General features: G+C 58.4%; 52 protein-coding genes and 4 pseudogenes (2 of these 56 only partly in view). 33 read left to right on the forward strand and 23 right to left on the reverse strand.

Going from position 1 to position 57,158, the window contains the following annotated elements; genetic code table 11:
• Positions 1–302, forward strand: the 3' portion of a protein-coding gene (locus G6L97_RS24305; protein WP_158006621.1) for a riboflavin kinase. 85 nt of this gene lie to the left of the window's left edge; only the last 302 of its 387 coding nucleotides appear in the window; its start codon lies off the left edge, out of view; it ends in the stop codon at positions 300–302.
• A gap of 160 nt (positions 303–462) precedes the next feature.
• Here the strand turns inward: G6L97_RS24305 and G6L97_RS24310 are convergent, their stop codons facing one another.
• The 8 genes from G6L97_RS24310 to G6L97_RS24345 all read right to left on the reverse strand — a co-directional run bounded on the left by G6L97_RS24310 (position 463) and on the right by G6L97_RS24345 (position 10,097).
• Complete coding sequence (locus G6L97_RS24310) at positions 463–1,893, reverse strand: NAD-dependent succinate-semialdehyde dehydrogenase (protein ID WP_065706096.1); 1,431 nt, start codon at positions 1,891–1,893, stop codon at positions 463–465.
• Between the two features lie 21 nt (positions 1,894–1,914).
• Positions 1,915–2,859: an ABC transporter permease gene (locus G6L97_RS24315; RefSeq protein WP_065706097.1), complete on the reverse strand. Its 945-nt coding sequence runs from the start codon at positions 2,857–2,859 to the stop codon at positions 1,915–1,917.
• Positions 2,860–2,871: 12 nt separating this feature from the next.
• On the reverse strand, positions 2,872–4,389 hold the full coding sequence (locus tag G6L97_RS24320) for a sugar ABC transporter ATP-binding protein (protein WP_065706098.1): 1,518 nt from the start codon (positions 4,387–4,389) through the stop codon (positions 2,872–2,874).
• Positions 4,386–5,327 (reverse strand): ABC transporter permease, encoded by a 942-nt coding sequence (locus G6L97_RS24325; protein WP_174004013.1) that lies wholly within the window; start codon positions 5,325–5,327, stop codon positions 4,386–4,388. The genes G6L97_RS24320 and G6L97_RS24325 overlap by 4 nt, the downstream gene beginning before the upstream one ends.
• Positions 5,328–5,452: 125 nt before the next feature.
• Positions 5,453–6,604 (reverse strand): sugar ABC transporter substrate-binding protein, encoded by a 1,152-nt coding sequence (locus G6L97_RS24330; RefSeq protein WP_236771464.1) that lies wholly within the window; start codon positions 6,602–6,604, stop codon positions 5,453–5,455.
• Positions 6,605–6,910: 306 nt separating this feature from the next.
• Complete coding sequence (locus G6L97_RS24335) at positions 6,911–8,110, reverse strand: CaiB/BaiF CoA transferase family protein (RefSeq protein WP_065706100.1); 1,200 nt, start codon at positions 8,108–8,110, stop codon at positions 6,911–6,913.
• Complete coding sequence (locus tag G6L97_RS24340; RefSeq protein WP_065706101.1) at positions 8,100–8,942, reverse strand: FAS1-like dehydratase domain-containing protein; 843 nt, start codon at positions 8,940–8,942, stop codon at positions 8,100–8,102. The genes G6L97_RS24335 and G6L97_RS24340 overlap by 11 nt, the downstream gene beginning before the upstream one ends.
• 72 nt (positions 8,943–9,014) lie before the next feature.
• Positions 9,015–10,097: an LLM class flavin-dependent oxidoreductase gene (locus tag G6L97_RS24345; protein ID WP_065706102.1), complete on the reverse strand. Its 1,083-nt coding sequence runs from the start codon at positions 10,095–10,097 to the stop codon at positions 9,015–9,017.
• 1,021 nt (positions 10,098–11,118) lie between these two features.
• Here G6L97_RS24345 and G6L97_RS24350 point away from each other — a divergent pair.
• From G6L97_RS24350 to G6L97_RS24360, 3 genes are all read left to right on the forward strand, one after another.
• Positions 11,119–12,357, forward strand: coding sequence for a Fic family protein (locus tag G6L97_RS24350; RefSeq protein WP_174004015.1), 1,239 nt, complete (start codon positions 11,119–11,121; stop codon positions 12,355–12,357).
• 195 nt (positions 12,358–12,552) lie between these two features.
• A complete protein-coding gene (locus G6L97_RS24355) occupies positions 12,553–12,807 on the forward strand; it encodes a type II toxin-antitoxin system ParD family antitoxin (RefSeq protein ID WP_013637268.1) in 255 nt (84 codons plus the stop codon).
• Positions 12,807–13,100, forward strand: coding sequence for a type II toxin-antitoxin system RelE/ParE family toxin (locus tag G6L97_RS24360; protein WP_141194105.1), 294 nt, complete (start codon positions 12,807–12,809; stop codon positions 13,098–13,100). Before G6L97_RS24355 ends, G6L97_RS24360 begins: the two co-directional genes overlap by 1 nt.
• Positions 13,101–13,448: 348 nt before the next feature.
• Here G6L97_RS24360 and G6L97_RS24365 read toward each other — a convergent pair whose 3' ends face one another.
• The gene (locus G6L97_RS24365; RefSeq protein WP_065706103.1) at positions 13,449–13,880 is read right to left on the reverse strand and encodes a winged helix-turn-helix transcriptional regulator; all 432 of its coding nucleotides are present in this window, start codon (positions 13,878–13,880) and stop codon (positions 13,449–13,451) included.
• 127 nt (positions 13,881–14,007) lie between these two features.
• On the opposite strand from G6L97_RS24365, the gene G6L97_RS24370 reads away from it, so the two are divergent.
• From G6L97_RS24370 to G6L97_RS24380, 3 genes are all read left to right on the forward strand, one after another.
• Complete coding sequence (locus G6L97_RS24370) at positions 14,008–14,304, forward strand: YciI family protein (RefSeq protein ID WP_003519127.1); 297 nt, start codon at positions 14,008–14,010, stop codon at positions 14,302–14,304.
• A 69-nt stretch (positions 14,305–14,373) separates the two neighbouring features.
• The gene (locus G6L97_RS24375) at positions 14,374–15,153 is read left to right on the forward strand and encodes an SDR family NAD(P)-dependent oxidoreductase (RefSeq protein ID WP_174004017.1); all 780 of its coding nucleotides are present in this window, start codon (positions 14,374–14,376) and stop codon (positions 15,151–15,153) included.
• A gap of 79 nt (positions 15,154–15,232) precedes the next feature.
• Positions 15,233–16,048 carry an oxidoreductase gene (locus G6L97_RS24380; RefSeq protein WP_174004019.1) on the forward strand — a complete coding sequence of 272 codons (816 nt, stop codon included), beginning with the start codon at positions 15,233–15,235 and terminating at the stop codon, positions 16,046–16,048.
• An 808-nt stretch (positions 16,049–16,856) separates the two neighbouring features.
• On the opposite strand, the gene G6L97_RS24385 is transcribed toward G6L97_RS24380, so the two are convergent.
• Complete coding sequence (locus tag G6L97_RS24385) at positions 16,857–17,081, reverse strand: NAD(P)-binding domain-containing protein (protein ID WP_198927209.1); 225 nt, start codon at positions 17,079–17,081, stop codon at positions 16,857–16,859.
• A 256-nt stretch (positions 17,082–17,337) separates the two neighbouring features.
• On the opposite strand from G6L97_RS24385, the gene G6L97_RS24390 reads away from it, so the two are divergent.
• From G6L97_RS24390 to G6L97_RS24405, 4 genes are all read left to right on the forward strand, one after another.
• Positions 17,338–17,649 carry a helix-turn-helix domain-containing protein gene (locus G6L97_RS24390; RefSeq protein WP_038496292.1) on the forward strand — a complete coding sequence of 104 codons (312 nt, stop codon included), beginning with the start codon at positions 17,338–17,340 and terminating at the stop codon, positions 17,647–17,649.
• A complete protein-coding gene (locus G6L97_RS24395; protein WP_174004051.1) occupies positions 17,642–18,895 on the forward strand; it encodes a type II toxin-antitoxin system HipA family toxin in 1,254 nt (417 codons plus the stop codon). Before G6L97_RS24390 ends, G6L97_RS24395 begins: the two co-directional genes overlap by 8 nt.
• Before the next feature lie 286 nt (positions 18,896–19,181).
• Positions 19,182–19,589 (forward strand): winged helix-turn-helix transcriptional regulator, encoded by a 408-nt coding sequence (locus G6L97_RS24400; protein ID WP_065706106.1) that lies wholly within the window; start codon positions 19,182–19,184, stop codon positions 19,587–19,589.
• A gap of 115 nt (positions 19,590–19,704) precedes the next feature.
• Positions 19,705–20,772, forward strand: coding sequence for an alkene reductase (locus G6L97_RS24405; RefSeq protein WP_174004021.1), 1,068 nt, complete (start codon positions 19,705–19,707; stop codon positions 20,770–20,772).
• Between the two features lie 581 nt (positions 20,773–21,353).
• Here G6L97_RS24405 and G6L97_RS24410 read toward each other — a convergent pair.
• Positions 21,354–22,349 (reverse strand): LacI family DNA-binding transcriptional regulator, encoded by a 996-nt coding sequence (locus G6L97_RS24410; protein ID WP_019565639.1) that lies wholly within the window; start codon positions 22,347–22,349, stop codon positions 21,354–21,356.
• A 173-nt stretch (positions 22,350–22,522) separates the two neighbouring features.
• Here G6L97_RS24410 and G6L97_RS24415 point away from each other — a divergent pair, with 173 nt between their 5' ends.
• The 5 genes and pseudogenes from G6L97_RS24415 to G6L97_RS24435 all read left to right on the forward strand — a co-directional run bounded on the left by G6L97_RS24415 (position 22,523) and on the right by G6L97_RS24435 (position 27,433).
• On the forward strand, positions 22,523–23,476 hold the full coding sequence (locus G6L97_RS24415; protein ID WP_065706107.1) for a substrate-binding domain-containing protein: 954 nt from the start codon (positions 22,523–22,525) through the stop codon (positions 23,474–23,476).
• A gap of 126 nt (positions 23,477–23,602) precedes the next feature.
• Positions 23,603–24,724: an ABC transporter permease gene (locus G6L97_RS24420; RefSeq protein WP_065706108.1), complete on the forward strand. Its 1,122-nt coding sequence runs from the start codon at positions 23,603–23,605 to the stop codon at positions 24,722–24,724.
• Positions 24,724–25,511 (forward strand): annotated as a pseudogene (locus G6L97_RS24425) (ATP-binding cassette domain-containing protein). Before G6L97_RS24420 ends, G6L97_RS24425 begins: the two are co-directional and overlap by 1 nt.
• 84 nt (positions 25,512–25,595) lie before the next feature.
• A complete protein-coding gene (locus tag G6L97_RS24430) occupies positions 25,596–26,390 on the forward strand; it encodes a TIM barrel protein (protein WP_060642069.1) in 795 nt (264 codons plus the stop codon).
• A 23-nt stretch (positions 26,391–26,413) separates the two neighbouring features.
• Entirely contained in the window at positions 26,414–27,433 is a 1,020-nt protein-coding gene (locus G6L97_RS24435; RefSeq protein ID WP_174004023.1) for a Gfo/Idh/MocA family oxidoreductase, read from the forward strand.
• A 638-nt stretch (positions 27,434–28,071) separates the two neighbouring features.
• Here the strand turns inward: G6L97_RS24435 and G6L97_RS24440 are convergent.
• A complete protein-coding gene (locus tag G6L97_RS24440; protein ID WP_174004025.1) occupies positions 28,072–28,968 on the reverse strand; it encodes a transglutaminase family protein in 897 nt (298 codons plus the stop codon).
• A gap of 471 nt (positions 28,969–29,439) precedes the next feature.
• Positions 29,440–30,108 carry a GntR family transcriptional regulator gene (locus G6L97_RS24445; RefSeq protein WP_174004027.1) on the reverse strand — a complete coding sequence of 223 codons (669 nt, stop codon included), beginning with the start codon at positions 30,106–30,108 and terminating at the stop codon, positions 29,440–29,442.
• A gap of 83 nt (positions 30,109–30,191) precedes the next feature.
• Here G6L97_RS24445 and G6L97_RS24450 point away from each other — a divergent pair, with 83 nt between their 5' ends.
• The 4 genes and pseudogenes from G6L97_RS24450 to G6L97_RS24465 all read left to right on the forward strand — a co-directional run bounded on the left by G6L97_RS24450 (position 30,192) and on the right by G6L97_RS24465 (position 33,087).
• A complete protein-coding gene (locus G6L97_RS24450; protein WP_174004029.1) occupies positions 30,192–30,812 on the forward strand; it encodes a C39 family peptidase in 621 nt (206 codons plus the stop codon).
• Positions 30,813–30,857: 45 nt separating this feature from the next.
• Positions 30,858–31,924, forward strand: a pseudogene (locus G6L97_RS24455) (D-alanine--D-alanine ligase family protein).
• Between the two features lie 189 nt (positions 31,925–32,113).
• On the forward strand, positions 32,114–32,377 hold the full coding sequence (locus G6L97_RS24460) for a hypothetical protein (RefSeq protein WP_013637284.1): 264 nt from the start codon (positions 32,114–32,116) through the stop codon (positions 32,375–32,377).
• Between the two features lie 11 nt (positions 32,378–32,388).
• A complete protein-coding gene (locus G6L97_RS24465) occupies positions 32,389–33,087 on the forward strand; it encodes a nucleotidyl transferase AbiEii/AbiGii toxin family protein (protein ID WP_112650653.1) in 699 nt (232 codons plus the stop codon).
• A gap of 415 nt (positions 33,088–33,502) precedes the next feature.
• On the opposite strand, the pseudogene G6L97_RS24470 reads toward G6L97_RS24465, so the two are convergent.
• Both G6L97_RS24470 and G6L97_RS24475 read right to left on the reverse strand, forming a co-directional pair.
• Positions 33,503–33,748 (reverse strand): annotated as a pseudogene (locus G6L97_RS24470) (IS6 family transposase); the annotation flags it as partial.
• Positions 33,749–33,816: 68 nt separating this feature from the next.
• Positions 33,817–34,428, reverse strand: a complete 612-nt coding sequence (locus tag G6L97_RS24475; RefSeq protein WP_065658907.1) for a TetR/AcrR family transcriptional regulator — start codon at positions 34,426–34,428, stop codon at positions 33,817–33,819.
• A 148-nt stretch (positions 34,429–34,576) separates the two neighbouring features.
• Here G6L97_RS24475 and G6L97_RS24480 point away from each other — a divergent pair, with 148 nt between their 5' ends.
• Positions 34,577–34,843, forward strand: a complete 267-nt coding sequence (locus G6L97_RS24480; RefSeq protein ID WP_080802594.1) for a hypothetical protein — start codon at positions 34,577–34,579, stop codon at positions 34,841–34,843.
• A 178-nt stretch (positions 34,844–35,021) separates the two neighbouring features.
• On the opposite strand, the gene G6L97_RS24485 is transcribed toward G6L97_RS24480, so the two are convergent.
• The gene (locus G6L97_RS24485) at positions 35,022–35,285 is read right to left on the reverse strand and encodes a hypothetical protein (RefSeq protein WP_272438519.1); all 264 of its coding nucleotides are present in this window, start codon (positions 35,283–35,285) and stop codon (positions 35,022–35,024) included.
• Between G6L97_RS24485 and G6L97_RS24490 the strand changes: the two genes are divergently transcribed.
• From G6L97_RS24490 to G6L97_RS24495, 3 genes and pseudogenes are all read left to right on the forward strand, one after another.
• The gene (locus tag G6L97_RS24490) at positions 35,279–37,228 is read left to right on the forward strand and encodes a methyl-accepting chemotaxis protein (RefSeq protein WP_174068950.1); all 1,950 of its coding nucleotides are present in this window, start codon (positions 35,279–35,281) and stop codon (positions 37,226–37,228) included. The two genes, G6L97_RS24485 and G6L97_RS24490, sit on opposite strands and share 7 nt — an antisense overlap.
• 317 nt (positions 37,229–37,545) lie before the next feature.
• Positions 37,546–37,665: pseudogene (locus G6L97_RS28260) on the forward strand (hypothetical protein); the annotation flags it as partial.
• A 340-nt stretch (positions 37,666–38,005) separates the two neighbouring features.
• Positions 38,006–38,593, forward strand: a complete 588-nt coding sequence (locus G6L97_RS24495; RefSeq protein ID WP_065687550.1) for a DUF1349 domain-containing protein — start codon at positions 38,006–38,008, stop codon at positions 38,591–38,593.
• 127 nt (positions 38,594–38,720) lie between these two features.
• Here G6L97_RS24495 and G6L97_RS24500 read toward each other — a convergent pair whose 3' ends face one another.
• Both G6L97_RS24500 and ligD read right to left on the reverse strand, forming a co-directional pair.
• Entirely contained in the window at positions 38,721–39,485 is a 765-nt protein-coding gene (locus G6L97_RS24500; RefSeq protein WP_145167140.1) for an SOS response-associated peptidase family protein, read from the reverse strand.
• Between the two features lie 58 nt (positions 39,486–39,543).
• The gene (ligD, locus tag G6L97_RS24505; RefSeq protein WP_174004155.1) at positions 39,544–40,596 is read right to left on the reverse strand and encodes a non-homologous end-joining DNA ligase; all 1,053 of its coding nucleotides are present in this window, start codon (positions 40,594–40,596) and stop codon (positions 39,544–39,546) included.
• Between the two features lie 282 nt (positions 40,597–40,878).
• Between ligD and G6L97_RS24510 the strand changes: the two genes are divergently transcribed.
• The 8 genes from G6L97_RS24510 to G6L97_RS24545 all read left to right on the forward strand — a co-directional run bounded on the left by G6L97_RS24510 (position 40,879) and on the right by G6L97_RS24545 (position 50,660).
• The gene (locus G6L97_RS24510) at positions 40,879–41,631 is read left to right on the forward strand and encodes an ImuA family protein (RefSeq protein ID WP_035200997.1); all 753 of its coding nucleotides are present in this window, start codon (positions 40,879–40,881) and stop codon (positions 41,629–41,631) included.
• Positions 41,552–43,063 (forward strand): Y-family DNA polymerase, encoded by a 1,512-nt coding sequence (locus G6L97_RS24515; RefSeq protein WP_174004153.1) that lies wholly within the window; start codon positions 41,552–41,554, stop codon positions 43,061–43,063. The genes G6L97_RS24510 and G6L97_RS24515 overlap by 80 nt, the downstream gene beginning before the upstream one ends.
• On the forward strand, positions 43,060–46,317 hold the full coding sequence (locus tag G6L97_RS24520) for an error-prone DNA polymerase (protein ID WP_174004151.1): 3,258 nt from the start codon (positions 43,060–43,062) through the stop codon (positions 46,315–46,317). The genes G6L97_RS24515 and G6L97_RS24520 overlap by 4 nt, the downstream gene beginning before the upstream one ends.
• Before the next feature lie 90 nt (positions 46,318–46,407).
• Positions 46,408–46,806: a DUF1419 domain-containing protein gene (locus tag G6L97_RS24525; protein WP_035200994.1), complete on the forward strand. Its 399-nt coding sequence runs from the start codon at positions 46,408–46,410 to the stop codon at positions 46,804–46,806.
• A gap of 505 nt (positions 46,807–47,311) precedes the next feature.
• The gene (locus G6L97_RS24530; RefSeq protein WP_035200993.1) at positions 47,312–47,911 is read left to right on the forward strand and encodes a hypothetical protein; all 600 of its coding nucleotides are present in this window, start codon (positions 47,312–47,314) and stop codon (positions 47,909–47,911) included.
• 431 nt (positions 47,912–48,342) lie between these two features.
• A complete protein-coding gene (locus G6L97_RS24535) occupies positions 48,343–49,275 on the forward strand; it encodes an ArdC family protein (protein ID WP_035200992.1) in 933 nt (310 codons plus the stop codon).
• Positions 49,276–49,867: 592 nt separating this feature from the next.
• Positions 49,868–50,179: a DUF736 domain-containing protein gene (locus G6L97_RS24540; protein WP_020811903.1), complete on the forward strand. Its 312-nt coding sequence runs from the start codon at positions 49,868–49,870 to the stop codon at positions 50,177–50,179.
• A gap of 319 nt (positions 50,180–50,498) precedes the next feature.
• Complete coding sequence (locus G6L97_RS24545) at positions 50,499–50,660, forward strand: hypothetical protein (protein WP_019565695.1); 162 nt, start codon at positions 50,499–50,501, stop codon at positions 50,658–50,660.
• Between the two features lie 149 nt (positions 50,661–50,809).
• Here G6L97_RS24545 and G6L97_RS24550 read toward each other — a convergent pair whose 3' ends face one another.
• From G6L97_RS24550 to G6L97_RS24570, 5 genes are all read right to left on the reverse strand, one after another.
• Entirely contained in the window at positions 50,810–51,088 is a 279-nt protein-coding gene (locus G6L97_RS24550; RefSeq protein ID WP_174004149.1) for an HU family DNA-binding protein, read from the reverse strand.
• Between the two features lie 33 nt (positions 51,089–51,121).
• Complete coding sequence (locus G6L97_RS24555) at positions 51,122–51,433, reverse strand: WGR domain-containing protein (RefSeq protein ID WP_031234211.1); 312 nt, start codon at positions 51,431–51,433, stop codon at positions 51,122–51,124.
• A 518-nt stretch (positions 51,434–51,951) separates the two neighbouring features.
• Positions 51,952–53,871, reverse strand: coding sequence for a Ti-type conjugative transfer system protein TraG (gene traG, locus G6L97_RS24560; protein WP_174004147.1), 1,920 nt, complete (start codon positions 53,869–53,871; stop codon positions 51,952–51,954).
• A complete protein-coding gene (locus G6L97_RS24565) occupies positions 53,868–54,101 on the reverse strand; it encodes a conjugal transfer protein TraD (protein ID WP_174004140.1) in 234 nt (77 codons plus the stop codon). Before G6L97_RS24565 ends, traG begins: the two co-directional genes overlap by 4 nt.
• Entirely contained in the window at positions 54,091–54,378 is a 288-nt protein-coding gene (locus tag G6L97_RS24570) for a TraC family protein (protein ID WP_174004139.1), read from the reverse strand. The genes G6L97_RS24565 and G6L97_RS24570 overlap by 11 nt, the downstream gene beginning before the upstream one ends.
• Positions 54,379–54,600: 222 nt before the next feature.
• Between G6L97_RS24570 and traA the strand changes: the two genes are divergently transcribed.
• Positions 54,601–57,158 carry the 5' portion of a Ti-type conjugative transfer relaxase TraA gene (traA, locus tag G6L97_RS24575; RefSeq protein ID WP_174004137.1) on the forward strand. 2,062 nt of this gene lie beyond the right edge of the window, so the window shows 2,558 of its 4,620 coding nt (coding positions 1–2,558); it begins with the start codon at positions 54,601–54,603; the stop codon falls past the right edge of the window.

Genomic DNA, 57,158 nt, shown 5'->3' on the forward strand with positions numbered 1-57,158 from the left:
ATATCAATGCTGGTATCCCGAATATGGAATTTGGCGTCTATGCGTCGGAAACCCGCATCGTGGGCGAGGGCAAGATTTGGCGCTCGGTGACCTCTTACGGAACCCGCCCAACTTTCCAAGGCGCGGACCAGCGGATCGAAACGCATATTCTCGAATTCCAGTGGGATATTTATGGCCGCGAGATCGAAGTCCGGCTTCTGGCCTTCATACGCCCAGAAATGCGGTTCACCTCTGTCGATGAGCTGATTGCAACGATGCAGCAGGATCTCGGTCTGGTTGGGGCGCTCAATCCCGCCTACTGACATGGTCAATTAACATTCGCCGATCCGCCCCAAGACCGGGGTCAATGCGTGTCCGGTCTTGGGGCGTCTTATGTTTTCGGGAAATCCAGGGCGATAAAAAGCCCGACCGAGGTCCCGGGCGGGCTGTTGCGTCTGTTGCGCCGTCACGCTGGAGCGCGGGTCAAATCATCGCCGAGACCAACAACGGCGAGGTGTAGGCCTCCAAACCCTCGACCCCGCCTTCCGAGCCGAAGCCGCTATCGAGTATGCCGCCGAATGGGGTTTCCGGCAGGCCGAGCGAGAAATGGTTGATGCCAAGCATCCCGGCGCGCACTGTGCGGGAGATCTTTGCTGCCGTATGTACATTCGAGGTGAAGGCAAAGGAGGCGAGACCGACCGGCATGCGGTTTGCTTCGGCAAGCGCTTCATCGATCGAGCCCATTCGTGCGACCAGTGCCAGCGGACCGAAGGGTTCGTCATTCATCGCCAGAAGGCTGGAATTCGCCTCTGCCACCACCGTCGGGCTGTGGAAGTTACCGGTGTTGCCTATCGCATCGCCGCCGGTCACGATCCTCGCACCCTTGGCCCGCGCATCGGCCACCATGGAGGAAATCACGTTACGCTGGCCGCGGGTGCAGAGCGGCCCCATTAGTGTCCCGTCCTCGAGCCCATGGCCTACGGTGACCTTAGCGGCGGCAGCTCCGAGACCTTCGACGAATTCGTCATAGATGGCATTCTCAACAAGGAACCGCGTCGGCGAAACGCAAACCTGACCGGCATTGCGGAACTTCCACTGGGCGGCCAGCGGTATCAGCTTTGACATGTCGGCATCGTCGGCGACGATCACTGGCGCATGACCGCCAAGTTCCATTGTGACTTTCTTCAGGTGTTCGCCGGCGAGCGCTGCAACGATGCGCCCGACGCGGGTTGAGCCGGTGAGGCTAACCTTGCGGATTTCCGGCGACTTGATCAGCGCTTCGGAAATCAGAGAGGAACTGCCCCACAGCACGCTGATGGCCCGCGGCGGCAGGCCGGCTTCCAGCAGGCACATGGCGATGTGCCAGGTGGTGACGGGGGTGACTTCCGAGGGCTTGGCAACGACCGAGCAGCCGGCAGCAAGCGCCGGAGCGATCTTCTGCATCATGCCCCAGGCGGGGAAATTCCAAGGCGCGAGAGCGGCGACGGGGCCGGCGGGCTTGCGCATGACACGCAGATCCGCTTCCGCCACGCGGCCGGTGACGATGCGCCCGTAAGACCGGCGGCCCTCTTCTGCAAACCAGTCGAGCAGGTCGGCGGAGCCGGCCCATTCGAGCCGCGACTGGGCAATCGGCTTGCCCTGTTCCAGCGTCAGGCAACGGGCGGCTTCGTCGGTCCGCCCTCGCATCAGGTCTGCTGCGCGGCGCAGGATCTTCGAACGCTCATAGGGCGAGACGGCAGACCATTCGGCAAAGCCATCCAGCGCGGCCTGCGTCGCCTGCGTCACTTCCGCAAGGCCGGCCTTCGGCAGGACGGCCAGCACTTCGTCGGTGGCAGGATCGGTGAGTTCCAGGACGCCTTCGCTGCCCTTGGTGCGAGTTTCCCCGCCGATGATCAATGTAGCTTCTGAAATCATGATGGGTTTCTTTCTTCTGAATTACTTGACGATGCCGATCTTGGTGCGATCGATGGTTAGTGCCACGGCGATGAGAATGACGATGCCGAAGGCCACGTCCTGGCTTTCCGGCGGCAGGCCGGAAATGGTCACGCCGACGCGGATGAGGATGGCGATCAGCCCACCAACGAGGCTGGAGAGCACTCCTCCGACACCGCCGGAAATGGCCGTTCCACCGACAACAACGCCGACAAGCGCCGGCAGCAGCAGACTGTTGGCGACGGTGGCGCTGGCAAACATCGTTTGCGAAATCATAATCACGCCGGCCAGTGCCGCACAGGCCGCCGATGCGGCGAAGGCCAGACTGCGCACGACATCGCGCCGGACTCCGGAAATATAGACGGCCATCTCATTGGCGCCGAAGGCATAGATGTTGCGGCCAAGATTGGTGAATTGTAGCACCGAGGTGAGGATTCCGGCGACCATGACCGTCAGGATGAATGAGTTGGAGATGCCGAAGCTGCGCCCCCCGAGCAGATCATAGATCGCCATGCCGGGGGAGATGCCCACCATGTTGGCACCCGTCATGAACATGGCGATTCCCTTGAAGATGCCGAGCGCGCCGAGCGAGATGACGAAGGAGGGAACCTGAAGCCGGCCGATGAGATAGCCCTGCAGGCCACCGATCACTGCGCCGCCGGCGACCACCACGAAGGCGCTGGCCGAGCCGAGGCTTGGCGACAACAGGGCTGCGGTGACCGCCGCCAGCGAGGCCATGCCGGCAATCGACAGGTCGAGGCAGCCGAGCAGGATCGGGAGAGTGGTGCCGATGATGAGGATCAGCAGTGGTGCATTGTCCATCAGTAGGGAGTTGATCGCCCGCCAGCGCAGGATGCCCGGCGCCGCCGTTGATACCGCAATCATTATCAGAACGAGCACCACCAGCGATCCATGCCGACGCAAGAGTTTGAACCCTGTATCTTTCATGTCTTCCTCCCCTTACACCATCGCCTTTACAAGCTCTTCTTCAGACGGTGGCGCAGCCTGCACGCCATCAATCCGGGCACTCACACGCCCGTCTTTCATCACGATAATGGCATCCGACAGCGTCAGCACCTCGTCGAGCGTATCGCCCACCAGTAGGATCGCCAGTCCTTCCTCGGCCAGCTCTTGGATCACGGAGAACAGGTCTGAGCGTGCGCCGGGATCGAGACCGCGGGTTGGATGATCGAGCATGAGAACCTTCAGCGTCTTGCCAAATAACCACTTGGACAGAACGACTTTCTGCTGGTTGCCGCCCGACAGATTATCGATCCGGTGACCGATCGAGGGGGTCTTGATGGCGAGCTTCGACACCCAGCCTTCGATCAAGCCCCGCTCTTTGGCGCGGGAAATCAGGCCTGCGCCATGGCCATGTTGCCAGCCATAGGTGATTGCCACATTCTCGGAGACCGAGGTGTTGCGGATCATTCCTTCAGTCTTGCGCTCGGCTGGCAGATAGCCGATGCCCTTGTCGACTGCCTCGGCCGGGCTGTCGATCTTCAGCGGCGCCCCGAAATAGCGGATCTCACCGGTGAATTTGTCGGCCATGCCGAAGATGGTGCGCAGGACTGTCTCCGCGCCGGAACCTTGCACCCCGATCAGACCGAGGATTTCGCCGGGTGCGAGCTTAAGGCTGACATCCGCGATCGCACCCGGCACCGAGACATTCGTCAACGTGAGAGCAGGCTCGGCCCCGATATGCGACCGCCTTGCCTTACGATCGGTGCGGTTTACCCGTTGCTTGCCAACCATCAGTTCGTAGAGCTCATCGACATCGACACCGGCCTTTTCGCGGTCGGCTACATTACGGCCGTCGCTCATGACATAGACGCGGTCCGAAATATCGAGGATTTCATCCATACGGTGCGAAACGAATACCACCGAGGAGCGGTGCTTGATGCGGCGAATCTGGCGGAACAGCGCCTGGATTTCCGGCGGATTCAGGACGGCGGTCGGCTCGTCGAACAGGATGACGAGATGGCCGCGCACCAGTTCTTCGAGCGACAGGACCTTGGCAAGCTCCACCATCTGGCGCTGGCCGAAGCTGAGTTCGGAAACCGGTGTAAAGGGATCGAGATCCAGCTCGACCTTATCGAGCTGATATTTCGCACGGTCGCGCAAGTTGTTCCAGCGATAGACGCCGAGACGGGTCGAGCCCGCCGGCTTGTCGAGAAACAGATTTTCGGCGACCGTCAGAGAGGTTATCAACGACTGTTCCTGATGGACGAGGCCAATGCCGACGCTTGCCGCATCGAGCGGAGAACGTAGCTGGACGGTGCGTCCAGCAACCTGGACTATGCCGGTGTCGGGGCGGTGGAGGCCGGCCATCACCTTCATGATGGTTGACTTGCCAGAGCCGTTCTGCCCGATAAGGCCGAGAACCTCACCTTCGTTAAGACAGAGGCTGACATCGTCGAGCGCTGTGACTTCGCCAAAGCGTTTGCTGATGTGTTCCAAAGAAAATGCAGCTGTCATTTGATGACCCTGATCTTGCGTCGCAGGTGCCAGGTCGACACTGCCACGGCCACAATGATAACGGCGCCTTCCAGCGCGCTTTGGAGAAGGGGATCGACACCGACCTGAATCAGCCCATTGCGGAGAGTGACGAGGATCAACACCCCGATCATCGACTGCGGGATACCGCCATGCCCGCCTGACAGCAGTGTTCCGCCGAGAACGCAGGCTGCAATCGAGGGAAACAACAGGCCGATGCCCGATTGCGGATTGCCGACGCCCATGCGGGCCCCTAGCAGGATGCCGGCCAGCGCATAGCAACTCCCGGCCAATGCAAAAGCTGCAATCTTGTGACGGTTGACCTTGATGCCGGACATGATCAGCACCGGTTCGTTCTCGCCGATGGCCCGACTCATCCGGCCGAAGCGGGTATGGCGTTCCACAAGCGTGGTGAGAATGATCAGTGCAAATGTCAGATAGACGATCCAGCTTAAGCCGCCGAGTTTGCTGATTGCTATCGTGGTGATGCGCGCATCGAGGATCTGCGGCAGGCGATCCGGGAAAAAGAGGGCAGCGAGGCCAACCGTTGTCAGCCACATGCCCAACGTTACGATGAGCGAGGGCATGCGCAGGTAAATGGAGATTGCACCGCTGGTGGCGCCGATTAGGAAACCGACGGTCAGCACGAGCGGAATGGCGAAAAGACCGATATCCGTGCTCGTCACCGAGTTGGCGACGGTGATGGACAGAACGATATTGGCAAGCGCGGCTATTCCCTCGACCGAGAGATCGATCGACGCCTGCATCAGCACGAAGGTCAGGCCAATGGCGACGATCGCCGGAATGGCGGCGGCTTCCAAAACGGCAGCCAGATTGAGCCAGGATGCAAAGCTGTCCGTAACGATGGAGAAAAGGATCACCAGCCCGATCAGTGCCAGCAAGGGGCCTTGTGATTTCATCAAGTTCGACATCTGCGACTTACGCCTTATCGAATGCGGTGTGGGGAGTTCGAAAGGCTCTCCTGGTGTAGAGGAGAGCCTTTCACCGAGTGCGTCTGACGGTGCCCGTCACACAACGACGTCGCTTAGTTGACGCCTGCCGGGATCTGGCCGGCAGATTTGGCCCAGAAATCAGCTTTGATCTTTTCATAGGTATAGTCGGCCGGGTCCGGCTTGCGGGCCAGGAAATCGCTCGCATTCTCCTTGGTGATCAGGATTTCCTGCACGAAGAAGTCCCGCTGGGCTTCCGAGAGATCGGCGAGCTTGATGTCACCGACGCGGGCGCCGTAGGCGAGAGCCGCAGCGACAGCGCCCTGATATTCGTTCAGGCCGCTCATCGTGGAGAGGATTTCGCCGGATTCGATCAGTTTAACGACATCGCTCGAGCCATCGGTGCCGGTCACCGGGATCTTGCCGACAAGGCCAGCTTCGCGAAGCGCCGCCACTGCGCCGAGCGCCATGGCATCATTCTGGCCGAAGACGCCCTTGATCTTGTCGCCATACTTGGTCAGCCAGGTGCGCATGATGTCCTGAGCGGCAGCCTGCTGCCAGTTGGCAACCTGTTCGTCGAGCACCGTCATGCCCGGGCATTCGGCGATGGCCTTGGCAAGACCCATCGAGCGCTGCTTGGCCGGCGCGTTGTCTGGAACGCCCTTGAGCACGACGATGGCGCCTTCACCGTCGATCGCTTTGCACATGGCCATCCCGTTCTGGTAGCCAGCGTCGACACCATCGAAAGAGATGTTGGCAACCCAGGCTTCGGCTGCTGTATCCCAAGGGTGAATTTCTTCCGCACGGTTCCACAGCGTTGTGATGAAGCCGCCTGCGTCGCCGATACGCTCGACGAAGGTCTTGGTGAAGGCGGGGGAATCCGGGAACCAGGTGAAGATGCAGCCTTCGCAGCCTGGTGCGACGATAGCGCCAATGTTCTGCAGTGACTTCTGCGGATCGAAGTCGTTGCTGATCACTTTGACATCGCCGCCCACCGACTTCATGACCTGGGTCGCTCCCCATATCATCTGGGTCCAGTATTCTGCGCTGGTGTTGCCGACCCCGAGATAGAGCTTCTTGGACGTGTCTTCCTGAGCAATAGCGGCGGTGCTGATCGTAGCGAGCAGTATCGCCGTGAGGCCCAGGCCCGCAAGTTTCTTGAGTATCATGTCGTTTCCTCCCCCAAAATGATAATCGTGCGATGCCTCTTGCGGCGTCACCGCCTTGGCAAGAAGCGCGGAAGTCATTGCTGCCTTGTCCGATCGATGCTTGACACAACTGCCCTCCGCTCCGCCGATGCTCGGCTTGCCTCCGGCGGTTGTTGCCTCTCTCCCCTGGAGCTTTCAGCTCTCCCGCCCCTGATGCTGCGTGAACAGACCCCTTTTGCCCACTGCCCCATCGGCGGCACGTGGGCCCGAAGCGCTTGTCTCAGACGTGACACTTAGTTGTCTTCGGCTATGGTGGCGCGACCTGAACGACGTAGAAGTATGGAAAGCATCGGCTCTCCGCGTTCCTCCGCCCTTGTAAGACCGTCTGTCGTTCGGTGGATCGGTTCAACGACTGATCGCTGCCCCTTCGTGCACCAGTGCACCCGCCTCGTCCGGAGTGAAACCGAGGTCGCTGAGTACGTCTGCGGTATGCCAGCCACGCGGTGCCGCAGGTTCTCGAGGGGGCAGGGGGGCGTCATTGATGCGGATCGAGCCGCGAATGACGGCAACCCGTCCTTCCGTCGGGTGTTCCTCCTGCGTGATCAGCGACACCGCGGTCAGATGCGGATCTTTGCTCAAGCTCTCGATTGAATGGATTGGCATGACAGCGATGTCGGCGGCGCGGAAGATCGTCAGCCAAGCCTCCGAAGTCTTATCCGTGAGCGGCGCGCCACGAATCTCGAACCATTCCGCAACATTGACGGCGCGGGCGGCGACGCTCGAAAATCGCGGATCGTCGGCGATGCTCTCCCGGCCGGTCGCGGTGAGGAAGGCGCGGACCTGCCGATCGGTGTTGATTGTGATGGAGAGGTAGCCATCCTGCGTCTTGACCGGCTGGTTATGCGGGCTTAGCAGCCGCTGGTCGCCATATGGACCGGCCGGCGGATCGAAGCTCTGCGCCGCTAGGTGCTCCTGCAGTACCATGGTCGACATGGTCTCGAACATCGGCACCTCGAGGGTAACGCCCTCGCCGGTGCGCAGGCGGTTCAAGACGGCGGCCATGATAGCTCCGGCGGCGATTTCGCCCACCACGTGATCACAGATCAGCAGCGGCACATAGCCCGGCACGCCATCGCGAGCGAGCGCCAGGCCCGGCAGCCCGACGGCGCCCTGAACCACGCTGTCATAGGTCGGGAAACCGGCATAGGGGCCATTGGAACCATAGCCGGTCAGCAGGCAATAGATCTTCTGCGGATGCTCGGCGCGCAGGGTCTCCGGATCGAGCCCCAGCCGCTTCAGTGCGGAGGGCCGCATATTGGCGACGATGACATCGGCCCAGCCTATCAGCCGCTGCATGACCTTGGCGGCGCCGGGCGATTTCAGGTTGAGGCAGATGTTTCGCTTGCCCCGATTAAGATGGAGATAGGCGCCGGCATGCTCGCCGGTTGGCGACAGGCCGCCGAGCCCGCGCATCAGATCGCCTTCAGGGCTTTCGACTTTGATGATCTCGGCACCGTACTGGCCGAGACGCCAGGTGGCTGCCGGCCCGACCACGACCGATGTCAGATCAAGGATACGTGTGCCGTTCAGGGGTTCATAGCGCATGGAATGTCATCACCAATTCTGCTGCAAGGGTTCCGTCGCTATCAAAAAGCGACATGGTCGCTCCGGTCTCGGTGAGGGTCGGTAAGGCGATCGTCATCGGCCGATTGACGTAGAGCGGGGCGAGATGGCGGGCCGACAGTGTCTTCAGCACCTTCCCGTGCCCGGTCCGCACATGTTCGGTGGCGAGCAGGGTCGCCAGACCGCCATTTACCACCAGGTCCGGATGGCCTTCGACGCGCGTTGCATAGTCCCTATCGAAATGGATCCTGTGGGTGTTGAAGCCGAGGGCAGAATATTGAAACAGCATGACGTCATCCGGAGTGACGACCTTGCCGAGACCGATCGCCGGCGCCCCAGCCGGGGCCGGTTTCGGCGGCTCGGATTTGCGGGTGGGAAGGGCAGCCAGATAGTAGGTCTGCGTCTCGCCAATCGCGTTTGAGACGGCGTCTCGGTCGGAGAAATTGTGCTCGATTTTAACGATTGAAAGCGGACCGTCGCGTCCGGTCTTGTCGGTGATGCTCTCAATCCGGCTCGTGCGCCGAAGCGCCGCGCCAAGCAGGATTGGGCCGTAGAAGGCGGTGGTGCGCTGGCCAAGCAGCAGGCGCGCGCGGTCCATCTGCGGCATCGGAATGCCGAGCCCCGGGAACCCGTCTTTGCGCAGTGCATGGCGGGGGGTTTCTCCGGCCAGCATGGCAAAATGCCAGCCGTGCGGAAGCGGATCGCCGGCGTTCAGGCTCTGCGGATTGATATCTAGCATCGCGGCGACGCGTCTGGCCTGTGCGAGCGTCAGGATATCCACTGTTTCCACGACGGGAAGCGTATCAGGGGACATGCGTTGTCCTTTCCCTAATGAAGGGCTCGCAGGAAACGCGCCGGCAGCCCGAAAGCTGCCGGCGCGTTTTGCTTACTTGATCAGGTGGCGGATTTCGGCGAGGCGGCGCATGGAGATCTGTTCCCGCTCCAGGTTGGCGCCCGAACCATCGGTCATCGCCATCAGTAGCGTGCCAAACGGACCGGACTGGGCGCGCAGATCATTGATCTTCTCGGTCACGGTTTCCTTGGAACCCCAGATCACCGACGAGCGAATGATTTCCTCTACCGTGATATCTTCGTCCTTCATGTCCTGGTTCGGTTTGGCAACGGTGGTGTAATCTGCAGCCAGAAGAACCTTCCACATGTAGTCGTAGTAATACTGGCTGGAGCCCTTCGGATCCATCATCCAGTCTTCAGCTTGCGCGTCACTTTCACCGATGATGATGTTGCGTGCAACTGTCCAGTCTTCACCTGTTGGCTCGCGGCCGACGGCGTTGCAGCCGGCGACATACTGCTTCCAATGGCCGTAGACAGTTTCATGCGGGGTGAAATTCGCAGTGATCGGAACCCAACCCTTTCGGGCAGCCAGCGCGACCGTCGGGCTGTCCGGCGACATCGAGGAGATGTGGATCGGCGGGTGCGGCAACTGGTAGGGCTTGCTCATGGAGCCGATGCCCAGTTCTGGATAGATAGAGTTCTTGATCTGGACGTTCCAGTACTTGCCCTTGATGTCATAAGGAGGGTCGGTCCTCCAGATTTCCAGCACGATCCGCAGGTGTTCAGCGACCATTTCGTTGCGCACGGCATGGTCTTCATGCTCAAACACCTCTAGGTCGGATGCCAAGCCGCCCGGTCCAATGCCGAAGACGAAACGGCCCTGCGACATGTGGTCAAGCATCGCGACTTCGTTGGCGACGATGACAGGATGATGCTGCGGTAGGCCCATGACGCCGGTGGCAAACTTGATGTTTTTGGTTTGGTTAATCAGGCTGGCGAAGAAGATCAGCGGAGATGCGATCTGTTCGGTCGTGCACGAATAGTGTTCGCCCATATAGGCGATATCGAAGCCAAGCTGGTCAGCAAGAATGATCTTGTCCTGATTTTCCTTGATGACTTCGCCGACCGTGCGGTGTGGCGGATGCAGCGGCATCGCGAATGTTCCAAGTTTGACCATTTGAGTGTCTCCTCCATTGTATCACCCGCGGCATGGCGCCCAAGGTTTAATCTTCTGTTGCATCGGAAATCGCCAATCGTGTCCGGGTATGGCGCGCTGATGACCGCTGGCTCACAAGGAGAGCCAAGGTGCGAAATCTCCTTCCGTAAAGGTGCAGCAACCCTTTCAAATTCTTGTGCAGTTCCCAATGGGCGTGCAGCGCTCCGGTTCTCCCCTGGCTGCTCGTCCAAATTAAAACTCTCCGAATTGGCGGGCTTTGACTACCGCTTCAAGCGTGTCGCGGGTTAGCGATCCGTCTGTCTCACAAGCAACAACGGAAATGGGAAATGGGAGAAATTGCCTAAAAATTGAGCGAATATCCGTCAGGGTATCCTTCACTGCTTGTCAACAGGCGCAGGAGGGGGGAATGTGTCGCAACTTTTAAGCCATCAAGTCTCTGCGCAGATCTGCTGGAGATCAAAACTCCAAAAAAACATTCCTGAACAATGGCATGGGCCCTGCGACAATGCGTCGGCACACAGGTGTCACAGATGTGTCGCTTGTCGCGGGCTATGACCGGTGCTCAGTCTGACTGTTAGCAGACCGGGAGAATTCGACACAAAGGTTATGTCAAACTGCGGCGTCCCGGCGGGCGCCGCACAGAACACTGTACAACAAGACACAATCTCGAATAGTTCCATAATAACGCCTTACGCCACTGGCCGCTTTCACCGCTCTAAAGCGAGCGCGTTATCAAGTGCTTAGGAAATCCGAGGCGTTGGTCGAAGGTTCGAGTCCCTTCAAGGCGGGTAGACTAATATGAACATCGCAGTGGAAAGGCCAGAAGTTCGCAAAGATTTGCCAGGGAAGACTAACCGAGTGTCATTGCCCGAGTTCTTTTTGGTGATTGGGTGGGTCATGTCTTGATGACGGGGCTATAGTACTCACGACAACATCGGCCAAAAGATCGGCCAAATGTGATGGTAAATCGACAAAAATCCCATATATATAAATGATATAAGGAAACTGGATATCGGCCAAAATGACTGTCGAAGAAGCATCTACCCGCATCGAACCGGCGCGTATCAAGCATCCCAGTGGCGAACTGCTGGACCTTTCGCTTGAGATTGTCGCTAGGGCCGAACGACTTGGCCGGGCTCTCCATCCTGAAACCGCAGCCCAACTGGCCCGCACCGTCAGGATCATGAACACCTACTATAGTAATCTGATCGAAGGCCACAACACCCGGCCACGTGAGATCGAGCAGGCCCTGCAGGGAATTAAGCCCGAGGACGATCGGCGCGACCTCAAGATCGAAGCCGTCGCCCACTATCGTGTTCAGCAGGAGATCGACGAGCGAGAGGCGGCAGGGATGTTGCCTGATCCTGCATCGATAGAATTCATCCGCTATCTTCACCGCGCCTTTTATGATGGCGCAACAGTAAAGATGCTGACGATTGTCGGTAACCACCACAGCTTTGTTATGACGCCCGGCGAATGGCGGCGAGGGGAGGAGCAGGACGTCGAGGTCGGCAGACATTTGCCTCCCGCGAGCGATCGCGTGCCCGATTTCATGGCCTACTTCCATCAGCGGTTCGCCTTCCAGCCGGCTCCAGGAGAAGCGATGATGGCAGTTGGGAGCAGCCGTAGCGCCCGCCTTTTTGCGATGGCGACCGCGCATCACCGTTTCAACTACATCCATCCGTTTCCAGACGGCAACGGCCGAGTTAGCCGTTTGATGAGTCATGCGATGGCACAAGCGGCCGGAGTGGGAGCTCATGGTCTCTGGTCAGTTTCCCGCGGCTTGGCTCGAGGCCTGGCGGGGGGGCCTGAAGGACGCGCCGAATATAAGCAGCATATGGCTTGGGCAGACGAGCCACGTCAGGGCGACCGCGATGGACGGGGCAACCTGTCGCTCAAGGGACTGGAACTGTTCACCAGTTGGTTTCTGCGCGTGTGTCTCGATCAGCTCGAATACATGGACAGCCTGTTTGACCTCAAAACACTAGGGGGACGCCTCAAGCGTTATGTCTATCGTCAGGAAACTTTGCCTGACGAGTGCGCGCCCTTACTTCAGGAAGCCCTTGTGCGCGGAGAATTTGAGCGGGGAGAGGCTTCGCGTATCACTGGCCTGCCAGATCGATCGGCGCGGCGCGTTCTAAAGGCGCTGACGGATGAGGGCCTGCTTGCGTCGGTTACCGAAAAGGGGCCTGTGTCGCTGCGCTTTCCAGTCCAAGCGCTCGATACCCTTTTCCCTCGTCTCTATCCCGAGGACGTATGACTATTTCGTGTACTGGCGGACCCCTCACTGCTGCCTGAGAAGCGTCCAGAGGAGGATTAATGATACGCCAAATAGCAGCTTAGCCGAATTAAGGGTGCAGCGTTCGGTTCCCATCAAGAGCTGTAATTGCGACCTCATCATTAGTTTGACAAACTTTGCCATCAGCGAGTATGTTGAGACATTAAGGAGACTCGAATGGCGACGATGAATGTATCCCTGCCAGACCCCATGAAAGATTGGGTTGAAGCACAGGCCAAGACTGGTCGATACTCGAATGCGAGCGATTATGTCCGGGACCTGATCCGCAGAGACCAAGCGCGTACGGATAAGATTGCCGAGATGCAGCGATTTGTCGACGACGGGATCAGAAGCGGAGTTGGGAGCCGTTCAACGGAAGAGTTGTTTGCTTTAGCCACTTCTCGAGCTGACATCAGCCGCGGACGCGCTTAATGCCATTTAGCCTATCTGTCCAAGCGGAAGAGGATATTATTTCCATTGCAGAAGAATGCATCCGCATCTTCGGAGCACTAGTCGCCAGACAATATCACGATGAGCTTTTTGCCTTGCTCGAGCTCATCGCCACCAACCCAAGAATGGCACGCGAACGCCACGAGATTTCTCCTCCTGTCAGGATCCATCCTTTCAAGGCTCACCTTGTCGTGTACCGCATCATTGAAGACGGGAGCGTATTCGTCATCCGCATACGGCACGGCCATGAAGATTGGGCGGGAAATTCTTTCTAACCAACCACTTCGCCGAATTTATAACATATTGGTCGTAAGTGCGAATCTCATCAAGGCGTCGGAACCGGAAATGGCCATTACGCGGAAATAATTTCCGCTTCCGGCGGGTGCACGGGTTCACATCCTGTCGCACGACAGTTTACCGGACGACCATCTTTATTACTCAACAGCGAAGTCGGTCGACACCGAGACGGTGCGCTATTCGGAGAGAATGGCAGGGCTTCTGTCGGTCGCAGTCCTCGTGTCCACGATACTGCTCTCGACCGACGTACTTGTGAGGGCCGCCGTGCGCTCAAGCAAGCGGTGACATGCGGAAGCACCAAGTGAAAAGATCGCCATACATCGACGTCAGCCAGGCATCACGATCTTGATGGGACGCGTCCCGATGGGTTCGCCCGTGGTTCTATCGATCATCACCGGCTCGATTTCCGTGCCCAAGTCTTCATCGAAGAAGCGGGTGAACTCGCCACCGCCGCGATGCTTTCCGCCCCAGGCCGCGAGCGCGAAAAGGACCGGGAGAAAGTCCCGCCCTGCATCGGTGAGGACATACTCGTCGCGAGGTGGGCGTTCCGAGTAGCGGCGCTTTTCGAGAAGTCCTTCTTCCGTCATGGTAGCCAAACGTGTCGCCAGCGGTGTCGGCGCAATTCCGAGGTTTTTGCGAAACTCGTCGAACCGCGTGGACCCGGCGTGGGCGTCGCGCATGATCAGCATGCTCCATGCATCGCCTACGAGAGCAAGGCTCCGGGCAATGAGGCATGGCTGGTCCGAAAGATTTTTCATGTGAATCTCATTTTGGTAGTGACTTACTCTTAAAATGATAGTAACCCTTTATCCATCGACATTCCAGCGTAAATTTCTGTTGGCCGTCGAAAACAGCCGGTGCCCAATCCCCATCAGGAAGACGACGATGAAGTTCTATCTCTGCAAATACATACCCCCGCGCCCGGATTTCCTCGCCACGATGACGACCGACGAAAAGACCTGGATGGGCCAGCACGGCACTTATCTCGACAGGCTTCTCGGGGAAGGTAAAATCGTGGCGCACGGGCCTGTCATGGACCCCGCTGGCGGTTACGGCGTCTCGCTTTATCAGATTGAAGACGACGAAAATATCGAGGCGCTGACCTCGCTTGACCCGATCGTGCAAAACGGCGCTGGCCACTACGAGCATTATCCCATGCTTCACATCAAGCATCGCGGCTGAGCCCGCAAACCCCTTGTCTCCTCATGCCACCAATTATCGGCCGTCACGCGACCGACGGAAGGAACCTCTATGACCATCGCACTCATTACCGGAGCGTCCAGCGGTATCGGCGCCGTCTACGCACGACGGCTAGCCGCTCGGGGACACGACCTCGTTCTCGTCGCCCGGGCGACCGATCGCCTCGAAACGCTGGCCGCCGAACTTCGCCAGGCATATGGCATCACCGTCGAGAACATCACGGCCGACCTTACAGACCCGACGCAACTCGGCACGGTCGCCGGACGCCTGAAGGCAGAGCCGTCTATCGACATTCTCGTCAACAACGCCGGGGCAGGATTGCTCGGCGGATTCACGTTGGCCGATCCTGCGGCGATGGAAACACTGCTTCGTCTCAACGTCGTCGCTCCGACGCTACTGGCTTCCGCGGTAATCGCGGGGATGGTGGAGCGGGGGAGCGGGTCGATCGTCAATATCGCCTCGGTGCTGGCGCTTTTACCCGAATATTCCCACGGCATCTATGCCGCCACCAAGTCCTATGTGCTGACCATGTCGCAGAGCCTAGCCGCAGAAGTCTCTTCCAAGGGCGTATACGTCCAGGCTGTTCTGCCCGCCGCGACACGTACGGAAATCTTCGAGCGGGCAGGAGGTGACATCAACCGTGTCCAGAACCTGATGGAAGTGGAAGACCTCGTCGACGCGGCGCTGATCGGGTTTGACCGGAAGGAGCTGGTGACGATCCCGCCCGTGCCCGACGTCGCCGCATGGGATGCCTTCGAGCAGGCGCGTGGCGTCTTGGCCGCAGGCTTTAGCAACTCCGAACCCGCCGCGCGATACCGCTCCAACTCATGACACTTCGACCTCGCGGGGACCCCTTGCAACTCCCGCGCCATCAACACCGCCCTGTATCGGGCGAACGAAAGGAATTGAAATGAACACGAACAATCGTAGCGTCGCCGTCGTCACTGGCGCGGCATCCGGGATCGGTCTTGCCGCGGCCAAGGCTCTGGTGTCGGCCGGCTACCAGGTCTTTGGAACAAGTCGGAAGGCGAGGACGGGGACGGTCGCGGGGATCACGATGCTTGAATGCGACGTGACCGACAGCGCTTCGGTGGCTGCAATGGTCGCCGAAGTCGTCAGCCGCACTGGCCGTATCGACATCTTCGTTAACAACGCGGGCGCGGCCCTCATCGGTGGCGCCGAGGAATCATCCGTTGAACAGGCGCAGGCTATTTTCGATCTCAACGTCTTCGGGATCGTCCGGACGACTAACGAGGTCCTACCGATCATGCGCAGGCAGCGTAGCGGGCGCATCATAAACATCAGTTCGGTGGTTGGCTTCATTCCCAGTCCGTTCAGCGCGCTTTACACCGCCACGAAACATGCCGTCGAGGGTTACTCGGAGTCTCTCGATCACGAAGTCAGATCGCTCGGTATCAGGGTCCTCCTGGTCGAGCCTGCCTTTACGAACACGGCGCTTGACCACAACGCGAAACAGCCCGACCGCATGACGAGCGTCTACGATGCGGGCCGCAAGACAACGGAAGCCGTGTGGAACAGTGCCATCAAGGCAGGCGATGCGCCGGAGCTTGTCGCGGAAGCCGTCGTGAAGGCGGCGACAGTAAAGTCGCCGAAGTTGCGCTACCCCGCCACCAAGGCGGCGCGGCAACTGCATTTCCTGCGACGCTTCGTACCCGCAAGCGCGTTCGACAAGAGCCTGCGCAAGCAGATGAAGCTGCCTGCCTGACGACGGTGGCACTCGGGAAGACGCCTCCTGACGATGGAAACGTCTTCAACTCAGCGACGATAGTGGATATCCGAGGGCGTTGTGGGCAGCGAGATCTGTCGGTTGATCCATGGCTATCGGCGGAACTGGGCCGGGTTGCTATGAGCGAAGCCGCATAAGCAGAAGTTGATGGAGCGTTTTCGCCGGGGTAGTCGGTCCCGCCTTCCGCGATGCGGCGCTTCTCTAATCGGCGGGTTGAGGTCAAGCGCTTTCGCGCTTACTTAAAGCGAAACGAGTTCGAGCAAAGTCCAATTTCGCCCATAGCGGACAATGAGTGCACCTAACATTTTCACTCCGAAGGTCGCGAATTCAAGTGGCGGCCCCTTCGTTGAGCCGCCCCTTGTTGGGCTAACGCCTCCACGACCCCTCTGGGAGTTCCTTATCCCGTTCCTCCGCAGCGAGTGCCGCAATGACACCGTCCTTATCGAGCGGGATGCAGTAAGCGGGCTTGGCCCGCTCAAAACGCCAGCTATCAGCGAGGGGGCCGACGTCTACAGTATCGAACCCGAACTCCGCTTGTAGGGTGGTCACAATCACCTTGTTGGCGGCATCGTCACCCCCAATCGGCAAGGCACACTTAGCTCTGTTTGGAAGTGCAACAGGATCGAGGAGGTCGTTCTCCAGAATGGCCTTGAACGCCTTGATGATCGTCGACCCTTGGAATTGGTTTGCGATCGGTTGCGACGTTTTCGTCTCGCGCTGGTCGAGCGCATCGATACTTCCATCCCTATCCGGGTAGTACTTGTTCGCATCGATGACAATCTTGCCATCAAGGAACTGCGGTGCAAGCTGCGAACGGCACTGTGAGAACCATCACATCGCTGGACGAGGGCACGTCGGATACAACAGCGGCCTGACAACCAATTTCGGCCGCTGCCTCGCGCAGGGGTTCTGGTCCGCGCGAATTGTTGAGCGTCGCGGTATGTCCGTTCGCGACTGCAAGCCGGGCCAGTGCCTTACTGATGTGCTCGGCCCCGATGAAGCCAATCCTCATGCCTTGTCTTCCTGCTAGGCAGGCATGTTGCCAGGCGGATAGGAGCGGACTTTTAAAGAAGGGTGTATTGCGGGGGTGCTTCCAGTTTCGGTGCCCAGATTGCCTAACGTCCTATCGGTAGAGGAAACAAAATTGATCTGTAAGAAGATCTTTTAGTCTGATATGATCCCTATTAGCGGCATTTAGTTTGACTGAGCAGATGCTGTGAGATACGTAAACATATCATGCTGAGAAAGATGAATTGTTAAGGTATCATATGAAGTCGGATTCGGAGGCTCTTCAGGACATAGGGCGGCTGCTCAAGACGTCGCGCAAGACTTTGGGCCTCACCCAGGAGCAGCTTGCGGATATGGCGGGTATATCGCGACCGCGGTACCGCGAGATTGAGGCTGGAGCCAGCGCTGCCCGTACGACCACTCTGATCAACATTGGTCGTGCGCTTGGTCTGGAACTGATGCTCATCCCTCAAGCGATGGTCCCGGCGGTTGAAGCTTTACTGCAGCCAGGTGGCGCCGAAGATGACCTTCCTGCTTTCGTCGCCAGTCCTGATGGTGATGGCAATGTCTGATGCGCCTCTTGATCCAAGATCTATAACCTCACTGGACGTGCTGCTGAATGACCTGAAGGTCGGTATGATCGTGAGGACGCCGGGAGACTTCAACGCGTTCAGCTTTGAGGAGAGCTATCGACAGACGGGTGGTTTCCCAGTGCTCAGTTTGTCATTTCGCGCGGCACATGGGGGTTTGCGGAAGGACCCGAAGCCTGTCGCAAGGGCTTTGCCATCGTTCTTTGCGAACCTTCTTCCAGAGGATAAACTGCGCGAGGCGATGGAGAGGCACCATTCAGGCAGCGTGCGAGCAGGAAATGATTTCGATTTGCTTGCGGCACTCGGATCGGATCTGCCGGGGGCTGTCCGAATTGTGCCGAGCGAAGGCAGCGTTGTTTGTAATGAGGGTTTGACACCCCCGAGACCAAAGGCCCGGTTTTCGCTCGCCGGCGTGCAAATGAAACTCTCCGTCATCAAAAACACAGGCAAGGGCGGCGGTCTGACGATCCCCTTAGGCGACGAGCAGGGTTCATATATCGCCAAGTTTCCATCGACATCATTTCCCAGTGTCTCGGAAAACGAATTTGCAAATCTTGCATTGGCCGAAGCGATTGGTATGGACGTGCCGGAACGCGAGCTCGTGGAACAATCGCAGTTCGAGGGTATCCCGGAGGAGTTTGAGACACTGTCCGACGGCAAAGTCCTCCTCGTCAAACGTTTCGATCGCGTTGCCGGTGGTGAACGCATCCATATCGAAGATTTCGCACAGGTATTCGGCGTCTATCCGTCTCGAAAATATGAGGGGGCCTCATATCATGATATCGCTGTGGCTATTGGGGTCGCCGTTTCTTCAGCGGCAGCCCTCGAGTTCGTCCGACGACTGGCTTTGGCAGTCCTGACAGGAAATGGCGACATGCACCTCAAGAATTGGTCGCTGATTTATTATGGGAAGGGCAACAAGCCGGCACTCGCCCCAGTCTATGATGTGCTCTCGACAGTCCCTTACATTCCGTCGGATGCCATGGCACTGTCGCTGGCCGGTGAAAGGCCGTTCAAGGCAATGAACGCCCAGCGATGGAAAGTCTTCGCGCATCGTGCGCGACTGCCTGAAGCTGCTGTGCTGAAGGCTGTTACGGAGACCGTCGAGCGCGTCAACCAGTCTTGGTGGTCTCTGCCTGAACGAGCTGTTCTACCCGATAGAGTGTTGGAGCGGATTGATGCCCACATCAAGCTGATGTCGCCGATCCTCGGCACGTGCGCGAATTAGCAATTGGTGTTTTAGCGTAACTCGTTAGCAGTTTCATTGCCCACCAAAACCGATAGGGTCGCTGGTTCGAATCCGTTCAAGAGCACGATGCTGGCAGCGCGGTTTTGATGGCCCACTCGCGGCCCGCACGCAATGGTCGCTTCACACCCCACATCCGGTCATTTTGAGTCTGCTGCATTCGGCTGAAGTTTGTGTTGAGGGAGCGCCTCGGGAAATACAAGTATACATGGGCTACCTGTGCGCATAAAGATATCGACATGAATGGATTGTGAAGGTGCGTATCGTCATGGAATTAGATCCGATTTGCTTCTCCTCGGACTGCCCCAGCAGGACACTCTTCGATCAGATCGCCGATAAATGGTCCATGATGGTTCTGGCGGTGCTGTCGGACGGACCTCATAGGTTCAACCTCATCCGTAAGCGCCTGGAGGGCGTGAGCCAGAAGGCTCTGACGCAGTGTCTCCGCAAACTGGAGCGCAACGGCCTCATCACTCGACGCATCGTGTCCGTATCGCCGGTGGCTGTGGAGTATGAGATCACAAAGCTGGGCCAAACACTGCAAAAGCCGTTCGGCGAGCTTCACCGGTGGACGCTGGACAAGCTGCCGGAGGTCAATGCGGCGCGAGAAGCCTTCGACGCCCGACGATCAGATGACGGTTTCAGCGGTATTCAGCTGGGAAAACGCGCTGATTGAGCCCAACCAAGACGGCGACCAGGTATCCTCAGGCCTACCAAGGCGATTTAAGGTGCCTGATTGACGGCAAGTCTACAACGTATACCTAGGCGTCCAGATCAACTGGAGCGTCAAAATGACTGAGTTAAAATTGCTGACCCCGCTGAAGACCGAGATGTTCGAATTCAAGAACCGCGTCTTCATGGCCCCGATGACAAGAGCGCGGTCACCAGACCATGTGGCGAACGAGCTCACCGCAACCTACTACGCCCAACGCGCCACCGCTGGCCTGATCATCTCAGAGGGGACTCAGATCAGCGAGCAGGCGATCGGCTGGACGAATACGCCGGGAATCCACACGGCCGAGCAGATCGAGGGATGGCGAAAGGTCACCCGGGCCGTGCACAACGCCGGGGGCCTCATCTTCGCCCAACTCTGGCATACCGGCCGCGCTTCTCATCCAGACTTCCATGGCGGAGCCTTGCCTGTCGCGCCTTCGGCAGTGTCCTTCAATAGCCAGGCCTTCACGCCCGAGGGGCCAAAGCCGACCGTCACCCCCCGGGCTCTCACCCTCGACGAGATCCACAGTACGATTCTGGATTACGAGGCCGCCGCGCGTGCGGCCAAGGCCGCTGGTTTCGATGGGGTTGAGGTGCATGGCGCCAACGGCTATCTGCCGGCCCAATTCCTCGAGGACGGTTCCAACAAGAGAACGGACGCCTATGGCGGCCCTGTCGAAAACCGCGCCCGCTTCCTGCTCGAAGCAACCGACGCCGCAATCCGGGTATTTGGGGCTTCCCGTGTTTCGGTCAGGCTCTCGCCCCGGATACCCTACAACGACATGGGCGATAGCGACCTAGAGGGCACCTATATGTTCGCCGTCGAAGCTCTCGAAACGAGGAAGGTGGGCATTCTTCACTTCATGCAGTCGGCGCAGCTTCCCGAGGGTCTCAAGCTGCTGGCGCCCGAGGCGAGAAAGCGGTTCTCCGGCTTGTTTGTCGTAAACGTTGGATATGACCGAGAAAGTGGCGAGCGGGCGATAGCAAGCAATCTGGCGGACGCGGTGACGTTCGGAACTCTCTTCATTAGCAACCCGGACCTGCCCGAACGCTTCCGTCAAAATGCCGCATTGGCGCCGTCCGACCCGTCCAGCTACTACGTGGGCGACGAGCGAGGCTATACCGACTACCCACCCCTCGGCTGAAGCATGTCAGGCTAGGCTTCATCTGCTGTCCCGTCGCTCACTCCATTACGGACAGAGTGGCGGGATCGTCGTGAGAGCAGTTCCTGATGGGTCTAGATCGTAACGAGCGGCTGCGAAGTAGTTCAACCGTTCCTGGGCGATAGAGGTGGAGGATGGGGCGATGGCAGCCCGGAGGCCATGAATGGTTCGCTCGACGTTTTTTGCAAGTGCGCCCTCAGTTTGGGCAAGGCCATTTCAGTGACCATCGACGCCGATGCCGCAATGGCCGAACTCGACAAGGCAGCAGATCCTTCGATGTTCGCTCTAGCCTTTGATACCCCAACATCAGACAGCCCCGCACGACACCCTTCCCGACATTCCAAGTGGGCCAGGTACTTGATCTGGCGCGGTTATCTGCGAGTTTGCATTTGAAGTAGTGGCAGGTCGACGGCTCGATCCCGTCCAAGGCGGTTGGTACGCACACTGCATGCCTGCCTCGTTGATGAAATCCAGTTCGGATGACACCCAAGCTTCGCCGCGACTTTGTGACGTTCCGATCGGATGGTCCTAAAGAATATTCAACTGTGATCAGTCGACAGCGTTTAAGTTGAGCGTCGAACGACAAGCTCTCCCCGAAGAGTTACCGTCTTCAAAGCCGAACTCCCCTTGATCATACTCAGAATTGCATCAATCATTTCGTCGCGCGGTTGCTCATAGGTGGTAATGCCGTATCCGAACGAACCGGATATCTCGTAGTTGTCGAAACCCACTATCGCAATATCTTCGGGAACTTGAAGGCGAAAGTTTGCCCGGATCTCATCCATTGCGCCCATCGCCAGAATGTCGTTTTCGCACATTAGCACATCGACGCGATCTTGCGGTGAAGTCTCGCTTAAGTACTTCCTCACCGAGGCCGCACCAGCGTCCAGACTGTATTTTTCCGCGCTCATTTGGACGATGTTTTGGATGCCTTTTTCTGCCCAGAACTCCGTGAAGTAATGGCTTCTTTTTAAAGCCGTGGACAAAGCGGCAGCACCGCTCATGAAGCCCGGGCGTTTGTATCCCTGCGCATGAAGGTGGTCGACGATCTCCCTGAGAGCAAGTTCCGCGTCGCAGACAACCGCTGGCACGCCGTCGATCTGACTGTCACGTGCAAGCACGAACATAGGCGGCATGCCGCGTCCGTGCTGCAGGTCTGTCAGGGTTTCGTCGCGAAACGCTGTACCAAACAGAATGATGGCATCGACCTGACGCTGGTCCGCATGGAGAAGTGCGTTCACATGGTTAAAGTGGCTATTGATATTGATCAGCATCACGACCAGGCCTGCGGCCTGGAGCTTCTCGGTAAGCGCCTCAAGGAAAGGGAGCTTTTGCGGGTTGGAGAAGTCATCCACGAAGACAGCGATCTGCCCCGTCGAGTTGGTGGCAAGGCTTCGTGCAAGAAGGTTCGGCGTGTAGTTCAAAGCTGCAGCGGTCTCCAGTACCTTCCGCTTGCTTTCGTCGGTAATCGAAGCTCCCGGTGTGAAAGCTCGTATCACGGTCCACTTGGAGACTCCCGCCGCATCTGCCACCTGTTTAGCTGTTGCTCTCTTCCGCATAAACTCTCCGGTAATGGAACATAAATTCCATTTTTTGATTCAGTGAAATGAATGCTTGCTTTTAACGCATTCTGACATAACATGCACCTGCTTGCACCCGGTAGCAAACGCATTTGCACCCGGTAGCATTCGAATTCGTCACTCAGAGGAGTGGGTGACATTGAGGAGGAAAAATGAAATCCATTTGGAAGAGTTTCGCTTCTGCGGCTATTGCCGTGTCACTGATTGGCGCTTGGTCGGTTGGCGTCAAAGCCGACGAGCAACCCAGCATCATCGCCGTCACTCATGGACAAGCTTCTGACCCCTTCTGGTCGATCGTGAAAAACGGAATGATGCAGGCCGGCAAGGACATCAATGCCAAGGTTGACTACCGGGCACCCGAGACCTTCGATATGGTGGCAATGGCTCAGCTCATTGAGGCCGCAGTCAATCAAAACCCGGCGGGCATTGTAATTTCCAATCCCGATCCGGATGCGCTAGGCCCGGCGATTGCCAAGGCCATCGCGGCCGGTATCCCCGTCATTTCCATGAACTCCGGCATTGCCGCAACGGAAAAGCTTGGCATCAAGCTTCATGTTGGCCAGGACGAACTTACCGCAGGGGCCAAGGTCGGCGAAAAACTCAAGTCTCTCGGCATGAAGCATGTGCTGTGCGTAAACCAGGAGGTGGGAAATGCCGCCCTTGACCAGCGCTGCGCAGGTACCGCCAAGGGCTTCGAAGGTGGAAAGGTAACGGTCCTGCCGACTTCCGCCGAACCGGCGGAAATTGAATCAAAGATCCAGGCTGCTTTAACCTCGGATTCTTCTGTCGATGTCGTGCTTGGCCTGTCGGCGCCGCTCGTCGGTGAGCGAGCGGTTGCTGTTGTCGAGAAGATGGGCAATGGCGACAAGGTCAAGGTCGCTTCTTTCGATCTCTCGGCCAATTTCCTAAAGGCTGTTTCGGAAGGCAAGGCACTTTTTGCCGTGGATCAGCAACCCTATCTCCAGGGATATCTGCCAGTCACATTCCTCGCGCTGAATGCAAGATATGGCACGATTCCTGCTGGAAACGTTGCCTCGGGTCCGAGCTTTGTCGAGAAGGATACCGCCGCTTCGGTGATTGAGAAATCCTCCCAGGGTATCCGCTGAGCGGGACCCATCCGGCAGCTCCCGCACCTCCAGCGGGGGCTGCCCTCATCGCCCGACATCCGATCCGCGTGAAGCGTGAACGGCAGCCGATGGCGCACGTAAACAACTGACATCTGAGGTACGACCATGACGCTGGCCAACGAACAGAACGGGTCCCCGACTCGATCCGACGAGCGCCTGAAAAAGGTTTCGACTTTGACCGCGCTCGCGCGACGTCCGGAACTCGGCGCAGTCGCAGGACTGGTGCTCGTCACAACATTCTTCATGCTGACCGCAAACCCCGCCATGTTCACACTTGCAGGCGTTGTAAACTTCATGGCGCCAGCTGCTCAACTGGGGATTCTTGCGGTTGGCGCGGCACTCTTGATGATCGGCGGCGAGTTCGATCTGTCGATCGGCTCGATGGTCGCGTTCGCAGGGCTAGTTTTTGGCACGGCCCTTGTGGTCCTTAATCTGCCGCTCAGCGTCGCGATCCTGATCGCGCTTGCTTTCGCCGTGGTCATCGGTGTCACCAACGCCCAGCTCACCATGCGCACCGGACTTCCATCGTTTATAGTAACGCTTGCGTTTCTCTTCATTCTTCGTGGCCTCACGCTCGTCGGACTGAAGTGGGCGAGCGGCGGTTCAACACAGCTTCGCGGCATGAGGGAAGCTGTGGCGGACAGTCCCCTTGCGCCGCTGTTCTCAGGCGATGCCTTCCCGGGCTTCTTCACGTGGCTTGGCAGTGCAGGCGTCATCGAGACCTTCCCCAATGGAACGCCGAAAGTCCCCGGTATCCCCGTAGAAATTCTCTGGTTTGTGCTGATTGCACTCGTCGCGACCTGGGTTCTGCTGCGCACGAGGTTTGGAAACTGGATCTTTGCATCCGGAGGCGACCCGAAGGCAGCTCGCAAGTCGGGTGTTCCCGTCGCGCGCGTAAAGACCACCCTTTTCATTGTTACCGCCATGTGCGCCACTCTTGTCGCGATCCTCACCGTGCTTGATGCGGGTTCAACGGACGCACGACGGGGATTTCAGAAGGAGTTCGAAGCCATCATTGCGGCCGTCATCGGCGGATGTCTCCTGACTGGAGGATATGGTTCGGCAATTGGTGCGTTCTTCGGATCGATCGTCTTTGGCATGGTCTTGATCGGTCTCACCTACACGTCAATCGACCAGGATTGGTACCTCGTCTTCCTCGGCGGGATGCTGCTGATTGCGGTTATTTTCAACAACATCATTCGCAAGCGTGTGACGGGAGAACGCTGATGAGCACGAGCCAGACACCACTCGTCGAGGTCAAGAACCTCGTAAAGCACTTCGGCTCGATTATCGCACTCAACGGCGTTTCGCTGAGTGTTCACGCAGGAGAGGTTCTGTGCCTCCTCGGAGATAACGGACCGGAAAATCAACTCTGATCAATACTCTTTCCGGCGTTCACAGACCGACATCCGGCGACTTCCTCGTCGAGGGGAAACAACATCTCTTTACCGGGCCAAGAGATGCGCTCGATGCGGGGATTGCTACCGTCTACCAGGATCTGGCGATGATCCCGCTGATGTCTGTCACAAGAAACTTCTTCATGGGTCGCGAGCCGTTGAAGGGTTTCGGTCCGTTCAAATACATGGACATGGAATTCGCGGATCGCGTGACCAGCGAAGAAATGAAGAGAATCGGCATCGATGTTCGTGAACCCGGGCAGGCCGTCGGCACGCTCTCCGGTGGCGAACGTCAATGCGTGGCGATCGCACGCGCCGTGTATTTCGGGGCGAAAGTCCTCATTCTCGATGAACCGACATCTGCACTCGGTGTTGCACAAACCTCGATGGTCCTAAAGTACATCGATCAGGTTCGTCGCAAAGGTCTGGGCGTGATTTTCATTACCCACAACGTCCGACACGCTTTTGCCGTCGGCAACCGTTTTACAGCTCTGAACAGGGGAAAGACGCTTGGCACATTTGCCAAACATGAAATCAGCCTCGATGGCCTGCAGAACCTGATGGCCGGCGGCAAAGAACTCCAGTCGATCTCCGCGGAGCTGGGCGGCACCATTTGAAGACACTTGGAAACATGAATTTTGGCCCGGCGCGTTCGCCGGGCCTTGGGACAGTCATATCCAAAATCCAGGGAACCACCCCAAATGAGCAGTACGAATAACACCCCGTTTCCGTTAGCCGCCTGCGCGGAGATGCTGTGGCGGGACAAGCCTATCGAATGGCGCGCTTCCCGATTGAAGGAGCAGGGATTTGGCGTGGGCCTCTGGAATTGGCCAGAGCACGACATCGCCAAGCTCGAAGCCACAGGTGCGACCTTCACAATTATGAACGGTTACCTGACCGGGCGTCTTACGGATGAAGAAGGTGCAGCCGAACTTTTGAGAACCGCGCGCGAAACAGCTCAGATCGGTAAACGTCTTGGCGTGCAGCGCCTCAACCTTCACGGCACTGGCCTCGGGGATCGTGGACTACCGATTCAGCCTGTCGAGGTCGTCACGGGAGCCATGTGGCTGAAGGCTCAGGATACGCTACGCCGAATCGTCGACCTCGCGGAAGAAGAAAACGTGGTTTTCACGCTGGAAAACCTCAATCTTCCCGTCGATCACCCCGGCGTTCCGTTCGGGCGCGCCGAAGACACGTTGGCACTCGTATCGAGCATCGACCATCCGCGCCTGCGTTTGAACCTGGACCTCTACCACGCGCAGATCGGTGAGGGGAACCTGATCGAACTTTGCCGCAGGAGCCTGCCGTGGATCGGTGAGATTCAGGTGGCCGATGTACCCGGGCGATTTGAGCCGGGCACCGGCGAAGTGAACTGGAAGGGGATCGCAAGAGCCCTGAGCCACATGGGCTACTCCGGCCCGATTGGGATGGAAGCATGGGCATCCGGAGATGCTGACACCGCGCTTGCTGCCTTCCGCGAAGCCTTCACTCTCTGATTTCAAAAACAGGACTAAAAATCATGACCAAGGTCAAAACAGTCAACGTCGGACTTATCGGGGCAGGGCGCATCGGTTCGTTTCATGGTGAGAGTGTCGCAAAAAGGCTTGTGGACGCGGAGCTGATAGCCGTCGCCGACCCCGCCCCCGGAGCCGCTGCAAAGCTTGCGGAGAGGCTGGGCGCCGACGCTTCTTACACCCACGTTGCAGAAATGCTTTCTCACCCCGGTCTGGATGCGGTCATCATTGCGACACCCGCACGCTTTCACACCAATATCCTCGTGCAGGCTGCGGAGGCCGGCAAGGCGATATTTTGCGAGAAGCCAATGGCGCTCACGCTTGAAGATGCGGACCGCGGCATTGCAGCCGCAAAGGCCGCAGGCGTTCCGCTGCAGGTCGGTTTTAATCGTCGCTGGGACCAGGCATTTGCCGAAGGCCGCGAAGCGATCGACGCCGGAAAGGTCGGCGCAGTTCAACTCATCCGGTCGCTAACGCGTGATCCTGGTCCGTTCGGCGGCGACCCAGGCAGGATTCCTTTGTGGACCATCTTTTATGAAACGTTGATCCACGACTTCGACACCCTGCTTTGGTTGAACCCCGGCGCAAAGCCTGTCGAAGTGTTTGCAATGGCAGATGCGCTGGTTCGCTCGGACGCACGCAATACAGGCTTCCTCGATACCGCCGTCGTCAATATTCGTTTTGACAACGGCTCGATTGCGGTTGCGGAAGCAAACTTCTCTGCAATGTACGGCTACGATATTCGCGGCGAAGTATTCGGCTCCGGCGGAATGGTTGCGATGGGCGACGTACGACGTTCTAGCATGACGCTGTTCGACGCTACTGGCGTATCCAACGACACATGGCGGCGCGATACGGACCACTTCGTTCAGGCCTACACGGCGCAGCTTGCTTCCTTTGTCGATGCGGTTCGTAACGGCGTTGTTCAGAATGCACCAACAGGAGCTGATGCTCGCAACGCTCTGGCGATTGCACTTGCTGCGATTGAATCCGTGTCGAAAAAACAGCCGGTTCCTGTGATTTGAAGGCATAGATGGCAGGGGCCGATATTGCTCCTGCCATCACATAGGTATTGGAAAAATCAGCCACTCAGAAACGCATCGGCGGGGCGAAAGACAATCGTCATGGCAACGAAATCAACAGTTCAGAAGCCCAAAACAGTATTTGATTTGAGAAACATGCTTGAGGTCAAAAGCTTGAGGCTATCGAGCCATCAAGAGAGAGTAGCGCGAACTGCTGTCGCTTGCCCGGAAGTCGTCGCCTTCGGGACAGCAAATTCCCTTGCTGTTTGTTGTTCCGTCACCCAGTCGACGGTGGTTCGGTTGGCGATCTCTCTTGGGTTTGAGAGTTACCGCGAATTCAGACGCGTTTTCCAGCAGCATGTGAAACTCAACGCAACCTACAGATAGGGGAATCGGTCCCTGAGGCTCGCCGTACACCTACCGTGAGGGAAAGCTGCTATTGCCAAGTTTGTTAGCTCGTGTCTCGCCGCTCGGATAGGAGCACACATTATCACTAATCAACATCGTGCATGTTTGGCGCAGGCGCGAAGAAGTGTCGGTTCACCCAGTCCAGGTATCTTCATCATAAAATTCGGTTGCGCCGGCGAATTGCCGTGAGACTAGCTTGGGCGGCAAACGCCGGAATAGGCAATGCGTTCCGATCAGTTGAGCACAGTTTCGATGCGATCATCCGTTGTGACGTTGACCTGGACTGACATGCCCTCGTAGTCAGCGGCTGTTCCGTCGTAACTTCCCCACAAAGGAACTGCCTGCTTCGGATCCCGTGCCACCCCAACACGGATAAGATCACGGTTGCCCACGATACCGTTGGTTGGGTCGAACTCAGCCCAACCGGCGCCCGGCAAATAGATCTGGCACCACGCATGGGTGGAACCGCCGCCAAGGGTGATTGATCCGTCTCGGTCTGGAACGTAGATATAGCCCGTGACGAACCTGGCCGCGAACCCAAGTGATCGAGCGGCCTCCATCATAAGTAGCGCGAAGTCGCGGCAGGTTCCCTTGCGAAGCTGCAGCGTCTCGGTCGGCGCTTGCGTTCCATGCTCTTGTCGTCGGGCATAGATGAAACTTTCATGGATGGCGTAGCACAACGTCATCAGCAGGTGCCCGGTTTCAGTGGGTTGCCCGATTCGCACGAATTGGCGCGCCCATTTACCGACCTGATCATGTGGATCAGCGTAATGGCGCTGGATGGTTCGTTCCAGATCCAGCGCTTCGTCTGGATCATATGAAAACGGGTAAGTCAAAGCGTCCTGATCGATTTGCAGATCAATTGCGACATAGGGTGTATGGTCAAGGCGAATGACGGTTTCGAAGCGGAGCTCACGTGAGGGTTGAGCAAAGCCGATAACTGCGACGCAGTTTCCGAACACATCATGGATCCAACGAAGATAGTCCGGTTCCGGGTCGATGAGGAGTCGGGAGCTCAGCAGCGTCTGATCGAAACTGTCTCTCGGTCTGAACAAAAGTCTGTGCTCTCCGAACGCAACCGGCCGTTTATAACGATAGGACGTGACGTGTCGGACGGTAAATATTGTCATCGATCACCGGGGGGTACGAGGTCCAGGACGGCTGGCACCGTATCACTCTAAAGAAGCACATGCATTGTTACATCGTTCCAGCTGGCATGAGATAATCCGCGCGGGCGATCTCCCCCAACCTATTGGTGACAATCCGGCTGAGGTTGAAAACCGTGATGCAGGCTGTCAAATGTCCCGAAGAAGCCCACCCCTAATCCACCTTGGGCCCGTCAAATGCGTTCGCGAAGTTGAGCTAAAATCACTCTTTGTCGACTTTCAACCGAAGCGAAAGATAGTTTTAAGTCGAAACTTCCGAAGAGTTCGTGATAGCGCAACGGTCTGTCAGGGTAGATACCTACTTCCGCGGTGTGGGGGTCAGCGGTTCACCTCTCATCAAGAGCAAAAATGTACCTGTTACCCGTCTCAACGGCAGCGAATCTCCTAAGTCAAGCGTACTTTCGCCCGTCTCGAACGCTGAACCGGCGAGCCGCCTTAGCTCGACTGTGCGGCCGTGCTGAGCTTGCGACTTCCTTCAAGCAAATGACGCTGCAAAATTGCACTTGCAGCGTCGATATTCCGATCTTTGCAAGCCTTTAACAGAGCACGGTGCTCGTCCTGCGATTGCTGCTCATAGTCCAAGCTGGATAGCAATACACGTACGTAGCGGTCGGCTGCATCATGGTGGGTAGCGATAAGGCCGATGAGCCGCTCATTTTGGCAGGCGCCGTAAAGTGTCATGTGGAACTGCTTATTCAGCGTCCCCCAACGTCCCACATCCTTCTCAGCTTCGATCTGGGCGAGAAATGTTGCCGCCCTGTCCAAATCGGCTGTCGTCAGCCCTACATATGATAGGCGCAAGGCTTCCGTCTCCAGTAGCGAGCGAATGGAATAGATCTCCGCAATCTCCTTGGCATCTATTCTTGCCACGAAGGCCCCCTTTGTCGGGTGAATGGTTACGAGGCCCTCGCTTTCCAGAAGCCTCAAGGCATCCCGCACAGGCATGCGGCTGAACCCAAATCGTGCGGCCAGCTCGTCTTGTCGGAGCGCGACGCCACTGCGAAGCTCTCCACCGGAAATCGCTTCCCTGAGAACCCTTGCGATACGATCCGCCACGGTCTCCGGCCGGATGGTTTCAACATTTATTGCGACGAAATCGTTCATGGCCAACCTCCTCCGAGACAGCAATCATCTTGATCATGCCAAGCAACCTCGTATACGAGTATACCGTTCAGGAGATTTTTGCCATGCCCTTATCATCAGGCGTCGTTCCTTATTTCAGTCAGTGGGAAACACCGGAGATGACATTGCCCGTGCTTGCCGAAGGATCTGCGGCGCTGCTGCGCGATCCGCTCTGGCGGCAATCGTGTGCCGAGACGATCGAGGAATACGCGCGCTGGGCGGTCAATGTCTGCGGCATGGCCTGCCTGAGGATGATCCTGGCAGCGCGCGGCGATCTGCATCCGACGCTTGCTCTCGCCCGTGCCTGCACCGCCTATGGCGGCCATGTCGTCAACGAGCTGGATGCTTCGATCAAGGGACTGATCTATGCGCCCTTCGTGACCTATGTGGGCGAGCGCTTCGGGCTCTCGGCAGAAACGATGACGGGTGTCGCAACAGAGAGCATCCCCGGTCTGCTCGCTGAACGCCCGTTCTTCATCGCCTCGGTCAATAGCGGCATACGCTGGCCGGAACGCATGCCGCCCTCAAAAGGCGGGCATCTCATTCTGGTGACGGCAGCCTCGGCTGATACGGTCCGTTTCCACAATCCATCTGGTCATGATGCTGCGAGCCAGGCGGATGTGCTGCTACCGCTTGCCATATTCGACCGCTTCTTTGCCAATCGCGGCATCGCGATCAGCTTCTGAGATCTATTTAGACTATTTAGACACCAGATTATTTTGGGGGTTTTCATGACATCTTCCCGCGGCAAGCCGCGCATCGCCGTTCTCTTCGGCGGCCGCTCGGCCGAACACGACGTCTCCGTCATGTCGGCGACGAATGTCGTGGGGGCACTGGAGCCCTCGAAATACGAGGCGGTACCGATCTTCGTTACGCGGGAAGGCGAGTGCTGCTCAGCCATTTCGAAAATGGCGTGCTCGCCAGGCCGGCAAACGGCACCGAAATCGCATTGGTGCCCGGCGGGCGTGGGCGGATGATCGCGATCGACGGCGGCAGGATGAGCGATGCCGGGAAGATCGATATTCTGTTCCCGGTTCTGCATGGTATTTTCGGCGAGGATGGTTCCGTGCAGGGACTGGCGGAGGTGGCCCGCGTGCCATTGGTTGGCTGCGGCATCCTGGGTTCAGCGACAGCGCTTGACAAGGATATCGCCAAGCAGCTGCTGCGGGCGGCGGGGTTACCGGTGGCGCGTGCTGTTACCGTGCATGCGGATCGGGTGCCGTCCTTCGACACGCTTGAGATCGCGTTGGGTTTGCCGATGTTCGTTAAGCCGGCGCGTCAGGGGTCTTCGGTCGGCGTGCGCAAGGTTTCCGGCAACCAGGAATTTGCGCCGGCGCTCGCGGAGGGCTTCAAGCATGACCGCAAGCTGCTTGCCGAGGAATTCATCCGCGGCCGCGAGATCGAGTGCAGCGTGCTCGAGGACGCCAAGGGTGGCCTGTTCGTCTCTCGCCCGGGTGAGATCATCCCGGCCGAAAGCCATGGCTTCTATAGCTACGATGCGAAATATATCGACGACGATGGCGCGGCGCTGACGGTTCCGGCAGAGCTTCCGCCAGAGGTTGAGATGAAGATCCGCGAGACGGCAGCACTCGCCTTCCGGGCGCTCGGTTGCGACGGTATGGCGCGCGTCGATTTCTTCCTGACCGAGGACATGGCTTTTTTGGTCAACGAGGTGAACACCATTCCGGGGTTCACCGATATCAGCATGTATGCGAAGGCGATGGCGGCAAGCGGCGTCAGCTATCCTGAGGTAATCGACCGGCTCGTTGAACACGGTTTTGCGCGCGCCGGCCTCTGAGCCGCAAAATGCCTCTTCCCGGTGTAGTAGACATGCACCGGGAAGAAAAACGCCGCAGCTTCGTCTGCTCTTGTGACAAGAACTGGAATAAGCCGGATTAATTGCCGTTGCATGCCTGCGTCTGCTGTGTTTCTTGCGTTTTTGGCGGGTATGTATTACATAACTTATTGAAAATTGGTGGTGATAACGATGTCTAGCGTTGCGATTAAGGTACTGTCGACGGTGAACGCCCCTTACGGGACGAACCTTTCGGCTGAGCAACTCGCTTCGAAGATTTCGGATTTTGCGAGCGTTGAGAATTTCGATGCTTCGGCATTCTCATTCTATTCCGAAGTGAAAGCCGAGCTCCAGCACCAGTTTCTGGATGAGATGGAAATCGACCACGGTACAGCATCCGAGATTGCCCAGAAATTCTCGCAGCTAGCTGGATATCCCCTCGCCCTAGCCGCCTGAGGGTTGTCCTGATGAGCCAATGGGAAAGCCTTTTCGACCAGGCTGCGTCAATTATCAATCAGGCGAACTCTTCTTTTAAACTCCTCGATAGCTGGACTTTCGGGGGTGGCACCGCCCTTATGCTCCAGATAAACCATCGTGAAAGCTTCGATATCGACATTTTCGTCGATGATCCGCAGGTCCTCCCATATCTGAACCCGACAACACAGGGCTATACCCTGCAGGTGAACCCAGATGAATATGTTTCGGACGGGACGCATGCGTTGAAAATCGTGTTCGCGGGCATCGGTGAAATTGACTTCATTTGTGCTCCAAGTCTGACCAACGATCCAACATCCCGTGTCGCAGTACGTGGAATCCAAGTTGACCTTGAGACCCCGGGCGAAATCATCGCGAAGAAGGTTCACTATCGAGGATCCTCTCTTCAGCCACGTGACATGTTCGATATCGCGTGCATCGCCAAGGCATGCGGCGATGGATACGTTCTCGAAGCTCTCTTGCCATTCAAAAACAGGGCCGCCGCTGCATTGGCAGTCGCCGAGAGAATGGATGCAGTCCTCGCTAGCACAGTTATGGGGAAGCTTCAGTATAGAGAAGGATATGCGGATATTTCGAAAACTGCTCAAGCGACGACAATCTCGCTTTTGAAAGCGGTGTGCGATCACAAGCCATCGGTATCCGCAGCGCCTTCCTCTACATCTCCGCGCTGATTTCTACGCAACTTGGCGACCTTAGCTATACCGCCGTTCGGTCGATCATTCTTTCGGTGCGCATCATTCCGATTAGCCAGCAAAACCAAGTTAGGGCGGCGCCAGCGAGTGTGAGTGAATTGCGTCGCAGATGCTTAGCCAATCCACGACGCGTGGACGACGGTTCGAATCCGTTCAAGAGCCACAATATTGCTGGGCGTCCTGCGTTACTGGGCTAATGAGAGGCTTGCGCGTGCGTGTAAAGTGCCGCACCAACTTTTTGTGCTGCGGCTGTCGGTTTTCAGCTGGGTTTAAGCCAGTTTTTCATTTGGCATTGTACCAACACATTGCTTCTATGGTATTGACCGAAAACATCTTTCCGAAGTGAGAGTGGATCTTTTCGAAATGGAAGAATGGATCATATTCGTGCGATAACCAACAGCCATTTGTCGCCGAGCTTGTCGATCGATCGCTTCCGGATTTCATTGGCAAAGTGCCTGTCGAATTTCTCAGCCCTAAGTCTCACGGTCTGACGAGAGACGATGACCCCACGAGCTGCCAGCACATCCTCGGCCATTCGCAGACTGAGCGGAAACCGGACATAGAGCTAAACGGTATGGGCAATCACGTCAGGTGGAAATCGGTGGCGACGATAAAGAGGATCACGGGCAAGTCTGGTCATATAGCCTTATTCGACGCCCGGTTAACGTTCACTGCCTTCAGTAGCACTTCCTTCTTGCACCAGCAGGATCAGGCAGAAGCCTGTGCACCTAGACCAAACGAGACCATCGCAGCTTCACACGCACGCGTAAACCGCATCGACGGACCTTCTTTGCCGGCGGCAAGTTTGCTGACGCGTGCTCCCTCTAACAGCATGGATAGCGTATCAGCCAAAAGTTCAGGATCGCTTACACCTGTCGAACGACAAAGATCGGCAAGCCGGGAATGCTGTTCCATCTTCAACGTTTCTATTATCGCATGTGCAGGGTGCCCTTGCTCTTTCAACTCTACCGCAGCATTGGCCAAATCGCATCCATAGGGCTCGCTGGAAAGACATTGTGCGCGCGCTTTAACCCATGCCGTGAGTTGAGCCCTCGGGTCGCCCGGGTTCTCTTTTTCGAGATCTTCCCAGGCTTTATCGAGCGTTCGAGAACTGTGCTTGAGCGCTTCACACACAAGATCGTCCTTGGAACCAAAATGTCGGTATAAGGTCATCTTGTTGGTCGAGGCGGCTTCGGCAATGGCATCAACACCGATGCCGCGTATCCCATGTTCACGAAACAGTTGGCAGGCCGTTGACACAATCCGGTCACGAGGTGCGATTTTCTGCTCAGAAGCACGATCAGATGTCTCGGATTTCATGAGTTTAATTTTTACCCTCAAGCGGTGTTGACATGCGTGTTACCGATCGGTAACTATCACAAAAGTTACTTACCGGTAACACCTTGGCGCGAGCCCGTCAAGCAATCGCCCGCTTTCACAGCTTAGGAATTATCGAAAGGAGACTGAGATGAGACAGACGATAGACGAGATGACGCTCGCCGAGATTTTCGCAGATCCACTGATCCGTTCAGTCATGCGCGCCGACGACGTTGGTCTGGACGATTTCAAAGAGTTGATGCATTCGGCGGCGACGTCCTTGACGACACGCGATGGCGCAGCATTTGCTGAACAGTTTGAAACGAGCGGGCCTGCAGCTTCATCGAAGCGTACACTCGTAACCGCCGTGCAGCCCTTGTTCGCAGGTTTCTTTAAGCCTTGCGCTGCCCATATGTGAATGTGGCCTGCATCACCATCTCACAAGTCGGGCTTATCCGCGGTGGGATGGCTAATCGCACGCTGATCTTTAGATATTGGTATCTCCTGCGCCCGTTTGGGCATGAAGAAATTGTAAAGTATTTAACTATAACTAATCGCAAGAAAACCAGCGAAGCACGGTCGTGGAACAATCGGTTCTAGTCCGTGTTTTGCGAAATGCGGCCCGGCGTTTCCGCCTGTTGGCGGGGCTGTCGTTTCGCCCGCGGAATGGTGACCTGCCCGTATTTGAAGGGGCAGGCCGGCGTTTTTCGGCGCATGCATGATGCAGTTGCGATCAGAGCCGATGATGCGGCTACCGAAGCCTTGATGATCGAGGTTACGCGACGTGCAATGTCAGTCTTGCCGAACACCTCCGGCACGGGGAAGGAGCGGTATTCATGCCCTGAGGTTATCCGTGTCATTTCTCCAGAATGCCAGTATCCGCACCAAAATTCTGTCGCTCATTCTACCGCTCTGCATCATCGGTCTGGGTGCAACAGTATATATGTCCGCCCGTTACAAAAACGCGGACACGCTCTATTCAGAGTTCATTGCCGGCGATAATGCCGCGCTTGTCGAGCTTTCTCGTGCCAACCGCAATCTTCAGGCGGTGGCTTACGGTGCTTATCAGGTAATGGCATATGACACCTCCATTCCGGATTTCGCCATCGCCAAAGGCGAGTATAACACCGACAAAGGCGAACTGATCTCGCGATTGAACAACGTCAAGGCGATATTCCCGGAAGAGACGGCAACAATCGACAAACTGCTCAAACAATCTCAGAGCATCATCGCAACCACTGATAAGGCCGTCGAGCTTGGATCCGCTAATCGTAATCAGGAGTCCGCGGCGGAACTCCTGAAGGCTGATGGGCAAATTCGCGCGGCCGGAAACGAAATAGGCTCTTTGCTGGACAAGCTTGCCAAGGGTGTTGCAAAAGGCAGCGACGATCTGAGTGACCAGACGAATTCCACGATCCTGACCTCGCTTGTTGTGGTTGGCATCAGCTTTGCAGCCGGCATCATTCTCGCACTTATCGTGGCCTCGCGTGGCATCACAACGCCGATTGCCCGGCTGCGGGAGCGTATGGTGTCGCTGGCAGGCGGCGATACGGCAGCCGAGATCGATGGCATGGACCGCAAGGACGAAGTCGGCCAGATGGCGGTTGCCGTTCAGGTGTTCCGCGAAAGTGCGATAGAGCGCATCCGCCTTGAACAGGAAACAGAAGCCAATCGCAGCCTTTCGGAAAAGGAACGCATCGCGCGCGAGCAGCAGAAGGCCAAGGAAGCTGCCGACGTCAAATTTGCCGTCGACAATCTGGCGACCGGTCTTTCGAAGCTTTCGGATGGCGATGTGTCCTACCGCATCGGCCAGCCGTTCACGGCGACACTCGACGGCGTTCGTAACGACTTCAACATGTCCGCCGAAAAGCTGCAATCGGCATTGACCCGGGTTGCGCAGAATGCCGGTGGCATCGGCGCGGGCGCAAACGAGATCAAATCGGCCGCCGACGATCTGGCCAAGCGTACCGAACAGCAGGCAGCAGCCGTTGAGGAAACCGCTGCCGCTCTGGAAGAGATCACCACGACAGTGAAGGATTCCACCAAGCGCGCGCAGGAGGCCGGCCTGATCGTCAGCCGCGCCAAGGCAGGTGCCGAACAATCCGGCGAAGTGGTACGCCGCGCCGTGGTCGCCATGGAGCAGATCTCCAAGTCCGCCAACGAGATCAGCAACATCATCGGCGTGATCGACGAAATCGCCTTCCAGACCAACCTTCTTGCGCTGAATGCCGGCGTGGAAGCCGCGCGTGCGGGCGAGGCGGGCAAGGGTTTTGCCGTTGTCGCGCAGGAAGTGCGCGAGCTGGCGCAACGCTCCGCCAATGCGGCCAAGGAAATCAAGGCGCTGATCACCACCTCGAACGATCAGGTGCAGCAGGGCGTTCAGCTGGTGGGCGACACCGGCAAGGCACTGGCGACGATCGTATCGGAAGTGCAGGAAATCAACCGGCACGTCGTCTCCATCGTGGAATCCGCGCAGGAGCAATCCTCCGGCCTCCAGCAGATCAATACCGCGGTCAACCAGATGGACCAGGACACGCAGAAAAATGCTGCCATGGTGGAAGAGACCAACGCCGCCAGCCACAATCTGGCCAAGGAGGTGGCTTCGCTCAACCAGCTTCTCGCGCAGTTCAAGCTTGCCGATACCGCCTATCAGCAGAAGAGCCAGCCCGCTCCGGTTCGCAATGCCGGCGGCAACGACAGATACGTGGCATCCCCCGTACGCGCGCTTGGCCGCAAGATTGCATCCGCATTCTCTGGTAACGCTGCTGTCGATACGTCAAAGGACGACTGGCAGGAGTTTTGATCGGCGATCGGTTAACGACATGAGCATCGGCGGGGGATATCCCCGCCGCCAATCAAGGACTATGCCACGCAATCGGAAATCGTTTGCGTGGCATAGTTTATGCCAGAGGGGCGGTGACGAACATGTCTGGCAATCTTCGCAATACATTATCCTTCACGCAGCGCGTCGCGACTATGGCCGTGGGGATCTTTTTGGGCACGGACTCATTCTCGATGATGTTTCGGATTCAATTGGTGTGATTTCCGAAGTGGAATCAGCGCCATGCGAGCCCAGTTTTGACTTCCGACCTGATCCCGGCCAGTTTGAACGTTGAATCGATGCATGATGCCACCGATGCGATCGTTGTCACTGCGTCCGCCGGGTCAACGGACTCCATATGTCCCCGTTGCGGGACCGTTTCCCGTCGAGTTCATAGCCGTTACCCTCGGGTGATCGGTGATCTGCCGCGTACGGGTCGACGGATCGCATTGCATCTGTCCGTCAGGCGCTTTGTCTATAGTGCTACCAACTGCCATCGAAAGATTTTTGCCGAGCGCTTCGGTGAGGGTGTGACCTCACGCTCCCTAACCAACTTCACTGCCTCAAGCTTGTACTCGCGGCTGAACTCCCTTCGTTGCATTTATGCACTCCAGTTTCATTGGAAGCACCTTAACTTGGTGTCCACGAAACCGGCAGCAGGCCAACACTCACTTTACCGAGTTTATGATCACGGGTATCCGTTGAGTCGGGCAATAGCCCCACCAGCAGTGATGCAAGGGCAATTCCGGAGACAGTGCCGTGGACGTTAATCTCAAAGAAGCTGAGTGGCTGAATAAACCTGTAGTGTGGGAAGCCACCGAGACGGGTCTCTCTTTAACCACCGAAGCAAACACTGACTTCTGGCGTGAAACACATTACGGCTTCACGCGCGACAGTGGCCATTTCCTAGGTGTAATGGTCGTGGATGGTTTCACAGCGAGTGTCCGCGTCCAAGGCGAATTCCGGTCTCTCTACGATCAGGCCGGTCTTATGGTGCGCATTGATGAAAATCGATGGGTGAAGTCAGGCGTTGAGTTTACAGATGGCGAACGGTTTCTCAGCACAGTCATCACCGATGGAAAATCCGACTGGTCAGTGTCCCAGCCCTTCAAGGAGCTTGAAGATTTCTATATCCGGATCACATTGAAGGAAGGCACGATGCGTATTCAGGCATCCTCCAATGGGAGCATTTGGCCGTTGCTGCGGCTTGCTCCGTTTCCTAAAGTTTCCCATTATTTCGTTGGTTTGACTGCATGTACGCCTGAGCGTGGCGGACTGGATGTCCGGTTTTCGGAGTTTTCAGTCGGTGCGGCGATCACTACCGATCTCCACGACCTGTCCAGCTAGCAGCTATTTAAGAGAGTTCTTCACAAATGCCGTCTCGATCTATCGTCCTTGTAACAGGTGCCAGTAAAGGGATACGAGCAGCCACGGCCTCTCGGCGCCAGTGCCGCCTAGTCAGACACTACACAAATCAGTCTTGGTCAACCGGTTCGCCCGATTTCGACACGACGGTGGACCCGTACGGTTCTCGCGACGAAATAATCAACGCATCGTCCTGAAGCGGGCGGACAAGATGTTTTGCCTCGTCCCACGGCGCCCGCATCCAGATGTCCGTGTCCTCTTTCGTCAGCAACAGAACCGGCATGGCTTTCTCATGGATCGGTTTAACGAGATCGTTGGGGTCTGTGGTCAGAAAACCATAGAGATCGTCGGTCGTGAGCCCGTCCCGAACCTTTCGGACGCTTTGCCATTGCGGCACATGGATGCCGGCAAAAAACATCAAAGATTTCTCGTCATCGCGGGCAAACCAGGCATTGGGCACATTGCCGCCTTCCTCTCTGCTCGCCGGATCCGGTTCGGCGAAGCTGGTGACTGGGACAAGGCATCTGTGTTCGACGTCGAACCATCGCGTCCAGTGCGGGAAATTGAGCTTACGCACGTTTGTCGTGCCGCGGTCGGCCTCCATGCGGATCAGCTCCTCGAGATCAAATGGCTTGCCCTTGGCCGCGAGCTTCTCGGCCTTGGCTTTGGCCGCTTTCTCCAAGGCGAAGCGAGGGGAAGGTAATCCCCATCGCGCATGCACAAGCTGCTTCTTGCCTTCCGCCGTGTTGCGGACGATCGGCCCCATTTGGTCGGGGTTCATCTGATAGGCTGGCATCAGGTTAATCAGGCTTTCGGCGTCCTGAGCCCATTTGGAGACCCAGTCCTTGTCTTCCATCCGATATAGATTGCACATGGCAGCAATTCCTCCGTTGCGACCGAATGCAGTTGTGTGGTGAGTTCCGCCTGCGTCGCTAGTCGAGCTTGTAAACGTCGGCATTGTCTTGCCGTTCCCGCAAGCCTTTGTAGGAGGCATGGCGTAGCTTGCCGTCCGCCGTCCACGCCCGGAACTCGATCTCCGCAATGAGGGTCGGCTCGACCCAGACAATGTCTGCGTGATCGGCATAGGATGCAGGTAACTGCTTCCGTTTCCAGCGCAGCTTGTCGAGCATCTTGCGCAGCCTGGTCATCTCGGCGTCCCTGAAGCCCGTGCCAACATTCCCGACATGAATGAGCTCGGCACCGCGATAGGCAGCAAGCACCAGAGAGCCGAAGCCGCCGGGTGATGTCGTCGATGGCTCGTAGCCAACAACCATGAAGGCTTCGCTCTTAACGCACTTGATCTTGACCCAGTCGCCGGTCCGGCCGGAGCGATAGGGTTGATCCAATTGCTTGCCGACGATGCCCTCGAGGCCAAGGCTGCCAACGTGTTCCAGCAGGATCGCGGGATCGGCGTGAATGGTTTCCGAAAGGCGGATCGCGCCGTCGTGCCCCTTCAGCGTATCCTCGAGAAGATGCCGGCGCGAACGGTACTCCACGTTGCGCAGCTCATGGCCGTCGAGATAAATAAGATCGAACGCGTAGAGGATGGCGTCCGAAGCTCGGTTGCCAGCCGTCTTTCCAGACGCACCCAACGATTTCTGCAGCAGCCCGAAATCCGGCCGCCCTTCATCGTCAAGCACAACCGCCTCGCCATCAATGATCATCGTTGCCGGACCAAGCGCCCGGGCAGCCTGCTCGATCGCCGGAAACCGGTGCGTCCAGTCATGGCCACCACGCGTGAGGATGCGGACCCCTGTCGGCTCGATATGGATAGCGAGGCGATAGCCATCCCATTTCAGCTCCCAGCTCCATTGGTCGCCTTGTGGAGGGTGCGCCTTCAATTGGGCGAGCGCCGGCTCGACGCGTTGGGGCATCGGATCAAACAGCAGCTGTGGCTGTGCGGGATTGCGCTTCCGACGCGGCTTTGACCGTAGCGGAGCTTCGGTATCACGAAGGAGCGGCTTTGATCTCGGTGGCTTCGTCATGCAAACGAGTTCAGCACGAAAACCTTAAGAAGATTGTGACGCCGTTCATCTATTCCCGCTATCCACCGTTTTGAACCCGACGGACGCAAGGGCTGCAAAAATTTCTGTTTCCCCTTACCTCCTTGAATCCTTTTCGAATCTTCGACTTTGCTAATACTGGGATAATATTCCTCAACTTTGTGGTGCTTGACTCTTTTGCACTACGAGAACAAACAATGAACATATGGCCTGTACGACATAATGTCGATCCTTTGAACACGACCTTGAAGGGAGCCGTGAACGATGAGTGCTGCCCGTCAGAGGGTGATTTGTGACTTGCGAGATCGCATCGCGTCGATGGAAGGGGTATCCGCGAAGCGGGCCGGAACACTTTCTTTTGGCGTTTCCGAGATCGATGCGGCCTTGCCTGGCGGGGGCCTCGCCTATGGAGCGCTGCACGAGTTTGCAGGCGGTGGCTCCGGTACTGTCGATGGTGCAGCGGCCGCCCTTTGTGTTGCCGGCATTGCCGCAAGAACAAAAGGCCCCGTCATCTGGTGTCTGACGCGGCCGGATCTTTTTTTTCCAGCTCTTGCCCATGTGGGTCTGCATCCCGACCGCGTCATCTTTGTTGAATCCGACAAGGAAGAGGATGTGCTGGCCAATATGGAGGAGGGCCTTTCCTTCGGCGGACTTGGTGCCGTCGTTGGTGAACTTGTTCGCCTGCCTATGGTCAGTTCCCGCCGCCTGCAGCTTGCAGCCGAGCGAACCGGGACCATGGCGCTCGCGGTCCGCCGATGGCGGCGACAGACGGAGGCCAATGACTTTGGGCAGCCGACGGCCTCGACCACGCGATGGCGTGTCAGCGTGATGCCGTCAGAGGAGTTGCCGGTACCGGGGGTGGGCAGGCCTCAATGGTTTCTGGAATTGATGCGCGTGAAAGCGGGTGAGTGTGCTGAGTTTCTCGTGAGGGCGTGCGATGACAAGGGTCGTCTCGATCTATCTTCCGGATCTGCCGACGGATCGCATTCGTCGGGCCGATCCGTCTATTCCGCCTGAACAGCCAATCGCCGTGATCGCGAGAAGCGGTTCGAAGCGATGGGTGTCTGCCGCCGATCCGGCTGCCAGAAAGGCGGGCGTGCATGCCGGCATGGCGGCGGCAAAGGCGCAGTCGCTGTTTCGAGGCCTGATGCTGGTTGACGCAGATCCGCAAGCCGATCAAGCCGCGCTCGAGCGCATCACGCTCTGGGCGCTGACGATCTATTCGCCGATCGTCGCCGTCGACGGGATTGATGGTATCGTCATGGATACGGAAGGCGCCGATCATCTGCAGGGTGGTGAACTGCCGATGGTGACGAAGATCGCCAACCAGTTTCTTGCCCGAAAACTGACGGCGCGCGTGGCGGTTGCCGACAGCTGGGGTGCTGCCCATGCTTGCGCCCGCGCAATCAATCGCGAAACGATTGTCGTTCCTCCGGGCGAGACGGCCCGTGCCGTCGAAAAACTGCCGATTTCGCTTCTGCGCCTGCCGTCAAAGATCGTCTCTGATCTGCGCATTCTCGGTTTCCAGACAATCGGCGAGCTTGCAAACACCCCGCGGGCCCCGCTGACATTGCGCTTCGGTCCGGAGGTCGGTCGCCGTCTCGACCAGATGCTCTGTCGTGTCGCCGAGCCGATCGAGCCCATCCGGACGGCAGAGCTGGTTGAAGTCTCCAAGGCCTTCGCCGAACCGATCGGGGCTGCGGAAACAATCAATAAATATGTTGGCCGTCTAGTCGTCCAACTCGTTGACGAACTCCAGCAGCGCGGGCTTGGCGTTCGCCGTGCCGACCTGATCGTCGAGAAGGTCGATGGCACGAGACAGGCCATCCGCGCCGGAACCGCCAGGCCCGCCCGCGATGTCGCCTGGCTGACAAAACTGTTTCGGGACCGGACGGAAAAGATCGAGCCGGGCTTCGGAATCGAAAAGCTGATCCTGCTCGCCGTGATAGCCGAGCCTCTCGAGGAGGCTCAGAAAGCCTCTGCTCTGGTCGAGGATGACGTCACCGATGTCACGCCGCTGATCGACCTCTATGGAAACCGGGGGCAGAGGGTCTATCGCGTCGCACCGGTCGCCTCCGATGTGCCGGAACGCTCTGTCCAGCGCATCAGCCCCGTCGCCGAACCGATCGCCGTTGCCTGGGTCAGCCATTGGCGCCGCCCCGTTCGTCTCTTGCCGAGACCTGAGTTGATCGAGGCGATCGCGCTGATGCCGGACCGGCCCCCAGTCTCCATCGTCTGGCGTGGCAAACGCCGCAAGGTCAAACGTGCCGACGGCCCGGAACGCATTTTCGGGGAATGGTGGCAGCGAGATGCCGAAATGGACGCCGTGCGCGACTACTTTGTCATCGAGGACGAATCCGGTGAGCGTCTTTGGGTGTTCCGCTCCGGCGACGGTATTGATCCGGAAACCGGGTCACACCGCTGGTTCTGCCACGGGATATTCGCATGAGCTATGCCGAGCTCCAGGTCACGACACATTTTTCGTTTCTGCGTGGTGCCTCGTCGGCGCAGGAGTTGTTTGATACTGCAAAACTCCTTGGGATCAGTGCGATCGGCGTCGTCGATCGTAATTCGCTCGCAGGCATCGTCCGCGCCCTTGAAGCATCCCGCGCGACGGGTCTCCGCCTCGTCGTTGGCTGTCGCCTCGACCTCGCCGACGGTATGTCGTTGCTGGTCTATCCGATGGATCGTCCGGCATATTCGCGGCTGACCCGGCTCATCACGCTTGGCAAGTCGCGCGGCGGCAAGAACAACTGCATTTTGCACTGGGACGATGTCATGGCTTACTCGGAAGGCATGATCGGCATTCTGGTGCCGGATCTGCCGGACACCACATGCGCCGCGCAGCTTCGCAAGTTGGCGCACGTTTTTGGTGATCGAGCCTATGTATCGCTGTGCCTGCGCCGGCGACCCAACGACCAGATGCGGCTCCATGAGATTTCCAACATGGCGGCACGGTTCAGGGTCAAAACCGTTGTCACCAATGACGTGCTGTTTCATGAGCCGGGTCGGCGGCAGTTGCAGGACATCGTCACCTGCATCAGGCATAACACAACGATCGACGATGTCGGCTTCGAGCGCGAGCGTCATGCCGACCGATATCTGAAGCCTCCGGAAGAAATGGCTCGCCTATTTCCGCGCTATCCGGAGGCCCTGGCACGAAGCATGGAGATCGTGCGTCGTTGCAAGTTCTCGCTTGAGGAACTGACCTACCAGTACCCGGAGGAAGCCATTGTGCCGGGCAAGGATGCTCAGGGATCGCTCGAGCATTATGTCTGGCAATGCCTGCCGGATCGTTATCCGGAAGGCTTGCCGCCCGACGTCTTGAAAACCGTACGGCATGAGCTCGATCTCATCCGCGCCATGAAATATGCGCCGTATTTTCTGACGGTGTTTTCGATCGTGCGCTTTGCAAGAAGCCAGGGCATTCTCTGCCAAGGCAGGGGATCGGCGGCCAACAGCGCCGTCTGCTATATTCTCGGCATTACCTCTATCGATCCCTCGACCAACGACCTCCTGTTCGAGCGTTTCGTCAGCCAGGAGCGCGACGAACCGCCGGATATCGATGTCGACTTCGAGCATGAACGGCGCGAGGAGGTCATCCAATGGATCTACAAGACCTACCGACATGACAAGGCAGCCCTCTGCGCCACCGTTACGCGGTATCGTGCCAAGGGAGCGATCCGCGATGTCGGCAAGGCGCTCGGCCTGCCGGAAGACGTGATCAAGGCGCTATCATCAGGCATGTGGTCCTGGTCGGAGGAAGTGCCCGACCGAAATATCCGGGAACTCAACCTCAACCCCGACGACCGGCGCTTAGCGCTCACCCTGAAACTGGCGCAGCAGCTGATGGGGGCGCCGCGACATCTTGGCCAGCATCCTGGCGGCTTTGTCCTCACCCATGACCGGCTGGACGATCTCGTGCCGATCGAGCCAGCGACGATGAAGGACCGCCAGATCATCGAGTGGGACAAGGACGATGTCGAGGCGCTAAAGTTCATGAAGGTGGATGTGCTCGCACTCGGCATGCTCACCTGCATGGCAAAGGCGTTTCATCTCATCCGAGAGGATAAGGGCGAGGATCTCGATCTGTCTACGATCCAGCAGGAAGACGCAGCCACCTACGCAATGATCCGAAAAGCCGATACGCTCGGGACCTTCCAGATCGAAAGCCGCGCTCAGATGGCGATGTTGCCGCGCCTGAAACCCCGCACCTTCTACGATCTGGTCGTGCAGGTGGCGATCGTCCGGCCCGGTCCTATCCAGGGCGACATGGTGCACCCCTATCTTCGCCGCCGCGAAGGCAAGGAGCCGGTCGAATATCCCACACCCGAGCTTGAGGCCGTGCTCGGCAAGACGCTGGGAGTGCCGCTGTTTCAGGAGAGCGCCATGCGCGTCGCCATGGTCTGCGCCGGTTTTACCGGTGGCGAGGCCGACCAGCTGCGCAAGTCGATGGCGACCTTCAAGTTCACCGGCGGGGTCTCCCGCTTCAAGGAAAAACTCGTCTCCGGCATGGTCAAGAACGGTTATTCGGCGGAGTTTGCCGAAAAGACCTTTTCCCAGCTCGAAGGTTTCGGCAGCTACGGTTTTCCGGAAAGTCACGCGGCATCTTTTGCGCTGATCGCCTATGCATCGAACTACATCAAATGCCATTATCCGGATGTCTTTTGCGCGGCGCTTTTGAACAGTCAGCCGATGGGTTTTTATGCTCCAGCCCAGATCGTCGGTGATGCGATCAAGCATGGCGTCGAAGTGCGACCTGTGTGCGTCAACCGCTCGCGCTGGGACTGCACTCTGGAAAAGATCGGCAGCATTGATCGGCATGCTGTCCGGCTTGGGTTTCGGCAGGTAAAGGGACTGGCTGTCGCTGACGCAGCGCGGATCGTGACGGCACGCATGAATAGTCCTTTCTTATCCGTCGATGACATGTGGCGCCGGTCCAGCGTGCCGACGGAGGCCCTTGTCCAGCTGGCAGAGGCCGATGCCTTTCTGCCATCGCTCAAACTCGAGAGGCGCGACGCGCTCTGGGCCATCAAGGCGCTGCGTGATGAGCCATTGCCGTTGTTTGCCGCCGCGACTGAGCGCGAGATGGCGGCAATTGCTGAGCAGCAGGAGCCGGAGGTCGCCCTTCGGCAGATGACGGACGGGCACAACGTCATCGAAGATTACAGCCATACGGGCTTGACGCTACGGCAGCATCCGGTTGCGTTCCTGCGCAGGGACCTGTCGGCACGCAGCATCATCCCTTGTGCGGAGGCGATGAATGCTCGGGATGGGCGATGGGTTTATACTGCAGGTTTGGTGCTGGTGCGCCAGAAGCCCGGGTCGGCCAAGGGTGTCATGTTCATCACCATCGAGGACGAAACAGGCCCTGCCAACATCGTCGTCTGGCCGTCACTGTTCGAGAAGCGCAGGAGCGTGGTGCTCGGATCCTCGATGATGGCAATCAATGGGCGGATTCAGCGGGAAGGGGAGGTCGTGCACCTCGTCGCGCAGCAACTATTCGATCTGTCAGGCGATCTCGTTGGCCTGGCCGATCGGGATGTCGAATTCAGGCTGCCAACGGGGCGAGGCGATGAGTTTGCCCATGGGGGCGGTGGGCCGGACTCTCGCGATCGGCCGAGGCCGGTCGTCCCGCGGGATATGTTCACGCCTGATCTTCATATCGATACGCTGAAGGTGAAGAGCAGGAATTTTCAGTGATTTTTCGCTATCCCGGGAGCCGCGCCGCTTGGCGTCCCTCGAGGGCCCCCGCAGCATTTTTTTGGAAAACAGTAGAGTTGGCGTGCAGCCATGGGTGCCACATCAGCGCGATCATTACCGAACGAGGCTGAGCATGTATGGGAGTGGGACGACAGCGCGCTCTACAGCGGCGAATGGTTCGAGATCGCCGACGCATCCCGCGACTACACGTTTGAGATACTGCCGCCGCTCTCGATCAAGGCCGGGATATTCGCCATGCGCGAATTCCCGAACGGTTTGGTCACCAGCATCCTCTTCTCTCTGCCGGTCGACGGGTGCCTCTGGCACTTCCGCGGTTATTGCGACCTGGCCGACAAGAGCTCGCCCGAACGCATGCAAAGCGCTGTCATCGAACGCGAATCCAGGCCCTCCCTTGTGATGACGCACGACGAGAAGCTGGAACATATTTGGTCGCGCACTGCGGACGATTGTCTCGGTTATGCGGCATAATTCCTCCGTCGATGGACTTTCGTGAACGCTCGCGCGACAGGAGGATGCAATCGCATCATTGCGTGCCCGTGCACATCTGCCGGGTGGCTCAGGCCAAACGGGACCACGAGCCGATAGTGACGTCGGCGGTTGTGATGACTGGGCAAGCTGCGGCTTGGACGTTGGATCGGCGCGGCCTGGCGCAGGTCTAGCGTGGTTTCCTCTCAGCTTCGGCATCCGAGGTTTGCCTCTGGCCGTTCCGTCCTTCGGTTTCGTGGCGTCTGAACCGGCGCCCGTTCGGTTCAAGGCCGCTGTCGCGCCGCGGGGCGGCCGGTCATGCCGCTCTCGACAAAGCAGGCACGCGGGCTTCGCAAGGGCTTGTCACCCCTGCTTGACCGCCTGCCTGCTTCGCTCGATCTGGCCTGCCCGGGCCCTGATCCGCCCGGATTGCGCCTGTTCCTTTCGACCGCACCGAAGGACAGAACGGCCAGGGGGCCGACACTTCGGCGAAGCAAAGGAGACCACCATGGCAAAGTCAGCAACCCAATCCCGTCAATCAATCCGCCAATCCGCCCGCGTCGTGCCGCTGCGCAGAGGCGCCACCCTCGAAATGGTCCGCCTTTCATGCCCCGATGAAACACAGGCGCTTCGGATCGCCGAAAGCTTCGGGATCGCCATTGTCGACAGCGATGGCATCCGTGGCATGCACGAGCGCCTGATCGTCGAAACCGCCACCGCACTTTCCGATGGCCTTGGCGACCGGGCGATGCAGATCCATCTGCAGCGCATCGTCGGGGCCTATGTCGGATCGGCCCATGGCGCCGGCCAGTTCTACTCCCGCGCCGTCACCGAGGCGCGGAACGCCACCGCCAAGAGCGCTGCGGATGCCCGCGACGAGGATCTCCACGGTCCGGTCGGCTATGAGAGCGCCGCCCAGCGCAAGCGCGAATTCGCAGCCGACATGGGCATCCAGGCACATGCGCTCAGAATGGCGGCCGTCGGCGCTGTCGCAGCCTACGAGCAGGTGGTGGGCGAAACATGGAAACCCTTCGACCGGCCGGTCGAAAATCCCGGCCAGACGCTAGACCGCAAGGCGGCAGCAGTCCAGCTGTCAGCCTTCGAATAACATCCATCACGGCGGGGCTCCGGCCCCGCCTTTGTTCACGTCGACGAAGGTGTCCTGTTCTCGTCAGCTCGAAGTCACGAGGGCCTGTGCCGGCCACCGCTTCGGATCAACGACGGGACGCGACTTCAATGCGTCGACAGAAGGTCCCAACCTCAACCGTGCCGTTGCTAAGATTCCATCGGCTACCGTGCGGCAGAAAGTGGTCCTGCTGGCGAAGCCCTCGCATTGGCTGCGGATGAAGATCGGGAATCTGTCCATTGCGACCCCGTCCCGCCTTCGGTCTGCCGGGCCGAGGGTCTCGCGCAAGGGCTTCGCCCTCCTTCACGTTGTTACGGCGCGTTCCGCGTGCGCTCATCCCTGATCTCCCCGGCTTTTGACCGACGTGACGGGGTCGCGATGGTCGCGACCTCCGAAAACGGAGGTTCAAGGATATGAAAAGAAAAGGGCAGGGCGCGCGCGCCGATCTCTATGCGCGGATCACCGACAGGATCGTTGCGGATCTGGAAAAAGGCGTCCGTCCGTGGATGAAGCCCTGGTCGGCCGCAAACACGACCGGACGGATCACCCGGCCGCTGCGCCACAACGGCGAAGCCTATAGCGGTCTCAACGTGCTGCTGTTGTGGTCGGAGAGCACAGCGAGGGGCTATGTCTCGCCGACATGGATGACGTTCAAACAGGCCTTGCAGCTGGATGGAGCTGTTCGCAAGGGCGAGACCGGAACGACGGTCATCTATGCAAGCCGCTTCACCAAGTCGGAGACCGACAGCAATGGCGGCGAGGTGGAGCGCGATATTCCGTTCCTTAAATCGTACACGGTGTTCAACGTGGCGCAGATCGACGGCCTGCCTGACCACTATCATGGCGTACCCGAACCGCTCCTGAGCCCGATCGAGCGCATCGGTCACGCCGACGAGTTCTTCCGCAATACCGGCGCAGTCATTCGGCACGGCGGCAACCAGGCATACTATTCTCCGGCCATGGACTATATCCAGATGCCACCGTTCGAAGCCTTCCGCGATGCCGCCGGGTATGCGGCAGTCCTCAGCCATGAGGCGACCCACTGGACGGCGGCGGAACATCGCGTGGGACGCGACCTGTCGCGCTATGCCAAGGACCGGACGGAGCGAGCGCGGGAAGAACTCATTGCCGAACTTGGCAGTTGCTTCCTCTGCGCTGACCTCGGTATCGCGCCGGAACTTGAGCCGCGGCCGGATCACGCGTCCTATCTGCAGTCATGGCTCTCGGTGCTGGCCAACGACAAACGGGCAATTTTCCAGGCGGCCGCGCATGCGCAGCGGGCGGTCAATTATCTCCACGGTCTTCAGCCAAGGGCGGATGCCTGCGCGACGAGGGAGGCAGTGTAATAGCGCCCCTCTCTTTTTGGAGCGTCCTTTGGTACTGCTCCCAAAATCTGAATCCGGGCAGCGCGGATTGACCGTTCGGGAGGAAAGCGAAGGCGATCTTGTTCCGTGCGGGCGCGAGCCAGTTTTGCTGCGACTGGCCCTAATGCGTTGCGCATCAGCAACAGGTCATGTTTGCGGATACGAGCAAGCATGGGCGACATGTGCCCGATTGAAAAACCGGAGCCGCCATCGACACGGAAAGTTCGGCGACGCTCCCCGGACTTGTCGCATTGGCCCGGCAAATTCCCAAACGATCGATGTGGCCATTGCTGCCATCCATTCGGGCATAGGAAGTGGGCGCGGCCAACGCGGCCTCGATTTGACATGTCTGATCGAAGAGCGGCTGCGCCTCGATCGTTCTCCCGCAACGGCATCGCCCCCTTTCTTCCCCTGCGACCTGCGTTCGCATTCCTCGCGGTCCAAGAAAGCCGTCTCCCGCCGCCCTCCATTGCATTCCGGTCCCTTAAGGATGCGGTCCGATCGTCCCCGATCAAATCGACAGTCATCGAGGACGCGATGGTCGCGGCCCGATCAAACCGAAAGGATCACGACAATGGCAGTCATCGGCGAATTCACCACCAACGGCAACACCATCCTCGGCCACGTACGCACTCTGACGGTCTCCATGAAGGCCCGCCTGAACCCGATCGAACGCACATCCCGCGACGCTCCCGACTTCCGGATCATGTCCGGAGCGGCCGAAGTCGGCGCCGCCTGGAGCCAGGTTTCCGGCGACGGAGAGCCCTACATCTCGGTCAAGCTCGACGATCCCAGCTTTCCGGCCCCGATCAATGCGGCACTTTGGCCGACCGAGAGGGAAGGCGACTATACGTTGGTCTGGAACCGCCCGAAGCGCGACGCCTGATCAAAGACGAAGCCCTGCCGGAAACGGCGGGGCTTTTCCCTTGTTCAAACCAACAAGGAACCGGGCATCTAGCCCGCTTCTTCTTCTGGTCGCGATACGGAGAGGCGGGGTCTGCTCAGAGTGACCAATCGTGCCGCGAGCAAATGCCGGCCTCAAGGACTTCGCGTGGCCCCCCGATTTTGCTTCCGCTCCGGTTCCCTGCGCTTCAACAAAACCGGCACCCCACTCGCCGCCTCTGGCGGTCGCCGACGCGATCCCTGACCCCGTCATTTCCTCACGCCCCGCGGCGTCATCTTTCTCAAACGTCAAGGAGATGACGATGCTACTGGAACAACATATCGAAGAACTGCGCGCCGAGATGAACCATTGCCACCCAGACGAGCGTCGCCAGATTGCCGCGGAGCTGGAACTGGCTCTGGCCGAACTGGCCGTTATCATGGCCGAGCAGGACGGTTCCGTTGACGCCGTGCCGCCCTTCTGAGGGTGGCATACACGCGCAATGCTGCCACCACCGTCCGATTGCCATCGAGATCGAGATCAGCTTAAGCGTGATGGCAAGCAGCGCCGATGACGCTGCGCCGTCTGCCTTTGGCGGCTCCCCCCTGATGACCCCGCTTACCGCGGTGCGGCTCACTTGTTCAGCACATCTTTCAGTGCTTTGGCAGGCTGAAACGTAAGCTTCTTCGCAGCGGCAACCTTGATGGTGGCGCCGGTTGCCGGATTGCGAGCCTCACGCTCCGGGGTATCCTTGATCTTGAACTTGCCGAATCCCGGGATAGATGTTTCCGCTCCGGACGTGGCTGCCGTCGTGATCGATGCGAAGACGGTTTCGACGATCGATTTCGCCTGGGCTTTGGTCAGGTTCTGTTCGGATGCGATCTTTTCGGCGATTTCCTTGGTTGTGGTCATGACGGTTTCCTCGTTAAAGACGGGAAAACCCTTTCAGGCGATCGTTACGTTGTCATGCGGCGTTGTCCTTAGAGTGGCGCTCCTGCAGGGGTTTCCACAGCTTCTTGCCGGTTGATAGCCCCTTTTGCGCTTCTGCAGTACCAGTTCGAGGAAGCGCGATATCGCATCATTCTCATTGCCGAACACCTCGGTCATCTCCCCGCCCGCCTTGCCGATCCGTCCCCAGCTTCGCACGACGGCTATTTCCCCGAAAAGGGTTGGCCGGATCGCAAGCGCGTAATATCGGGCCATGTTCCTGGTGGCATCGATCCTCTGGCAATAAAGCTGGTAGTGGTGTGTTCCCATCCCCGCATGATCGGCGATGCTCGCGATCTGGTCCAACGAGACTTATGAATCGAGAGGTCGCGTCCGATTCATTTCTTTGATGGATGCCTGTTGCGGTTTCGGCAGTGTCCGATCATCCTGACGCTCAAGCTTCCCGGTCTGAACGGTACGTCCGGGCGCGATCGTCGAGGTGAGCACAGCCGGTAAATCAGATGGCGAGCTGTCTTCGCTTCCAATCGTCAGTCGGTCCATGTTCAGGCATCGCATGTTTTCGAAAAAGAAGGATCAAATGGCATCCATTGAGGAGGTGGCGACCGCGACGACTACGATACAGGAGCAGCTGTCATCTACGCTGGAGAGGCTTTAGGGCGGGTTTAGTGAGCACATCGTCAATGCTGCGGTGTCCATGCTCATCCTTCAATGAGATACAACGACCTGATCGAAGCGCTAGAAGGCGATCGACGCGGCACTGGCGCTGATGAAGGCAACGAAATGGCCAATAGAAGCCGAATACGGTCCGCAAGAAAACGCCTGAGCCGTCAAGGTCCCAGCTTGGCAAACCTGTTGGGCCTGGCCTGTATATCCATGTCCTTCCGCCTGAAATAGATCGCCCGTCCGCAGCGGATAGGACTGTGGCCCTGGACGATAATGATCTGCTCGTCCTTGCGCATCGATTGTGTGATTTCGTGCGGCATTATTAGCGGGCGGCGCTGGAAAGTGATGCTTTCGGATTTCCGCGACGCGCTGTTTTTCGTACCCCAGCCGAGATTGCGAGAACTGCCTTTGACTTCGACAGTCATTTCTCCACATTGGGCTGAGACGTTGCGGGCGGTATCCAGTGCCTTGATCGCGGCGTAGCTCGCGAAAGCGCAGCCGTCGATCCACGACACCGCACCGTCTTTTCCGAAGTGCCGTTCCAGTTGCCCGACGGACTGGTACATCAGCATCATGCTGACGCCATACTTGCGACCGCGATCGCGCGCCTCTTCAAGCACGCGCATGTAGCCAAGCAGATCGACTTCGTCCAAAATGAACAACGCTCGCCTCGTGAACGCACCATCCGCTTCGATCATCGCGTTGATCAGCGAGCCGATGATCACCCGACCGATACCAGGATAGGACCGCAGGATCGATGCGGGGACATTGAGAAACACGTCTTTCTTTCCGCCAGCGATCTCGCTCGATTTGAACGTGTTGCCGCAAACCAGTGCCGCGTAATTATCGAGCGACAGCCATTGCGTATCCTTCGATGCCGTCGAATATACGCCTGAGAACGTTTGCTCGGTCATGTTAACAAAGACGCCGAGCGTTTCGCGGATGAAGGCGGACGCGGAGTGTTCCTGTACGTCGCGCAGCATGGCGAGCACGGAGGTTTCCGGCTCGGAGACGATCTGGCGCAGGCTGCGCAGGTTTCGCCGTCCTGCATATTCCGGTGACAGCATCACATGCGCCAGAAGACCGGTCAGCAGATTGTGCGCCTGCGATTGGAAGTAAGAGCCAGTCGACGATTCGAAGCGCACGCTTTCCGAGAGCAACATGTGCGCGATGCCGACAATGTCCTCTTCCTTTTTTAGCGAGTGCTCGATGCCGTCGAGCACGTTAAATCCCATGACCGGATTTGCCGGATCGAGCACAACGACCTCTCGGTCGAGTTTATCTCTTCGGTGGTCAACGACCATCGGGGCCACCTCGGTGGACGGATCCAGGCAAATGAGCGGACCCGTATATCTGAGCGCCGTCGGCACGACGTTGCTGGTGGTCTTGAAGCCACCAGAGCCTGCGAAGAAAAGCATGTGGGTCGAATCGAAATCCTGGGCGTAGGTCAGCAGCGGGGCTTTGCCACCACGTCCCCAGGTGGCCGGATCGTTCGGATCGAACGGCAGCTCATGGACGAGTTCCTTGTCGACCCTGTAGCGCTCACCGATGACGATTTCGCCATCATCGGGAAACAGCCGTGCCGCCGCCGACATCGGCAGCCAGTCTGCATCTCCGAATGTTCCGCGCCTGGCGCGCGTCACCTGTTCGGGCACGACGCTGGAGATGCGCGCCGCGACCGCGGCCGCCATGAATCCCATCGCTGCGCCAACGACCGCAATCATGTCGACGAATGAGAGCGCCTGATCCCAGGTCAGCACACCGCTCTCTACGAGCGGCTGAAGCCGCCCGAACTCGCGCAACCCGTAAAAGCCGGCCATCAGGAGAAAGCAGAGAAAGCTTGCCAACGCCACGGGCCTTCGCCGATGGAGGGGCAGCGCCCAGACCGCCAGCAATCCAGCCAGAGGCCCGAACAAAAGGACCGGTAACGGTGACGCCCGCAGGAACCAGTATTGCGGTTTGCCGGTGATGCCGGCGGCCAATTCAGGCCAGCGCCAGTGGGCGGCGTAAAAGGTAAAACCGGTGACGACGATGGGAACGATGATAAGCAACGCGCTTGGATGAGGTTTGGCCCTTCCCTTCATTCCGACGCCTTCGCAAAGCGTTCTAACCTGCCGCTGCATGCCGCGGCCCTAAAGGCGAGCTCCCCGATATCGCGAATACGCTGATGTTCAGGTGTCCCCGGCACGACCCGCGTCATTTCGAGAAGTCCGCCAAGCAGGAAAGCCCGATCGGCGTTCGACAGGCCCGCGCGAACGACAATGTCACCGAGCAAGAACTTTTCTCTCGCTCCCTTCTTTCGGTCAGATGTCATGAGGAACCTCCGTTTCCGAACCAGTCGCTCCATTTGCCTGTCCACGCGGCGAAGCAGGTGAGCCAGCGGCTTGCTTCTTCTCGCCGTTGCGAAATCGCGCTGCGATGTCGTCGAAGATGCGATCCACCTCCTCGTCGGCGATCTCCATCTCCGCCAATCCCGACTTCGTCGCCGCACGCGCGAAACGATCAGCTGATTTTACTATTAAAGTTTTTCGTCGTTCGCGAAGCTTCTCGATTTGAGCATCAATATCCATGAGCGCAGTCTTGGTGGCCATAATCAAGTCCTCTCAACTTCTTGGGAAATTTCTATCCCGTCATTTAACTGGCTGGAAAATGTTAGTAAAACGCGCTACCGTACACAAGCCCCCAAACGTCGATATTGGAAATCCCGGCTGGGCCGTCCTCTGGAAAAGCAGCATCGGTCTTGTCAGGCCGATTGATTTGAGGGCGCAATATACGTCGCTGGCGCGACGTGCCTCGAAGGTCTGGAGACGTCAGTGGCGATCATGTTCGTCAGAGCGCAGGTGATCAGCAGGGGAGCGGGACGCAGTATCGTCTCGGCCGCCGCCTATCGTCATCGGGCGCGGATGATGGACGAACAGGTCGGAACCTCCTTCAGTTACCGTGGCGGCGCGGCCGAACTGAAACACGAAGAGTTGGCGCTGCCGGACCAGGTGCCGGCCTGGCTGCGCGCGGCCATCGATGGGAAGAGCGTCGTTGCGGCCAGCGAGGCTCTTTGGAATGCAGTGGACGCATTCGAGACTCGTGCCGACGCGCAGCTTGCCCGCGAGTTGATCATCGCGCTTCCGGAAGAGTTGACGCGATCAGAGAACATCGCCCTTGTGCGCGAGTTCGTCCGGGACAATCTGACGTCCAAGGGTATGATCGCCGACTGGGTTTATCATGACAGGCAAGGCAATCCACACATCCACCTGATGACCCCGCTTCGACCTCTGACGGAACAGGGTTTCGGGCCGAAGAAAGTTCCGGTGCTTGGCACCGACGGCGAGCCATTGCGGGTCGTCACGCCGGACCGACCGAAGGGCAAGATCGTCTACAGGCTCTGGGCCGGCGACAAGGAAACCATGAAGGCATGGAAGATCGCCTGGGCGGATACGGCCAATCGGCATCTGGCGCTTGCCGGCCATGAGATCCGCCTCGACGGGCGTTCCTATGCCGAACAGGGGCTCGACGGGATCGCCCAGAAACATCTCGGGCCGGAAAAGGCAGCGCTCGCCCGCAAGGGTGTCGCGATGTATTTCGCGCCGGCCGATCTCGCGCGCCGGCAGGAGATGGCCGACCGGCTGCTGGCCGATCCGTACCTACTCCTGAAACAACTCGGCAACGAGCGCTCCACGTTCGATGAAAGGGACATCGCCAAGGCACTGCACCGCTATGTCGACGATCCCGCTGATTTCGCCAACATACGCTCCAAGCTGATGGCCTCTAATGATCTCGTACTGTTGAAGCCGCAACAGGCGAACCTGCAGACCGGCAAGGTGGCCGAACCTGCGGTCTTCACCACACGCGATATCCTGCGCACCGAATACGACATGGCGCAGTCGGCGGAAGTTCTGGCCCGGCGCAAGGGCTTCGGCGTCGCCAACGCGAAAATTGCGGCGGCTGTCAGAACCATAGAAACCGGCAATCCGGAAAATCCGTTCACGCTTGATCGCGAACAGGTGGAGGCTGTCCATCATGTCGCCGGCGACACTGGCATCGCCGCTGTGGTCGGGCATGCCGGTGCGGGAAAATCGACGCTGCTTGCCGCGGCGCGCATCGCCTGGGAGAGCGGCAACTTCCGCGTCTTCGGGGCGGCGCTTGCTGGCAAGGCGGCCGAAGGGCTTGAGGATAGTTCCGGCATTAGATCGCGCACGCTCGCCTCATGGGAACTAGCCTGGGAGAACGGACGCGATCTCCTCGACCGGCGGGACATCTTTGTCATCGATGAAGCTGGCATGGTCTCGTCGCAGCAGATGGCGCGTGTGCTCAAGCGCGCCGAGGAGGCTGGAGCCAAGGTGGTTCTGGTCGGCGATGCAATGCAGCTTCAACCGATCCAGGCCGGCGCAGCCTTTCGGGCGATTTCCGAACGGATTGGTTCTGCCGAACTTGCCGGTGTGCGGCGCCAGCGTGAAGAGTGGGCGAAAGAGGCCTCCCGTCTTTTCGCCCGCGGCAAGGTCGAGGAGGGGCTGGATGCTTATGCGCAGCGGGGGCATATTGTCGAGGCGGAGAGCCGGGCTGAAGCTGTGGAGCGCATCGTTGCTGACTGGACGAGCGCTCGCCGCGATCTCATCCAGCAATATGCCGATAAAGAACAGTCGGTTCGCATGCGTGGTGACGAACTGCTCGTTCTCGCCCATACCAATGACGACGTAAGGCGGCTCAATGAAGCGCTGCGCAACGTCATGAAAGATGAAGGCGCCCTGACCGTCTCTCGTGAATTTTACACGGAGCGAGGCGTGCGGGAGTTCGCCGTCGGCGACCGGATCATCTTCCTCGAAAACGCCCGGTTCCTCGAGCCGCGCGCGCAAAGGCTTGGGCCTCAATATGTCAAGAACGGCATGCTCGGCACGGTCGTCTCCACCGGCGACACGCACGGCGGCCTATTGCTGTCGGTCCGTCTCGATAATGGCCGGGATGTCATCATCAGCGAAGATAGCTATCGCAATGTCGATCACGGTTATGCTGCGACCATTCACAAGTCCCAAGGTGCGACCGTCGACAGGACATTCGTGCTCGCAACCGGGATGATGGATCAGCACCTGACGTACGTGTCGATGACTCGCCATCGCGACCGGGCCGATCTTTATGCCGCTCGCGAGGACTTTGAGCCGAAGCCGGGATGGGGAAAAAGATCCCGGGTTGATCACGCCGCCGGCGTCACGGGCGAGCTGGTCGGAACCGGCAATGCGAAGTTCCGGCCGCAAGACGAGGATGCCGATAAAAGCCCCTACGCCGATGTGAAAACGGACGACGGAACCGTGCATCGGCTCTGGGGCGTGAGCCTTCCGAACGCCCTGGACGAGGCCGGCGTGTCGGAAGGCGACACGGTGAC

It is taken from the genome of Agrobacterium tumefaciens, assembly GCF_013318015.2.
In the GTDB taxonomy this organism is placed as follows: Bacteria; Pseudomonadota; Alphaproteobacteria; order Rhizobiales; family Rhizobiaceae; genus Agrobacterium; species Agrobacterium tumefaciens.

Coding starts and splice junctions, on each gene's coding strand:
- G6L97_RS24310 (WP_065706096.1), bottom strand. CDS start 1,893: ATGATTTCAGAAGCTACATTGATCATCGGCGGGGAAACTCGCACCAAG.
- G6L97_RS24315 (WP_065706097.1), bottom strand. CDS start 2,859: ATGAAAGATACAGGGTTCAAACTCTTGCGTCGGCATGGATCGCTGGTG.
- G6L97_RS24320 (WP_065706098.1), bottom strand. CDS start 4,389: ATGACAGCTGCATTTTCTTTGGAACACATCAGCAAACGCTTTGGCGAA.
- G6L97_RS24325 (WP_174004013.1), bottom strand. CDS start 5,327: ATGAAATCACAAGGCCCCTTGCTGGCACTGATCGGGCTGGTGATCCTT.
- G6L97_RS24330 (WP_236771464.1), bottom strand. CDS start 6,604: ATGACTTCCGCGCTTCTTGCCAAGGCGGTGACGCCGCAAGAGGCATCG.
- G6L97_RS24335 (WP_065706100.1), bottom strand. CDS start 8,110: ATGCGCTATGAACCCCTGAACGGCACACGTATCCTTGATCTGACATCG.
- G6L97_RS24340 (WP_065706101.1), bottom strand. CDS start 8,942: ATGTCCCCTGATACGCTTCCCGTCGTGGAAACAGTGGATATCCTGACG.
- G6L97_RS24345 (WP_065706102.1), bottom strand. CDS start 10,097: ATGGTCAAACTTGGAACATTCGCGATGCCGCTGCATCCGCCACACCGC.
- G6L97_RS24350 (WP_174004015.1), top strand. CDS start 11,119: ATGACTGTCGAAGAAGCATCTACCCGCATCGAACCGGCGCGTATCAAG.
- G6L97_RS24355 (WP_013637268.1), top strand. CDS start 12,553: ATGGCGACGATGAATGTATCCCTGCCAGACCCCATGAAAGATTGGGTT.
- G6L97_RS24360 (WP_141194105.1), top strand. CDS start 12,807: ATGCCATTTAGCCTATCTGTCCAAGCGGAAGAGGATATTATTTCCATT.
- G6L97_RS24365 (WP_065706103.1), bottom strand. CDS start 13,880: ATGAAAAATCTTTCGGACCAGCCATGCCTCATTGCCCGGAGCCTTGCT.
- G6L97_RS24370 (WP_003519127.1), top strand. CDS start 14,008: ATGAAGTTCTATCTCTGCAAATACATACCCCCGCGCCCGGATTTCCTC.
- G6L97_RS24375 (WP_174004017.1), top strand. CDS start 14,374: ATGACCATCGCACTCATTACCGGAGCGTCCAGCGGTATCGGCGCCGTC.
- G6L97_RS24380 (WP_174004019.1), top strand. CDS start 15,233: ATGAACACGAACAATCGTAGCGTCGCCGTCGTCACTGGCGCGGCATCC.
- G6L97_RS24385 (WP_198927209.1), bottom strand. CDS start 17,081: ATGAGGATTGGCTTCATCGGGGCCGAGCACATCAGTAAGGCACTGGCC.
- G6L97_RS24390 (WP_038496292.1), top strand. CDS start 17,338: ATGAAGTCGGATTCGGAGGCTCTTCAGGACATAGGGCGGCTGCTCAAG.
- G6L97_RS24395 (WP_174004051.1), top strand. CDS start 17,642: ATGTCTGATGCGCCTCTTGATCCAAGATCTATAACCTCACTGGACGTG.
- G6L97_RS24400 (WP_065706106.1), top strand. CDS start 19,182: ATGGAATTAGATCCGATTTGCTTCTCCTCGGACTGCCCCAGCAGGACA.
- G6L97_RS24405 (WP_174004021.1), top strand. CDS start 19,705: ATGACTGAGTTAAAATTGCTGACCCCGCTGAAGACCGAGATGTTCGAA.
- G6L97_RS24410 (WP_019565639.1), bottom strand. CDS start 22,349: ATGCGGAAGAGAGCAACAGCTAAACAGGTGGCAGATGCGGCGGGAGTC.
- G6L97_RS24415 (WP_065706107.1), top strand. CDS start 22,523: ATGAAATCCATTTGGAAGAGTTTCGCTTCTGCGGCTATTGCCGTGTCA.
- G6L97_RS24420 (WP_065706108.1), top strand. CDS start 23,603: ATGACGCTGGCCAACGAACAGAACGGGTCCCCGACTCGATCCGACGAG.
- G6L97_RS24430 (WP_060642069.1), top strand. CDS start 25,596: ATGAGCAGTACGAATAACACCCCGTTTCCGTTAGCCGCCTGCGCGGAG.
- G6L97_RS24435 (WP_174004023.1), top strand. CDS start 26,414: ATGACCAAGGTCAAAACAGTCAACGTCGGACTTATCGGGGCAGGGCGC.
- G6L97_RS24440 (WP_174004025.1), bottom strand. CDS start 28,968: ATGACAATATTTACCGTCCGACACGTCACGTCCTATCGTTATAAACGG.
- G6L97_RS24445 (WP_174004027.1), bottom strand. CDS start 30,108: ATGAACGATTTCGTCGCAATAAATGTTGAAACCATCCGGCCGGAGACC.
- G6L97_RS24450 (WP_174004029.1), top strand. CDS start 30,192: ATGCCCTTATCATCAGGCGTCGTTCCTTATTTCAGTCAGTGGGAAACA.
- G6L97_RS24460 (WP_013637284.1), top strand. CDS start 32,114: ATGTCTAGCGTTGCGATTAAGGTACTGTCGACGGTGAACGCCCCTTAC.
- G6L97_RS24465 (WP_112650653.1), top strand. CDS start 32,389: ATGAGCCAATGGGAAAGCCTTTTCGACCAGGCTGCGTCAATTATCAAT.
- G6L97_RS24475 (WP_065658907.1), bottom strand. CDS start 34,428: ATGAAATCCGAGACATCTGATCGTGCTTCTGAGCAGAAAATCGCACCT.
- G6L97_RS24480 (WP_080802594.1), top strand. CDS start 34,577: ATGAGACAGACGATAGACGAGATGACGCTCGCCGAGATTTTCGCAGAT.
- G6L97_RS24485 (WP_272438519.1), bottom strand. CDS start 35,285: ATGACACGGATAACCTCAGGGCATGAATACCGCTCCTTCCCCGTGCCG.
- G6L97_RS24500 (WP_145167140.1), bottom strand. CDS start 39,485: ATGTGCAATCTATATCGGATGGAAGACAAGGACTGGGTCTCCAAATGG.
- ligD (WP_174004155.1), bottom strand. CDS start 40,596: ATGACGAAGCCACCGAGATCAAAGCCGCTCCTTCGTGATACCGAAGCT.
- G6L97_RS24510 (WP_035200997.1), top strand. CDS start 40,879: ATGAGTGCTGCCCGTCAGAGGGTGATTTGTGACTTGCGAGATCGCATC.
- G6L97_RS24515 (WP_174004153.1), top strand. CDS start 41,552: ATGACAAGGGTCGTCTCGATCTATCTTCCGGATCTGCCGACGGATCGC.
- G6L97_RS24520 (WP_174004151.1), top strand. CDS start 43,060: ATGAGCTATGCCGAGCTCCAGGTCACGACACATTTTTCGTTTCTGCGT.
- G6L97_RS24525 (WP_035200994.1), top strand. CDS start 46,408: ATGGGTGCCACATCAGCGCGATCATTACCGAACGAGGCTGAGCATGTA.
- G6L97_RS24530 (WP_035200993.1), top strand. CDS start 47,312: ATGGCAAAGTCAGCAACCCAATCCCGTCAATCAATCCGCCAATCCGCC.
- G6L97_RS24535 (WP_035200992.1), top strand. CDS start 48,343: ATGAAAAGAAAAGGGCAGGGCGCGCGCGCCGATCTCTATGCGCGGATC.
- G6L97_RS24540 (WP_020811903.1), top strand. CDS start 49,868: ATGGCAGTCATCGGCGAATTCACCACCAACGGCAACACCATCCTCGGC.
- G6L97_RS24545 (WP_019565695.1), top strand. CDS start 50,499: ATGCTACTGGAACAACATATCGAAGAACTGCGCGCCGAGATGAACCAT.
- G6L97_RS24550 (WP_174004149.1), bottom strand. CDS start 51,088: ATGACCACAACCAAGGAAATCGCCGAAAAGATCGCATCCGAACAGAAC.
- G6L97_RS24555 (WP_031234211.1), bottom strand. CDS start 51,433: ATGGGAACACACCACTACCAGCTTTATTGCCAGAGGATCGATGCCACC.
- traG (WP_174004147.1), bottom strand. CDS start 53,871: ATGAAGGGAAGGGCCAAACCTCATCCAAGCGCGTTGCTTATCATCGTT.
- G6L97_RS24565 (WP_174004140.1), bottom strand. CDS start 54,101: ATGACATCTGACCGAAAGAAGGGAGCGAGAGAAAAGTTCTTGCTCGGT.
- G6L97_RS24570 (WP_174004139.1), bottom strand. CDS start 54,378: ATGGCCACCAAGACTGCGCTCATGGATATTGATGCTCAAATCGAGAAG.